This window comes from Streptomyces sp. NPDC059788, from assembly GCF_042732265.1.
GTDB lineage: Bacteria > Actinomycetota > Actinomycetes > Streptomycetales > Streptomycetaceae > Streptomyces.
Genome location: NZ_JBHWHY010000003.1, coordinates 227,963 through 285,633 on the forward strand (window position 1 = coordinate 227,963; position 57,671 = coordinate 285,633).

Consider the following 57,671-nt stretch of genomic DNA (forward strand, 5'->3'; position numbering starts at 1 on the left):
GGGTAGCTCGTACGCTGCTGGCATGAGCGAGGTGGAGATGGCTTCCGGTGCCGGGGAAACCGTGGACGACGCCAGTGGCGCGGTGGGCGTGCTGCGCCGCGTCTTCGGTTACGACGCGTTCCGCGGGGAACAGCAGCCGATCATTGAACATGTCATAGCGGGCGGCGACGCGGTCGTGCTGATGCCGACCGGCGGCGGAAAGTCTCTGTGCTACCAGATTCCGGCGCTGGTGCGGCCCGGCGTCGGGGTGGTGGTATCGCCGCTGATCGCGTTGATGCAGGACCAGGTCGACGCGCTGCGGGCGCTGGGCGTCCGGGCCGGATTCCTCAATTCCACGCAGGATCTGGACGAGCGGCGGCTGGTGGAGGCGGAATTCCTCTCGGGCGAGCTGGACCTGCTGTATCTGGCGCCGGAGCGGCTGCGGGTGGAGCAGACGCTGAGCCTGCTGGACCGGGGCAAGATCTCGCTCTTCGCGATCGACGAGGCGCACTGCGTCGCGCAGTGGGGCCACGACTTCCGGCCGGACTACCTGGCCCTGTCGATGCTGCGCGAGCGGTGGCCCGAGGTGCCGAGAATGGCCCTGACGGCGACGGCCACCGAGGCCACGCACCGCGAGATCACCTCCCGGCTCGGGATGGAGAACGCCCGGCATTTCGTCGCCAGCTTCGACCGGCCGAACATCCAGTACCGCATCGCCGGAAAGAGCGACCCGAAGAAGCAGCTGCTGGAATTGCTGCGCACCGAGCACGCCGGTGACGCGGGAATCGTGTACTGCCTCTCGCGGGCGTCGGTGGAGAAGACCGCCGAATTCCTCTCGCAGAACGGGATCACCGCGCTCCCGTACCACGCCGGGCTGGAAGCGCGGACGCGCGCGGAACACCAGGGGCGCTTTCTGCGGGAGGACGGGGTGGTGGTCGTCGCCACCATCGCGTTCGGCATGGGCATCGACAAGCCGGACGTGCGCTTCGTGGCCCACCTGGACCTGCCGAAATCGGTGGAGGGCTATTACCAGGAAACGGGCCGCGCGGGCCGCGACGGCCAGCCGTCCACGGCGTGGCTGGCGTACGGCCTGCAGGACGTGGTCCAGCAGCGGAAGATGATCGACGGCTCGGACGGGGACGACGCCCACCGCAGGCGGCTGTCCGCGCATCTCGACGCGATGCTCGCGCTGTGCGAGACGGTCGAGTGCCGTCGGGTGCGGCTGCTCGCCTACTTCGGCCAGGACAGCACCGCGTGCGGCAACTGCGACACGTGCCTGACGCCGCCGCAGACCTGGGACGGGACGGTCGCCGCGCAGAAGCTGCTCTCCACCGTGGTGCGGCTCAAGCGGGAGCGTGGGCAGAAGTTCGGCGCCGGGCAGATCATCGACATCCTGATGGGCCGCAAGACCGCGAAGGTCATCCAGTTCGACCACGACGGGCTGAGCGTCTTCGGCATCGGCGAGGATCTGCGGGAGGCCGAATGGCGGGGCGTCGTACGGCAGTTGCTGGCGCAGCGGATGCTCGCGGTCGAAGGCGACTACGGCACGCTGGTGCTCGCCGAGGGCAGCGGTGAGGTGCTGCGGGGGCAGCGCGAGGTGCTGATGCGGCGCGAGCCGGAGAAGGCCGTGAAGGCCAAGGCCGCCAAGGCGGCGAAGGGGCGGCGCGCGGCGCCGGTGGACCTGCCGGAGGAGGCGGTGCCGGTCTTCGAGGAGCTGCGGGCCTGGCGGGGCCGCACGGCCAAGGAGCAGGGCGTCCCCGCCTATGTGATCTTCCACGACGCGACGCTGCGGGAGATCGCCACGGTCCGGCCGTCGAGCGTGGCCGAACTCGGCTCGGTGAGCGGAGTGGGCGAGAACAAGCTGGCGAAGTACGGCGAGCAGATCCTGACCGTACTGTCGGGAGAGGCCGGACCGGGCGATCAGGCCGGGCCGGGTGCCGGGCAGGCCGGGCTGGACGCCGGGCAGGCCGGGCCGAGCAGCGGTCAGGCCGGGCCGTCCGGGCAGACCGGCCAGGCAGCGCCGACGGCGGCCCCGGGCGGCCCGGACGACGAGCTGGACTGGGGTCAGGAGCCGCCGTTCGAGGAGGAGTGAGGAGCCGGGCCCGGCGGCTCCACGACGGGCACCCACGAGGCGTGCGCCGGGCTCGCACGGCCGTTGACGGGGGGCGGGCCGGGCCCCGGTTCACTCGGGAAAGGTGAACCCCAGGCGATCGTGCAGCGCCTGCGCCTGCTCGGGCGTGGCCAGGACCATGATGCTGTCGTAGCCGCGGCTCGGCAGGCGTTCGAAGTCGAGGTAGAGCCACGACCGGGGGTCGTCGTCGTGAGCGGTCACGGTGATGGCCTCGCAGGCCGCTTCATGGTCGTAGTAGTCCTCCGCGTAGTGATCTGCGGTGATGGACACGGGCTTGCCGTCCCGCTCGAACTCCAAGTGGTCCAGGCGCCCGCCCTCCAGGCTGCCTTCGCCCTCGACGAGCCGGACATCGGTGATGGCGACCCTGCCGCCGGCGACCTCCACGGCGTCTTCCAGCAGGCTCGCGTAGTCGTCGTGGATGGAGTCGATGTCGTCGGCGTGGACCGAGACCGCCACACCGAAGTGTTCGAGAGCGCTCGCCGCCGCGTACTGGTCCTCCATCTCCTCGTCCGCGTAACCGGCGGCGTCTTCGAGGACGCCGCGCACCGTCTCCTCGGTCACCATGCCGATCTCGTACAGGATCGCGCCGATCTTCGTATACGTGATCGATGAAGCGTTCGACATGGCGCCGATCCTGCCACGCGGCGCCCGGCCCCACCGGCCGGGGTCGGGGCGGGGGCGGACCGGTCAGGCCGGATTCACCGGCCGGTGTCGAGCTGATCGGCGAGATCGTCCAAGTTGTCGGCGTACAGGTCGAATCGGTCCGAGAGAGCGGGCGGGTCGCCGACCGGGCGGGCGACGTAGGCGGTGCGCAGGCCCAGGCGCTGCGCTCCGCGCAGGTCCCAGGCGTGGGTGGCGACCATCAGCAGCCGCTCCGGCGGGTGTCCCGAGGCGGCGACGGCCAGTTGGTAGACCGCCGGGTCCGGCTTGTAGGTACGGACGTCGTCGGCGGACAGGACCTGATGCCAGCGCAGTCCGGCGTGGGCGTTGAGTTCCAGCAGCGCGGGCCTGCTCGCGTTGGAGAGCCCCATCAGCGGGAACCGCTCGGCGAGCCGGGCGAGTCCCGCCACCGTGTCGGGCCGCGGCGGGAGCCGGCGCCCCGACAGGGCCAACGCGGTCACGGCGGCCGAGTCGTCGGCTCCGGCAGCCGGGCTGCCGGCTGCGGAGCGCCCACCGGCGGCGTCGGCGACGAGCCGGGCGGCTTCCCGGTCGAGGACATCACTGGCGGCGTAGGGCCGGTCGCCTTCGAGGATGCGGCGCTGTTCCCGGTCGATGTGCTGCTGCCACAGCGACAGGAGCTGCCCGGCCCCGGAGTCGTCGAGCGACGGGGCGAGTTGGCGGATTCCGGCGCGGAGGCCGGCGGGTTCGTCGACGAGCGTGCCGAGTACGTCGAACACGACAGCGCCGATCTCCGGCTGGAACACCGGCTTGGGCATGGGCTCTCCCGAACGGAGCAGGGGCGTGCGGTGACAGTCAGCCGAACGCGGCGCGGAGCCGCCCTGATTCCCGGTCCGGGCGCGGTCGCAAGCTCTGCCCAAAGCTGAGCGGCGGGGCGGCGTCGCGGCGGCCGGATGGTGAACGGGGCGCGAAGTACGCGGGGTGATTACGGGCGCTGGGGCGAATCCCGGCGGAGCGGGCGGGTAAGGGGCGAGAGTTGAGGTGCGGCGGCAGCGGAGTGTGGGGGACCGATGAGGATTCAGGTCAGTCTGGACGAGGCGGAGAGCGACCTGGAGTTGCGGTCGCTGTGCGAGTGGCTCGCTGATGATCCGGCGGTGGGCCGGAGCGCGGAGGTGTCGCTGCGGGCGAGTGCGGCGAAGCCCGGGGAGATGGGGCTGGCGTTCGAGGCCGTACAGCTGATCGTCGACAGCCTGTTCCAGCTGAGCAGCCTGGCCATCGCCATCGACGGCTGGCGCAGGGCGTACGCGGCGCGGCCGAAGATCACGGTCGAACGGGGTGGCGTACGGGTCACTTTCGCCACGTCGGACACGGACGGTGCCCGAAGCATCCTTCGCGCGTTGGAGGAGTTGGAGCGGGCGGGCGGCTCCGGCCCCGTCCCCGGGGCGGGCGAGGGCCCGGCGGTCCTCGACGCGCCGGACGACACGGGCGCGACCGCCGACGAGGGCCGGCACGGCCCGCCCGGCCGGAACAACACCACTGGCGAGAGCAGGGAAAGGGACGGGGACTGACGGATGGGTGGAGTCGGGGGAGAGGCGGGGCCGGCGTTCGACCCCACGGAGTCGGCCTGCGTGATCATCGGAGTCGACCGGTACACCCATCTGGCGCCGCTGCCGGGGGTCCGCAACAACCTCAAGGCGCTCAAGGCCGCGCTGACCGACCGGACCATCGGGGGGATGCCGAAGGGGAACTGCCGGGTCGTGTCCAACCCCCGGACGGTCACCGCCGCGTTGCGGCCCATCGAGCAGGCGGTCCGGACCGTGCGGGACACCCTGATCGTGTACTACGCGGGCCACGGTTTCCTCGACTCGCGGCCGGAGGGCCTCTACCTCACGCTGCCCAGCACGGAGGCCGGGAAAGTGCACAGCGGCATCCCGTACACCTGGCTGCGCAGCGCGCTGGGCACCCGTACGCCGCCCAGGCGCCGGATCATCATCCTCGACTGCTGCTACAGCGGCAGCGTGATCAGGGGCATGTCCGCCATGTCCGCCGGGTCCATGGCCGGGTCCATGCCCACCGCCGCGGCGACGCAGCAGGCGTCCAGCCAGTTGGGCGAGGCCCTGTTCGAGGGCATGGACAGTCTGGAGGGCGTCTCGTACCTGCTCACCTCGACGCCGTGGAACGTCGAGGCGCTGGCGCCGGAAGGCGAGGAGCACACCGCGTTCACCGGTGAGTTCCTGCGGGTGCTGCGGGAGGGGATTCCGGCCCGGGACGCGGCGCCGTACGGCCCACAGGCGCAGGCCGGACCGGGCGGCACCGCCGCAGACACCCCGGCCCCGGGCACCACGGCCCCGACCCCGGCCACGGGCCCGCCCCCGAGCCCGAGCCCGAGCCCGAACCTCAGCCTGGAAGCCATCTACCACGAAGTCCGCCGCGCGCTACGGGAGAAGAACCGCCCACTCCCCCAGCAGCAGGCTCAGAACGGCATCGAGAAGCTGCCGTTCGTACGGAACCGCGCGGCACGCCCCGCCTCCCCGCCGCGCCGGACCGGCGCTGGCCAGGCTCCGCCCGACGGCCCCGAGAGCACACCGCAGGCAGCGGACACCGCCGCCCCCGCGCCCCCGGACGCGGAAAACCCCGCCGGTGCCCGGCGCAACCGCCGCCGGGCGCTGGTCACCGCGCTGTGCGTGGCGGCGGTGGCGGTCCCGTCCGTGGCGTGGTGGCAGTCGCGGGGCGAGGAACCGTCGTCCGGGGCGTGCTCGGACGACGTGGCGCTGATCGGCCACAGTGACGCGCTCGACGGCGTCGAGTACGAAGGCGCCGTGCCGGTCGACGGGCTGTCCGGCCTGGCGATGTCCGGCCCCTCCCGGGCGTGGGCGCTGGCCGACAACTCGCCGGGCCGGATCTTCTCCCTCGACCTGGGCACGTCGGGCGCCTCGCCGCCCGCCGCCCGCGCCGTCGACATGCGTACGCTCCGCCCCACCGGCGGCGGCCGTTTCGACGGCGAGGGCCTGGTCCTGGAGAAGGGCGGGCGCACCGTCCTGGTCGCCTCGGAGGCGGGCCCGTCGATCCGCAGGTTCCGGGTGTCGGACGGCGCGGAGACGAGCCGGATCGCACTGCCGCGCAACCTCGTCGAGTGGTCCGGCCCGGAGAACCTGGAGGCGCTGGGCGCGTCCCCGGACGGGCGGTATCTGTACGCGGGCCTGGAGGCACCGCTCTTCCGCGACGGCAAGGCACGCGGCCGCAGCCTGCTGCGCATCCAGCGCTTCAAGGGGACGCCGGGCGGCGCGTACGTACCGAACGGGCAGTTCGCCTACCAGTCGGCGGCCGGGCTGCGCGTGTCGGAGCTGGTGGCGCTGGGCGGTGACCGGCTGCTCGTCCTGGAGACCAACCACGCCGAGGGCCAGGGCAACGCGGTACGGATCTTCGGCGCCGACCTGAGCCGCGCGAAGGATGTCTCGCGGGTCAAGTCGCTGCAGTCCGAGCCGGTCGACGCGTTCGCGAAGAAGTGGGAGCCGGCCGATCTCGTGACGTGCCCGCGGGGCGCTTCGGCCACCGCGCAGCCGCAGTCGAACCCGCTGCTGGAGAACGCCGAGGGAATGGCGCTCGGCACCGCGCCGCTGTCCTCGGGCCCGTACAAGGGGCGGATGCCGCTCTTCCTCGTCTCGGACAACAACAACAGCCCGCATCAGATCACTCGGGTGTATGCCCTGGCGATCCGGACCGGCCGGGCGGCGGGGCGGTGAGGCGGAGCACGGCCCGCGCGCCGCCGTGGGACGCGCCTGCCACCTCCGCGTCCGGCCCGCCCGCCACACCCGTCTCACCTGCCATACCTGTCTCGCGCACCACACCCGCCTCATCCGCCATACCCGGCTCCACAAGCCCGCCCCTCACCTCACCCACTTCACCTGCATCACCCACATTGACGAAGAGCAATTCGACGCCCAATACGGACGCCTGGCCCACCGCGATGGTCAGACCCAGGCCGTGTCCCTTGCCGCGGCCGGGCGCGTCCGTACGGAACCGCTGCGGCCCCCGGTGCAGCAGCTCCACCGGGAAACCGGGCCCGTGGTCGCGCACCTCCACCACGGGCACCGGCGCCCGCCCGCCGCGGGAGGCCTCCTCGTACGCGCCCTTCAGGGCCTGACCGGCCGCCGTCGCACCGCCGCCGCCCGGTACGTCGACCGTCACCACGACCGGTGGCCGCCCGTGCCGGTGCGCGTTGAGGACGAGATTGCCCAGGATGCGGTCCAGCCGCCGCCGGTCCGTCCGTACGACCGTGTCGCGCACGACCCGTACCTCGGTGTCGAGCCCCAGGTCCTCGACGGAGCGCCGGACGAGCGCGCCCAGTTCGTACGAGGCCAGGTCGGGGCGTTCGGCGCCGGAGTCGAGCCGGGAGATCTCCAGCAGGTCCTCGGTGAGCCGGTGCAGCGCCCGCAGCCGGTCGTTGATCATCTCCTTGGGGCGGCCCTCGGGCAGCAGCTCGGCCGAGGCGAGGATGCCGGTCAGCGGGGTGCGCAGTTCGTGGGCGACGTCGGCGGTGAAGCGCTGTTCGGCCTGGAGGCGGCCCTGCAGGGAACCGGCCACCGAGTCGAGCGCCGCGGCCACCGCCGCCACCTCGTCCCGCGCCCCCGGCCGGTCCCGCCCCCTCCCCTCGGTGCCGACCCGCGCGTCCAGGTCCCCCGCGGTGATCCGGCGGGCGACGGCGGCCGTGGCGCTCAGCCGGCGGCTGATGCGGTGCGCGAGGAACAGCCCGGCGAGGGCGACGGCGGTGGCGGCGAGGACGGCGGAGCCGAAGATGGCCGTGTCCAGGTTCTCCAGGGAGCGGCGGGTGTTCTCGTACGGGGCCCAGACCGCCATCACCTGGTCGCCGGCGGGCGCCGCCGTCCACATGACCCGCTGCCCGTGGTAGATGCCGACCATGCTGCCGCGCCGGCCGTGGTGCACCAACGCGGCCAGCGGCGCGGGGAGTTCGCCGGGGTCGAGTACGGAGTTCAGGCCCTCCCGGGAGGTGCCGTACTCGTACAGGTCCAGCGCGTCGTCGAGGTCGGCGAGGGTCTCCTTCCTGACCTCGCCGACGGTCTGGCGGGCGACGGCGTTGTGGACGAGCACACCCAGTACGGCGGCGACCGCGCAGCACACCGCCGTGACGGTGAGCGCGATCTTCCAGCGGAGGGAGAGCGCGGGGCGGCTCACGCGGGGCTCCCCGGGGACGGTGCGTCCGACGCCGTCGTGGGCAGCGGGTTCTGCGGGGTCCGGTAGTCGTCGAGGGTGAGGTCCCACAGGCCCATCCGGCTGCCGTCCCACACGTAGTCGGTGACGCTGACGTAGCGCGGGTCCTTGGTGGGCTCGCGTACGGCCAGGTGGCCCGCGGCCAGTTCGACGCCCGCGAGGACGGCGCGCAGGCCCAGGACGCGGGTCACGACGCGGTCGCGGACGCTGTAGACGCGCAGCGCGCTGGTGCGCGCGTCCAGGTCGACGGCGCTGATCAGGTCCGGTCTGCCGTCGTCGGTGAGGTCGTGGAAGACCGGGCTGCGGACGGCGCGGGCGGCGGGCGGCCGGTCCCCGCCGGCCGCGAAGTCCGCCCGTACGACGGCCATCGGGTCGGCGTCCTTCATGCTGCCGGAGGGGACTCGGGCGAGGCCCGGTACGGCCCGCTGGTCGCCGGGGTCCTCGTCGCGGACGCGCGGCGCGGGCGTCCGGTCCGCCCACAGGGCGAGCGGGGCCTTCACGTCCCGCGCTCGCCCGTCGTCGTACAGGCCCGCGACGCCGGCGCAGCCCGCCGCCAGGGTGAGCGGCACCGTGAGCGGCGCCACCACCGAGAGCATCCGGCGCCGCACGGCCCACCACCACCTTCCCCGAGACCTTCCCGGCACGGACACAGAGGTACGTAACGCGACAAAGTTACCCATAGTGGCGGCGCGCGGACGGCTGGTCACGCCCGCGCCGTGACAACACTGCCTGCAGAGGGGGTCAAGGCTGTTACACAACCGCCGGATCGCCGTGAAGGACGCCTCGTACATTCATTCCTGTCGGCACCGCACAGCACCGGCTCCACGCACGACGAACGAACCAGCAGACCGACGCAGACCGACGCAGAACCTACGGCGGCCAGGACCGCCACGACGAGGAGTAGTTCCCATGCGGGCAAAGCGCCGCTCCGTGATCCGTACCGCCGCCGTCGCCACCGGTGTCGCAGCCGTGCTGCTCCTCCCCGCGAGCGGCGCGTTCGCCGCCGACACCATGGACGCCACCACCCCGCACGCGATGGGCCGCAAGTCCGCCGTACTGCCGGAGAACGGGCTCGCCGGCATCGCCGAGCGGGTCGGGCAGCTCCCCACGGGCGGACTCGTGGGCGCGGCCGGCGTGCTCGGAGCGGCGGGCGTGGGCCTCGCGGTGCACCGGCGCCGTCAGCCCCAGCAGGCCTGAGGCACAGCGGGCCGACGCCCGCCCCCCGCTCGTCCCTCACCCCGCCCCTGGAACCCTTCCGCCCGCACCCGGGCGTCACTCGGCCAGCCGCTGGACCTCCCCGTAGCCGGGCACACCGGCGAGGTCCGGCCCCGCGCCCCCGCCGGCCGCGTCCGCGCGCAGGGACCGGGCGAGTCCGACGGCCGCGTGCAGCGCCGAACGGAACAGCAGCGAACCGGTGCTGACGCGCCGTACGCCCAGTTCGGCCAGGCGGGCGAGGCGGTGCCGGCCCGGCGCGTACAGCAGGTTCAGCGGCGCCGGGATGCCCGCGACGAGCGTGGCGATGGCCCGCTCGTCGGTGACACCCGGCACGAAGACGCCGTCCGCCCCGGCCGACAGATACGTTTCGGCACGGGCCAGCGTCTCGTCCAGCGGACGCGAGGCGGGGTCGTCCACGAGCCAGTGCGTGTCGATGCGCGCGTTCACGTAGAGGCCCGGTGCGCACTCCTTGACCGCGCGGATCAACTCGGCCTGCCGCCCGGCCGGTACCAGCGGGCCGTCGCCCGCACGCCCCGGCAGCCCGTCCTCCAGGTTGACACCGGACGCACCCGCGTCGGCCAACTCCGCGGCCAGCGCGCCCACTTCCTCCGGTCCGCCGCCGAAACCGCCCTCGATGTCCACCGTGTACGGGCAGGCCAGACGACTCCCCAACCGCCGCGCGAGGGCCACCGTCGCGTCCCGCACGGCGGCCGAGCCCAGCCCGTCGGGCTCCCCCAACGCGGCCGCGACGCCCAGGCTCGTGGTGCCGATGGCGGCGAAGCCCGCCGCGGCGAGCGTGGCGGCCGAGGCGGCGTCCCAGGCGTTGGGGAGCAGCAGCGGCTCGTCGCCGTGGTGCAGGGCGTGGAAGGCGCGGGTCCGGCCGGCCGCGCGAGGGGAGAGCCCGCCGCCGGAACCGGAACGGTTCACCACGGCCTCCGGACGTGCTGCGGCGCTCATGCGCACACCACCTCCAGCGCCACCGGCACCCGCAGGTTCACGGACGGCAGGTACGCGAGCCCACCGTGATCACCGCCTTGACCGGCACGATCTGCGACACCGGCATGTCCCCTGCCCGTGTCGGCACCGGCACCGGCACCGGCACCGGCGAGACGGCACCCCCGTACCCGCACCGCGTCCAGCACCCCGGCCGCCAGCGCCCGTGCGTGGGCGCGCCCGGGGCAGGCGTGCGCCCCGGCGCCGAAGGCCAGTGACCCGTCGGCCGCGACCAGGCCGACCCGTACCGGGTCGCCACCGCCCACCGGCGCCCGGAACGTGCCCCGTACGGGCGGATCGGCGCACAGCACCCGGTCCAGCAGGCCCGCCACGAGGTCGGCCCCCGCACCGGACCGCGGCTCCGCCGCGCCGTCCCCCGCCAGCAGCGCGTACGCCGCGCTGCCGATCAGCCCCGCCGTGGCGTCGTACGCCTGCACCAGCAGCCCGATCCGGGCCGCCGCGGCCTCGTCCCACGTACCGCCGAAGTCCGCCACGAGCCGCGCGAGGGCACGGTCGGCGGCCGGAACCGCCTCACCGTGCGCGTGGTACGCGCGGGCGACGTCCCCCACCAGCCCCGCCGTCTCCGTCGTGGCCACCGCCCCCAGCGACGCGGCGAGCACTTCGGCGGGCACCACGCGCGCCACCCGCGCCATCACCTCGACCGGGCCGGGCCCGCGCAGCAGCGCCTCGGCCCGTACACGCGCCGCGCCGCGCAGCACGCCGGCCGCTTCCGGCCCGCCGAGCGCGCCGGCCGCCAGGGCCCGCCGCCGCGCGTGCGCCTCCCCGCTGCTGAAGCGGGCGACCCGCGCCCGCAGCCAGGCCATGCCACCCTCCGGTACCTCCTGGGGCACCGGCGGCACCTCCCAGCCGGGGTCCGTGAGCGCCTCCGGGCTGCCGTCTGTCCTGTCGTCTGTCACGTCGTCCGACGTGTCGTCCAAGGTCCGCATGGCAGGACCGTAGAACCGCATCGTTTCGGGTCCGGCCGAAACGTGCCCGCGCACAATGGACCCATGACCACACGGGCACCGTCACCGGACACCGCACCGGCCCACAGCACCGGACTCGCGCGCCTCGCGGGCCTCCTCGCGGACCGCACCCGGGCCGCGTTCTGCCTGGCCCTGCTGGACGGGCGGGCCTGGACGGCGGGCGAGCTGGCGGCGTACGCGCGGGTCGCGCCGTCCAGCGCGAGCGAGCACCTGACCCGGCTGACCGAGGGCGGGCTGCTGGTGGAGCGGCGCCAGGGCCGCCACCGCTACGTCCAGCTGGCGGGCCCCCGCGTAGCCGAAATGCTCGAAGGGCTCACCGCGCACCTCGACCCGCCGGCCGACCCGCCGCGCGGGCTGCGGGCCGCCGGCGCCTCGGCCGCGCTGGCCCGCGGGCGCACGTGTTACGACCACCTCGCCGGGCGCCTGGGCGTGGCCGTCACGGACGCGATGACCGGACGCGGCCTGATCGACCAGGACGGCGGCTTCGCGCTCACCGGTACGGGCCTCACCTGGTTCGCCGAGGCCCTCGGCACGGACGCCGGCACGCTCCGCGCCGGGCGCCGGCCGACCGCCCGCGGCTGCCTGGACTGGACCGAGCGGCGGCAGCACCTGGCGGGCGTGGCGGGCGCCCGACTGTGCACGGGGCTGCTGGAGCGGGCGTGGGTACGGCGCGTCGGCAGCGGACGGGCCGTACGGCTGACGTCCGCGGGGGCGGAGGCGCTGCGCGACCTGCTCGGGCTGGACGCGGAGGCGGCGGGGCTCCTGTGAGAGGGCGCTCCGGCCCCGCGTCCCGGCCCGCCTCGCGTACGGCCGCCGTCGCGCACACGGCCGCCGTCAGCAGTGCCCGGGACGGGCGTACAGCGTGACCTGCGCGCCCCGGACCTCCCGCGTCGCGCACTTCTGGAACGCAGCCCGCAGCGTGTCCCGCTTGGCGATCTCCTGATCGGTCTGGTCGGCCGGCTGCCCCTTCGCGTCGCCGACCGCGACGATCCGGCGCGCCCGCAGCATGTGCGCGTGGATACGGTCGCCGGACAGCTCCGTGCCGTACAGACTGTGCGAGGCCACCGGGCTCCGGTCGAGCGCGAGGTCCCGCAGACGGTGGAACTCGTGCGGCGCGGCCGCCGCCCACACCCGCCGCCGGGCGGGCAGGAACAGCAGGCCGTCGTCCGGCGAGGACAGCTCCCGGACGGCGTGGGTCACCGCGATCGCGTCGTCGGTACGGCTCTGCGGGCTGCGCAGGAAGACGTTGACGGGGGCGAGCACCGCCAGGACCACGACGAGCGCCGCCGACCGGTACGCCACCCGGCGCCGGGTCTGGCCGCGCTGTCCCGGCGGGCGCAGCACCCAGTCGAGCGCGGCGCCCGCCAGGAGGGCGAACCCGGACACGTAGTACAGGACGTAGCGGTCCACGTACATCGGCTTGAGCTGGGAGAGCAGCACCAGCAGCACCGTGGGCAGGACCAGCAGGGGGAGCGCGACCGGCCGCAGGCGCAGCCGCTGCCGGCCCGCGCGGCCGACCGGGGCGCGGGAGCAGAGCAGGCCGCCCAGCACCAGGGCGGTGAAGGTGCCCAGCTGGACGGGGTTGGGCCACTGGAGCCAGCTGAGCTGTTCCGACTGCCCCATGCTGAACACGGCCAGCGGGACGAGGCCGACGACCACCGCTCCCGCCGCCGCGCACCAGGCCCGGCGGACCGGGCGCGGCAGCCCCGACAGTGCGACGGCGGCGCCGTGCGCGGGCAGGACCAGTACGGCGAACTCGTGCATCCAGCAGGCGGCCAGCGACAGCGCCGCATAGCCCGCCCACAGACGCCTGGACGGCCGGGCCGTGACCCGCACCAGCAGGCAGGTGGACCACACCACCAGCGCGCAGACCATCGCGTAGGAGCGGCCCTCCTGCGCGTACTGCTGCACCATCGGCAGCAGGACGAAGACGAGGCCCGCGAGGAGGCCCGCGCGGCGGCCCGCCAGCTGCTTGCCCAGCAGCGCGACACCGGCGGCAGCCGCCGCCATCGCGATCACGGACGGCAGCCGCAGGGCCACCACACCCCCGTCGAAGACGAGGAACCAGCCGCGCATGAGCACGTAGTAGAGACCGTGCACCGCGTCCACGGTCCCGAGGGTCGGCCACAGCTCCGCCAGGGTGCGGTGGGCCATGTCGTACGTGACCGCCTCGTCCCGCCACATGCTGCCCTGGCGCCGGATGCCCCACAGGCCCAGGACGAGCATCAGCGCGGCCGGGAACAACGCGACAGCCCCCCGCGACACCCAGATGCTCCGGGCGCGCGCGGGAGACGCGTACGCGGTCTGCGCTACATCGATGGCGGACTCCGCTTCACCAGGCCAGGCGGGACTGTGCGGACACACTCAGACCGTCACACTCAGACCGTACGACAGCCGCCGCACACCGGCAGGCGCGGGCCCACCGGCATACGACGGCTCGTACGGTGCCGCACGACGGCCCGTACGGTACGGCCTCGCTCAGCCGATCCGGGTCAGCTTCGAGCCGAACGTCGGCTCGGCGAGGTCCTTCTGCAGGGCCACCGGCACCTTGGCGGCACTGGAGCCGGTGCCGACGGTCAGCTCGCCGACCACCGTCCCGGCCTTGGCCTCGTGCGGCACCGGCTTGCCGGCCGCCGGACCGACCTTGAACTCGATCTTCTGGCCGGGTACGCCGATCGCCTTCAGGTCCTTCGTCGCCACGACGGGCGTCTGCCCGCCCAGACCGTCGTCCACGTAGCCGACGACCTGGCCCTTCTTCACGGTGGTGGCCGAGGTCAGGGCGTTGCGGATCGCCTCGATCATGGGCTTGGTGCGGTCCTGGACCAGCCGCAGGCTGGTGCCGCCGTCCGGGTCCAGGCCCTTCGCGTGCTGATCCATCGTGGCGCCCAGGATCAACTGGTCCTTGCCGTCCACACCCTTGTAGGCCGCCCACACCAGCGCGCCGCCGGCCGCCGTGCTGGAACCGGTCTTGATGCCCTTGATGCTCAGCTCGCGGTGCTCGGACATCAGGTTGTTGTTGTTGTAGATCCGCTCCGGGAGCCCCTTGTCGGCGTTCGGCATCGCCACGACCTGCCGGAACGCGGGCATCTTCATCACCTCTTCGGCCAGCTTGAGCTGGTCGACGGCGGTGCTGACGGTGGTCTTGTTCAGACCGCTGGGGTCGGTGTACTTGGTGTTCTTCATGCCCAGGTCCTTGGCCGTGTCGTTCATCTTCTTGACGAACGCGTCCACGGTCGAGGACTGGGTGTCCCAGCGCGCCAGCAGGCGGGCGATGTTGTTGCCGGACGGGATCATGAGCATCTGCAGCATCAGCTGCTCGGAGTACTCCTGGCCTTCCTTGAGGCCCATGACCCGCGACTCGTTCTTCGACTCGGCGTCCTTGACCGCCGCGTCGTCGACCTTGATCTTCGGGCCGCCCTCGTCCTTCTTCAGCGGGTGGTCCTTCAGGATCAGGTAGGCCGTCATTATCTTCGCGACGCTCGCCGTGGGCACCGGCTTCTCGTCCCCGTACGTACCGAGGTCGCCCGCGCCCACGACCTTCGCCGCGGCCTGGCCCTCGCCCGGCCACGGCATCTGGAACCTGTCGCCCGCGAAGGTGTACGACGTCTTCTCGCCGAGCGCCAGCGTCGGGTCGGGCAGCGGGCGCACCTGCTGGACGACGACGAAGATGATCGCCAGCAGGATCGCCAGCGGGGTCCAGATCTTGAACCGGCGCGCGACGGTGCGCAGTGGTGTCTCGGGCGGCGGCGGGGTGTTGGTCAGCTGCGCCAGCAGGTCCAGCGGCGGCAGCGGCTGCTGCTTGGTCCGCTCGGAGTCGGGCAGCGCGCCGGGCTGCGCGGTGGCGCCGGCCGGGGCCGCGGCGGCGGGCGCCTCGGTGGCGCCGGACTTCGCCTCCGGCTTCGCGCCGGAAGCGGCCTCGGTCTTGCCCGCGGCCTTCGCGCCCCACTTCGTACCCGGGGCGACGTCAGGCTCGGCGGCCGGCAGCGCGCCCGACGCGGTGCCCGGCTTGGCGCCCGGCTTGTCGTCGGTCTTCGCGCCGCCCTGGGCCTCGGCCTTGCCCGGCTTGACCGGCTTCGCAGAGTCAGCCGACTTGCCCGCCTTGTCGGACTTATCGGACTTATCGGCCCTGTCCGACTTTCCGCCGACCGGACGCGGCGGCTTGATCGGCTGCGGATCGGTGGACTTCAGCGCCACGAACTGACTGGTCCGCTCGCCGTCCGACTCCGCGGCACCGGGCGGGCGTACGGCCTTGATCGCGGTGGTGGGCTGGTCGGCCGACGGCTTGGGGGCGGCCTTGTCGGACGGGGCGTCGGCCTTGTCGGCCTTGCTTTCCTTGTCGGCCTTGTCGGACTTGGGGGCGGCCTCGGCCTTGGGGGCGGCCTTGGACCCGGGCTCGGGCTCGGACTCGGGCTTCGCCTCGGACTCTCCGCTCTTCGCGTCGCCCTTCGCGTCCGCCTTCGTGCCGGCGTCGGCCTTCGCGTCCGCCTTCGTGCCGGCGTCGGCCTTCGCGGAATCGGCCTCCGCGGCCGGGGTCCCGCCCTTCCCGGACTTCGCCGGGCCGGCGCCGTCCGAGCCCTTCTGCTTTGCGACCGTGAACGTGCGCGTGGCGCTGTCGACGGGCTCGCGACCGTCCGCCACGTCCGGCGCCTTGAAGATCGCCGTCGGCTGGTCCACGGACTCCGCCGCACCCTTGGAAGCGCCGTCGGAGGCGTCCTCGCCCTTCGGTGCGGAAGCCTTCGGCGCGGAGCCCTTGGGCGTGGCGCCCTTGGGCGTGGCGCCCTTGGGCGTGGCGCCCTTGGCCGAGGAGCCCTTGGAGGCGCTCCCGGCCGCGGAGCCGCCGGAGCCGCCCTTCGGTCCGGAACTCTCGCCACCGCCCGCGGCAGCGCCCTTCCCGGCTCCCTTGGGGGCACCCTTCGCGGCGCCCTTCGAGGCTTCCTTCGCGGCACCCTTGGGGGCGCCCTCCGCGGCATCCTTGGCGGCGCCCTCGGAACCGCCCTTCGAGCCCCCCTCGGAACCGCCCTTCGGCGCCTTCGTCACCGGCGCCCCAGCAGTCTCAGCCTTAGCACGCGTTTCCGACTCGGCACCGCCCTCGGCCCCGGCGGCACCCTTGCCGGAACCCGAACCGGCCCCGGACCCACTCTCGCCGTCGTCACCGTCGCCGTCGCCGTCGTCATCCTTGGCCGCGACCCACGCGGCCACCGCTTCCCGCAGCCGCTCATCCCGGCCCTCGCCGTTCGCGCCGCCCTCGGCGTCGCCGGCGGCCTCGTCGGCGGCACCCTTGCCCGCCGTACCGCCCTGGCCGGACCCACCGGACTCGCCGGCCCCGGACCCACCGGACTCGGACTCACCGGACCCACCGGCCCTGCCGCCCGGCTTCGCCGGCCCGGCCGGTGCTTCACGGAAGACCGCGAGTCGCGGATCGCGTTCGCTCCCCGCCGTCTCCCCCGACGACTGCTTCTGCTCCGGCTTGCCGGGGGACTCGCCCGCCACCTATGTCTCCTTCACACGTCGCGATACGTCGCGCTCTGTCTGGCCCAGTGTTCCCAAGTGTCCTGTGTCCGCGAGGCACGCCCGCACCGCCACGCGAAACGATGGGCGCCCCGCCCCACAGAAGGTGTCGCCAAGCAGCTAGACGAGAACGACATACCTACAGGTTCCCTGCCTAACCCCTCACGCACTCTCGACAGATGAATGTGAGAGGGGTCACCCTGTCATTCATCCACGCGGGGAGGCATGGATGGGCAGGAGCCGCAGAACAATTCCGGAGGAGCTTCTGCTGCTCGCTTTGGACCCGGCAACGGGAACCACAGCGCAGCCGCAGTCGCTCGACCTCGGTCTGGCCGGGGCCCAGCTAGTAGAGCTGGCTCTGGCCGGACGGATAGCCCCTGACGGGGATCGTATCGCCGTGGTGCTGCCACGGCCGACCGGAGATCCGACTCTGGACTCCGCGCTCGAGTTGCTGCGCCGACGCGGCAGCCCGGTGCGCGCCGTCCACTGGATCGGCGGGCCCCGGCTGGGGCTGCGCCAGACGTATCTCACGCATCTGGAGCGGTGCGGCATGGTCCATGCCGTGGCGGGTCAGATGTGCGGGGTACTGCCGACGACTCGCTACCAGGCGACGGACACGGCCATCAGCCGGGAGATCAAGAACCGGCTGGACAACGCGATCCGCACCGGCGTACCACCGGACCCGCGGACCGCGGCGCTCGCCGCACTGGCCCACGCGGTCGGCCTCGGCAAGCACCTGTATCCCGGGAACGAGGGGCGCTCCTCGCGCTCCCGCCTCCGGGACCTGATCCGGCACGACCCGATGGGCGGGCTGGTCGCACATGCCGTCATGGATGTGCAGAACGGCGTCGCGGCACAGCCGAGGCGCGCACCGGTGGCGGCGTCCGGACCGGTCGGACCGGGAGCGGGCCGGCAGCCCGCGTCCCGCGTCGCGGCGGAACCGGCGGGCGTACCGGCACAGCCGCGGCACGGGTCCATGGCCCGCGTCGGCGCGCGCTGACGCCCTCGCGTCGGCGAGTGCCGGCGAGGCGCCCGGCACCGCACCACAGGCAGTTCACGTAGAGCGCAGGCAGCACTTCGCACCACCCACGAGCTGTGCGCGACAGACGCACCACGTACACACCGGCGCACCCCACGACCCGCGCCACAGCAGCATCATCAGCACGAGTGTCCCCACAGTCCCGTTCGGGAGCCGCAGCAAGCGCGGGGTGGCGGACCGGCCGATCCGGACGACGGCCGGGCCGCCACCCCGCGCGCACGTCCGCTCGCCTTGTGTGTCCATTCCACTGCGCTGTACGGACCTGGGATGGCAATCTGCTGAGCAGGAGAAATCAGCAGTACGGAGCCGGAGGTGCACGTCCCGTGGCGTCCAACATCAATCCCACCGTCCGGCGTCGCCGGCTGGGCCAGGAGTTGCGCAGGCTCCGCGAGCTCAAGGGCATGACGGCCGAGGAGGTCGCCGAGCGCCTGCTGGTGTCGCAGTCGAAGATCAGCCGACTGGAGAACGGCCGCCGCAGCATCAGCCAGCGCGACGTCCGAGACCTGTGCGGGGTCTACGAGGTCGACGACCACCGCGTCGTCGATTCGCTGATGCAGATGGCCAAGGACTCCCGCCAGCAGGGCTGGTGGCACGCGTTCGGCGACATCCCGTACAGCGTCTACATCGGTCTGGAGACCGAGGCGGCGTCGCTGCGGGTGTACGAGTCGCTGCTCGTGCCGGGCCTGCTGCAGACGCCCGGGTACGCCGAGGCCGTCATTCCCGGCACGGTCCCCGAGCTGACCCAGGAGCAGCTGGAGAAACGGATCCAGGTGCGGATGCGCCGCCAGGAGCGGGTCAACCACCCCGACAGCCCGCTGCGGCTGTGGGTCGTCCTGGACGAGAGCGCGCTGCGCCGGGTCGTCGGCAGTCACCTGATCATGCGCGAGCAGCTCGACCACCTCGTGGAGGTCAGCAACCTGCCCCATGTGACGGTGCAGGTGCTGCCGTACGACACGGGCGCGCACGCGGGCATGTCGGGGACGTTCTCGATCCTGGAGTTCGACGACGCGGCCGATTCGAGCGTGGTCTACATCGAAGGCGTCACCAGCGATCTGTATCTGGAGAAGACCAACGACGTACACAAGTACACGATCATGTACGAGCATCTGCGGGCCCAGGCGCTGAGTGCGGACCAGAGCCGGGAGTTCATCGCCGCCGCGGCGAAGAAGCACGCGGACAGCATGGCTTGATCACAACGCCAGGATGGCCGAATACGGGATTCCGCAAGGAAGTGCGGCACCGTACACCGAGACACGCTCGCTTGAAAAGAGATCAAGGAATATGCCATACGGATGAGTGAACTGCTCCTGCCGTCGGTGATGTTGGCGCGTAGCGTCGGGACTACCGAATCCGCGGCAACGCGGTGCAACTCAGAGCGAGTCGGAGTGAACATGGCCATTCAGCCCAATTCCGCATTCTCCTGGACGAAGTCCTCGTACTCCGGTGGCAATGGCGCGTGCGTCGAGGTCGCCGTGCCGGCGCCCGCCGCCATCGCGGTGCGGGACTCCAAGGACCCCGACGGCCCGCGTCTGACCTTCGACACCTCCGCGTGGAGCACCTTCGTGGCGGATGTGAACAAAGGCGCGTACGACCTGATCTGAGCCGGGAGCTTCCGGTCGGATCAGGTCCGGTCAGGCCCGGGGATGCGGTTTCCGTACTGAAACCTTCCGGTCCGATCAACCGCATGGCACAAAGCGCAATCCGCAGAACACGCACCACCCCAGAGCCCTCTCGACTGGATCGCCGTCCCGGCCGAGGGGGCTCGGCCCTGCCCGCGGGCCCCTGCCGGGCCGTACCTCCTCACCGCAGCTCGTCCACGTACCGGTCGGTCCCGGGCACGGTGGGGACGAACGGCGCGACCAGCTCCACCCGCGCCGGCCCCCAGGCGGCGACCTCCTCCCCCAGCCCCGCGAACCACGGCTCCCAGCACGCGCGCGGGTCCTCCTGGAGGAACCACAGCAGCGTCAGCCGGGTGCCCACGCCCGCCACCTGCTTCACGTACGACATGCGGTCGCCGGGCAGCGGTGTGGGGCAGAAGACCGTCACCATGGCCGCGGGCGAGCCCGCGAGCCGGCGCGGCAGCCGCTCGTCGCGCAGCCACCGCAGCAGCGCGGCCCGGCCGTCCGCGTCCGCCGCGTCGATGATCTCGACGACCAGCCCGGCGTACGGGTGGTCCAGGGCGTGGAAGTCGCGCGGCCCGCGGGCGCCGTCCCGGTAGACGGTGGCCGCGTGGTCGTGGAAGGCCGTGAAGACGTGGGTACGGTCGTGATGAATCCGGCCGTCGGCGTTGAGCCGCCGGTTGATGGCGACGGTCCACCGCAGGTGGTCGTCGTGGCGCCCGTCGGTGATCCAGTACGTGGAGAGGTAGCAGCCCGCCGTGACGGGCCGGGCGACGGCGGACCGGGCCGGGCGGCGCAGCAGTTGCAGGTCGCGGGTGGCGACCCAGCGGCGGCCCGCGAAGATCCACGGCATCGCCATGGCGCCGGCGATGTAGTGGTCGTCCTCGTACCAGCGGTTGTAGGCGTGTTCATGGCCGGGGTGCGGCTCGACCATGGTGATCAGCGCGTGTCCCGGGCGCACGCCGTACGGGCCGACGGCGGCCAGTTCGGTGTAGGTCCCGCTGCGGGTGTCCGGGTGCGCGTCCGTGCCGGGGTCGTGGGTCATGGGCATCGGTTGTAGCTGACATGGCGTCAGTTGAGGAGGGGTACGGGCGCGCCGGTTCACCATGCGGGCGCTTCCGCGCGGTCCCGGGGCGCCCGTCTGGGCGACGATGCCCGCCGGGTACGACGCCACGGCGCTGCTGCCCGAGGCGGTCCGGCACGATGTCGCCTACGTGCCGGGCGCGCCGTTCTACGCGGGTCCGGCGGAGGCGGGGGCCATGCGGCTGTCCTTCGTCACGCATCCGCCGGAGGAGATCGAGGAGGGGCTGCTGCGGCTGGAGAAAGTACTGCGGGCCGCGTGACGGTAGCCATCGGAGCGACTCACACCCTATTCTGACGGCCCGTCACTTCACGCCGGGGCTCGGTTCGACTCCCGGCGGCCCGTCCGGCCAGGAGGTGCCCATGCTGCTGCGGGACAAGACCGTCGTCGTGTCGGGCGTCGGCGCCGGGCTCGGCCATCAGGTGGCGATGGCGTGCGTACGGGACGGCGCCTCGGTGGTGCTCGGCGCCCGTACGGAATCCCGCCTGGCCGAGACGGCGGCGCAGGCCGACCCGTCGGGCGAGCGCGTCGCCTGGCGGGTGACGGACATCGCGGACGAGGAGCAGTGCGCCGCGCTGGCCACGCTCGCCGACGAGCGCTTCGGCGGCATCGACGCGGTCGTGCAGGTCGCCGCCCTGGACTCGCACTTCGGCGGGCTGGCCGACGCCGACTTCGACGCCTGGCGGCAGGTCGTCGACATCAACCTCCTGGGCTCGCTGCGGATGACCCGCGCCTGCCTGCCGTCGCTGGAAGGGCGCGGCGGCGGGTCGGTCGTGCTGATCGGCACGCAGTCGTCGGTCGCCGCGCCGTCGGAGGTGCGGCAGGCGGCGTACGCGGCGTCCAAGGGCGCGCTGGTCTCGGCGATGTACGCGCTCGCGCGGGAGCTGGGGCCGCGCCGGATACGGGTGAACACCGTGCAGCCGGGGTGGATGTGGGGCCCGCCGGTCGAGGCGTACGTCCAGTACGCGGCGCACACCGAGGACATCCCGGAGCGCGAGGTCCTGGACCGGCTCACGGCGCGGATGGCGCTGCCGGAGATGCCCACGGACGCCGATGTCGCCGAGAGCGCGGTCTTCCTGGCGTCCGACCGGGCGCGGGCGATCACCGGGCAGTCGCTGCTGGTGAACGCCGGCGAGATCATGCGCTGAGCGCGGCCCTCTCTCCCCCTCCCCTCCCGCACCCGGCGAAGTGTGCGCTCATCGTGGGTTCCGGTGGCCCGGCGCAACAACTCCCTCCGAGGCCAGGAGACCGCAAAATCGTTCGCTTAGCTGACAGCGGTTCACATCCTTGACCTACGGCACCCTTGACCGGCCCTCGCCATGGACGGTTCAATCCCCGAAGTCCCCGCTCCCGCACGGGGGCCCCGCCCCGCGGAACGTCCGGCGAAGTGTCTCCCCGTTCACAAGGCGGACCCCTGGAGGGGGCATGAACAGTCTCGACTGGGCCGTGCTCGTCGGCTACTTCGGCGTGATGGTCGCGATCGGCGTGTGGTCCCACAAGCGCGTGGACGACGTGAGCGACTTCTTCACCGCGGGCGGGCGGATGCCGTGGTGGCTGTCCGGCATCTCGCACCACATGTCGGGCTACAGCGCCGTGATGTTCACCGGGTACGCGGGCATCGCCTACCAGTACGGCGTCACGTCCTACGTCACCTGGTCGTTCCCCATCGCGGTCGGCATCGCCATCGGGGCCCGCCTGTTCGCCGGGCGGCTGAACCGGCTGCGCTCGCGGCTGCACGTCGCCTCGCCGCTGGAGTACCTCAAGAGCCGCTACAACCTGCCCACCCAGCAGGCGCTCGCCTGGTCCGGCGTACTGCTGAAGATCGTGGACGTCGGCGCCAAGTGGGCCGCGATCGCCACCCTGCTGTCCGTCTTCACCGGCCTCACCCTCAACCAGGGCATCCTGATCACCGGTGTGGTCACCGGCGTCTACTGCACGGTCGGCGGCCTGTGGGCGGACGCGCTCACCGAGCTGGGCCAGTTCGTCATCCAGTTGCTGGCGGGGGTGGCGATGCTGGTGACCGTACTGGCCGAGCTGGGCGGTGTCAGCGCGCTGTGGACGGTGTGGGACCGGCTGCCGGACAGCCACGCCCGGCCGACGGTCGGCCCGTACACACTGACGTTCCTGCTCGCGTACCTCTTCATCAAGACCTTCGAGTACAGCGGCGGGATGTGGAACCAGGCGCAGCGCTACATGGCCACCCGCAGCGCGCGCGAGGCGCGCCGCTCGGCCCGGCTGTCCGCCGTTCTGTGGTTCGTGTGGCCCGCCGTGCTCTTCTTCCCCATGTGGGTGGCGCCGCTGCTGGTGAAGGCGCGGAAGCCGGACGCGTCCGACTCGTACGCGCTGCTCACCGAACACCTGCTGCCGCACGGCCTGCTGGGCCTGGTCATCGTCGGCTTCTTCTCGCACACGATGGCCATGTGCTCCTCCGACGCCAACGCCATCTCCGCCGTGTTCACCCGTGACATCGCGCCCGCGCTGCCGAGGCTGGGCGCGCGGGCGCGCGGCTGGTCGCACCGCGCGGGCCTGCTGGCCGCGCGCCTGTCCACCGTCGCCTTCCTGGCCCTGTCGATGGCCATAGCCACCCAGGTCAACTCACCGACGTTCAAGGACATCATCACCGTCGTCATCAAGTGGGTGGCCGGACTGGTGGGCCCGATCTCCATCCCGTTCCTGCTCGGCATGGTGCCGCGCTTCCGCAGGTCGGGCCCGACCGCGGCCCTGGTGTCCTGGGCGGCGGGCCTGTTCGCCTTCTGGCTCACCAACTACGGGCTGTCCGGCGTACAGCTCCAGATCCAGATCGTCGCGCCGGTGGCCACCTCACTGGTGCTGTACGTCCTGATCGGATTCCTCAAGCCGGAGGACACCCCGGAGCGGGACGCGGTGCTCGCCCGCATCAATTCGGGCGGCGACGCGGACGAGGACGGCGGCGGCCCCGGTGGCGCGGGCGCCGCCGCCCGTACGGTGGCCGGACCGGTCGGCGGGCCCGGCCACCGTGCGTCTCCCCGCTGAGCTGCCGGAGCGGCACGCCGCGGTGGGGTTCAGCGGCGCGTCGCGGCCGGCCTCGGCAGCAGGCCGCGGTGGGCCGCCGTGGGCTACTTCGTGTAGCCGATCCACTCGTACGTGATGTCGGCCATGCCCTGCGCACCGAGGTTGGCCAGCTTCTTCTTGGCCGCGGTGATCTCGGGGAGCTGGTAGGTGGGCAGCACGCCCGCGTTCCGCCACACCTCCGCGTCGGCCTCGTTGACGGCCTCCAGGGCGGCCGCCTGGTCGGTGCTGCGGCCGGCCTTGGCCAGCAGTTCGTCCTGCTTCGCGCTGCCGGTCTTGGAGATGTTGCTGCCGCCGTTACTGGCGTAGATGTTGCTGGAGCCGGTCGCGGAGAACGGCGTACGGGAGAAGCTGTAGGGCGCCACGTCGAACTCGCCCGGGATCAGGTACTTGTCGAAGAACTCGTTGACCGGCACCGTCCGGATGTCCAGCCGGACGCCGACCTGGGCCCACATCTGGGTGAGGATGGTGGCCTCGTTCTTCGAGGCGGGCTGGCCGGTGGGTATCACGAAGCGCAGCTTCAGCTCCGCACCGCCCTTCTTGCGGATCTTCCCGTCCAGCTTCCACCCGGCCTCGTCCAGCAGCTTGCCCGCGGCCTTCGGGTCGTAGGTGGCGAGGTCGCCCGCGTTGTTCCGGTAGCCCTTCTGGTTGGGCACGAGGAAGTGGTTGTTCAGCGGCTCGGCCTTCCAGTTGAGGCCCTTGACGCTGGACTGCACGAGGGTTTCGCGGTCGGTGGCCTTGAAGAGGGCCTTGCGCACGTTCGGGTCGCTGAGCTTCGGGCTCTTGCCGTTGAAGGTCAGATGCCGGTAGTTGGGTCCGCCGGCCTCGCGGATCTCGCCGGACCCGACGCCCGAGGCCTGCTTGAAGGCGGCCACACCGGCGTTCAGGTCGAAGTAGTCGATCTCGCCGTTGGCGTAGGCGGCCGGCATCGACTCGGTCGTCATCGCATGGAAGACGATCTTGTCGAGTCTGGGCTTGTCACCCCACCACGCGGGGTCCGGGACGACGGTGACGGTCTGCGCGGTCCTGTCGATGCCGCCCAGCTTGTAGGCGTTGGCGGTGACCGGGATCGTGTTGAGGTAGCCGGTCGTGAAGCCCTTGGCGTCGGCCATGTACTTCGCCGGGTAGAGCGGGGTGTTGTTGGGCGCGCCGAACAGGGCGCGCCAGTCCGCGTACGGCTTGTCGAAGGTCAGGACCGCCTCGCGGTCGTCCTTGCCCCCGCGTACGGACGACACGTCCTCGTACCCGGCCGGCGAGCCGACCTTGAACGCCGCGTCCTTGCTGCTCATCGCCCGTACGTTGGCCTCCAGGTCCCGGTAGGTGATCGGGGTGCCGTCGGACCACTTCGCCTTGGGGTTCAGGTGGTACGTGACGATCTGCTTGCCGCCCTCGGTGCGGCTGGCGGCGTCCAGCAGGAAGGCCTTGTTGGGGACCTGCTCGCCGTTGGGCGCCGAATGCCACAGCGACGGCATCAGGGCCTCGATGACGACGTTGGTGGCGGCCTGGTTGCCGTCCGTCTCCATCTCGTTGAACTGCACCGGGAACTGGTCGATCGCCCAGTTCAGCGTGCCGCCCTGGGTGAGCTGCGCCGGATCGGTCTTGTTGATGTCCAGCGCGGTGGTCTTCGGCGCTTCCTTCGGCTTGCCGTCGCCACCCCCGTCGTCCGACCCGCCGCAAGCGGTCAGCGCTAATGACGACACCGCGACGGTGGCGACGAGGGCGAGCGGAACTCTGGAGAGCTTCATTGCGGAGACGTTCCCTTTCTCGACTGGACTGATGGACCGACGAAAACACCGGGACGGCGCGTCGCGGGAGGGGGTCTTCAGCCTCCTCCCGGCAGCGCCGCGTAGTGGCAGGCGGCCTCGTGGGCGTGCAGCTCGGCGGACTCCTTGTGGGCGTGCGGCTCCTGGGCGTACGCGACGGGTCGCGACGGCGGGTCCGTCTCCCGGCAGCGCCGCTGCTCCGGCGCGCCGAGTGTCGCGTACAGCGGGCAGCGGCTGCGGAAGCGGCAGCCGGACGGCACGTCGGCGGGGCTCGGCAGGTCGCCGCTCAGCAGGACGCGGGTCCGGGTCCGCTCCTTGCGCGGGTCGGGCAGCGGTACGGCGGACAGCAGGGCCCGCGTGTACGGGTGCGACGGCGCCGCGAAGACCGCCGCGGTGTCGCCCGACTCCACGATGCGGCCCAGGTACATGACGGCGATCCGGTCGGCGCTGTGCCGTACGACGGACAGGTCGTGCGCGACGAGCAGGTAGCTCAGGCCCAGCCGGGACTTCAGCTCGTCGAGCAGGTTGAGCACACCGGCCTGGACCGACACGTCCAGCGCGGAGACGGGCTCGTCCAGCACCAGCAGCCGCGGCTCCAGCGCCAGGGCGCGCGCGATGGCGATGCGCTGGCGCTGGCCGCCGCTGAACTCGCGCGGGTAGCGGCCGGCGTCCTCGGCCGCCAGTCCGACCGTCTCCAGCAGTTCGGGAACGCGGGCGGCGATCCGGTCCCCGGGGACACGGTGGGTGCGCAGCGGCTCGGCGAGGATGTCACCGGCCGGCATCCGCGGGTCCAGGGCGGCCGTCGGGTCCTGGAAGACGATCTGGAGGTCGCGGCGCAGGCTCCGGCGTCCGGCGCGGTCCAGCTCCCGGACGTCCCGGCCGAAGAGCCGTACGGTGCCCGACTGTCCGGCCGCCAGCTCCATGATCTCCATCAGGGTGCTGGTCTTGCCGCACCCCGACTCGCCGACCAGCGCGAGCGTCTCCCCTTCCCGTACGGCGAAGCTGATGCCGTCCACGGCCCGCACGGTGCCGACGGTCCGCTTGACGAACGACCCCCGGGTCAGCGGAAAGTGCTTGACCAGGCCGTCCACCTCCAGCAGAACGGGACGGGGCCGCTCCGCGGGCGCGGTTCCCGCCCGCCACCCCTGGGTAACCCCCTGCTGGGGGGTCGTTCCCGTTCGATTCGCCCCTGTAGGCGCGCGGCCTGTCCGCTCCGGGCCTGCGGAGCGCCCCGGACTTGCGGTGTGCCCTGGAGCCGCGGAGCGTTCCGGACCCACTGAGCGTTCCGGACCCGCGGAACGTCCCGGCACCGCGGAGCGCCCCGGCACCGCGGAGCGCCCCGGCACCGCGGAGCGCCCCTGCCCCTCGGAGCGCCCCGGACCCGCGGAACGTCCCGGACCCGCTGAGCAACCTGACCCCTCGGCGCACCCCCGCCCCTCGGAGCGCCCCGGACCCGCGGAGCGCCCCGGACCCGCTGAGCAACCTGACCCCTCGGCGCACCCCCGCCCCTCGAAGTCTCCCCCGGGTACCGGGAAGATCCCCGCCCGCGGCAGTGCCCCGGCGGCGATCTCCTCGCCGCGATGGCAGGCGGCGGCGTGCCCGGCGCCCGTGGCGGGGGCCGGTGCGGGTTCGGTCTCCCGGCAGCGGTCCACCGCGACGGGGCAGCGCGGCGCGAACGGGCAGCCCGGTGGCAGGGACGACAGCGGCGGCGGCGTTCCGTGCACGGGCACCAGCGGCGCGCCGGCGGGCCCGTCCAGGCGCGGCGTCGCGCCCAACAGGCCGATCGTGTACGGCATCCGCGGCCGGTAGTAGATGTCGTCGACCGTCCCGGACTCCACCGGCCGCCCCGCGTACATGACCTGCACCCGGTCGGCGGTGCCCGCGACCACCCCCAGGTCGTGGGTGATCAGGACGATCGCGGCGCCGGTGACCTCCCGGGCGGTCTTCAGCACGTCCAGGATCTGCGCCTGGATGGTGACGTCCAGGGCGGTGGTCGGCTCGTCCGCGACGATGACCCGCGGGTCGTTGGCGATGGCCATCGCGATCACGGCGCGCTGCCGCATCCCGCCGGAGAACTCGTGCGGGAAGGCTTCCGCGCGGCGGTGCGGGTCGGGGATGCCGACGAGGTCGAGGAGTTCGACGGCGCGTACGCGGGCGGCCTTGCGGCTCAGGTCCTGGTGGACGCGGAGCGCCTCGACGAGCTGGCTGCCGATGCTGTAGACGGGGGTGAGGGCGGACAGCGGGTCCTGGAAGACCATGCCGATGCCGTTGCCGCGGACCCGGGACAGCGCCGCGTCGTCGAGGCCGAGCAGTTCCCGGCCGTCCAGCTCGACGGAGCCCCGTACGGCGGCGCTGTCCGGCAGCAGCCCGAGGACGGCATGCGCGGCGGCGGACTTGCCCGCGCCCGACTCCCCGACGACGCCGAGGACCTCACCGGGCCGTACGGCGAAGCTCAGGCCGCGTACCGCGTGCACCGGGCCGGTCTCGCCGGGGAAGGTGACGTGCAGGCCGGTCACCTGGAGGGCGGGGCGGGCGGCCGTCCCGGGACGGCCGGTGGACTGTCCGGTCACCGGCGGCCTTCCGTGGCGGTGTCTTCGGCCGTACGGAGTCGGCGCTTCGCAGGGCTGTGCTTTGCAGGACCGTTCCTCGTAGGGCGGTGCCTCGGTCCACGCTTCGTACGGCCCTTGGCGCGCGCCTGTGCCCCCGCGGCGTCGGGGTCCAGCGCGTCCCGCAGCCCGTCGCCGACGAAGGCGAGGGCGAGGCCGATCAGCACCAGGCACCCGGCGGGGAAGAAGAACAGCCACGGGTAGCTCGCGGCCATGTTGGTGTTGTCGGCGATGACCGTGCCCAGCGACACGTCCGGCGGCTGCACCCCGAACCCGAAGTACGACAGCCCGCTTTCGCCGATGACCGCTACGCCGGCCTGGATGACCGCATCGATGATCAGCAGCGAGGCCATATTGGGCAGGATGTGCCGGAACACGATCACCGGCGCGGGGACGCCCAGATACTTCGCGGCCTTGACGTACTCGCGATCCCTGAGCGTCAGCGTCACGCTGCGCACGACCCGCCCGGTGATCATCCAGCTGAAGGCGGCGAGCAGGACGACGAAGACCGGCCAGCCGGAGCCGCGTACGAGAGGCGACAGGACGGCGACGATCAGGAACGCGGGCATCACCAGCAGCAGGTCGACGAAGCCCATCAGGAGGCGGTCGGTCCAGCCGCCGAAGTAGCCCGCGAAGGCGCCCACCACGGCCGACAGAAAAGTGGCGAACACCCCCACCAGGACGCCGATGACCAGGGACTTCTGGAGTCCGCGCAGGGTGAGCGCGTACAGGTCGAGGCCGCTTTGGGTGGTGCCGAACCAGTGGTCGGCGGACGGCCCGGAAAGGAAGTTGAGGAAGTCGTGGGTGCGGTGGTCCCACGGGGAGAACAGCGGGCCCGCGTACGCGGCGGCGAAGAGCAGGACGAGCAGCGCCAGCCCGCACAGCGCGAGCCGGTTTCGCGCGAAGCGGCGCGCGGTGAGCCGGGCCCGCGAGGCGCGCCCGCTCCGCGGCGGGCGGCGGCCGGCCGGGGTACGCATCACCGCACCCGTACGCGGGGGTCCAGGACCGCGTACAGGAGGTCCGCGAGCAGACCCGCGACCAGCACCAGGACGGCGGTGAACAGGCCCACCGCGGCGACCGCGTTGACGTCCTGACCGGCGACCGAGTCGACGAGGAGTTCGCCCATGCCGTGCCAGCCGAAGGTCTTCTCGACGAAGGTGGCACCGGCGAAGAGCAGCACAATGTTGTAGACGAGCAGCGGTACGACCGGCAGGACGGCCGTACGCAGCCCGTGCCGGACCAGCGCGGTGCGGCGGCGCAGGCCCTTGGCGCGGGCGGTGCGCAGGAAGTCGGCGCCGAGCACGTCCAGCATGGTGCTGCGCTGGTAGCGGCTGTAGAGGGCGACCTGCACGATGATCAAGGTCAGCGCGGGCAGCAGCATGTGCTGGGCGCGGTTGAGCAGCGCGGCGGGGTCCCAGCGGCCGGCGTACTGGGCGTCGTACTCGCCGAGGACTTTGATCGTCTGCGTGCCGTCGTTGAGCGCGGTGGCGCCGATCTTCAGCGCCACGCCGACCACGAACACCGGCATGGCCAGCACGAAGAACGAGGCGAGGGTGGAGAACCGGTCGAAGAACCGGTACTGGCGGATCGCGCCGTACGCGCCGACGGCGACGCCGAGGGCGGAGCCGACGAGGGTGGCCAGGAGCAGCAGCCGCGTGCTGACGCCGACCCGGCGGCCGAAGTCGTCGTTGACGGAGTCGCCTTCGACGGTGCGGCCCAGGTCGCCGTGGGCGACGTCACCGGCCCAGCGCGCGAAGCGGACCACCACGGGCGTGTCCGGGTTCATGTTGACGTCGTCGAGGGTACGGGTGATGGCGGCTTCCGGCAGCGGCGGGTTGCGGCCCTCGAAGCGGGCGCGCGGGTTCAGGCTCAGGCCGGCGAGGAAGTACGTCAGGGACGCCGCCACGACCACCAGGACCAGGTAACCGGCCAGCCTGCGCAGCAGGTAGCGGCCCATGGTGTCCTCCCCCCTCGTACCCCTCCGGCACGGACCGCCCGCGGTCCTCTGGGCTGTTCTCGCACGGGCGGGGCCGGTTTGTCGACCAAGTCTCTATCAAAGCGGGACAATGCGAACGGGCGGGGCTGTCAGGTGAGTTCAGGGTCGGAGCGTTGGGGGTGGCCCGCGAGTTGGGCGTGGCCGGAGCGTTGGGCATGGCCGGCGAGTTCGCCGCCGGCGTGTTCCGCATGACCCGCGTGGCCGCCGTGGCCGACGTGTCCGGTGCGCCGCCCCTGGGTAACCCCCTGCTGGGGGGACGGTTCCGTTCGATTCGCCCCGGTGGGCGGGCGGTGCGGGCGCACGATGTGGGCGACGGTACGGGCACGCGACGCGGCTGCACGGCCACGCCCCCACCCCTCACCCCCGCGGATACCGCTCCAGCCACCCCGGCGCGGACTTCCCCGGGCCGTGCAGGGCCGGGCCCTGTGTCATCTCCATGGCGAAGTCGTCGGCGAGCTGGAGAATCGTCGCGCGGCCCTCCAGCTCGGCCAGCCACACGGGCGGCAGCGCCGTCTCCCCGTGCAGCGTGCCCAGGAGGTTGCCGCAGACCGCGCCGGTCGAGTCGCTGTCGCCGCCGTGGTTGACCGCCAGCAGCAGCCCGTGCCGGACGTCCTCGGCGACCAGCGCGCAGTACACGCCGATGCCCAGGGCCTCCTCGGCGGTCCAGCCCTCGCCCAGCGTCTCCACGCGGGCGGCCGTGGGCATCCCCTGCCGTACGGCGCCCAGCGCCTGCTTGAGCGCCTCGCTGGTCTCCTCGTGGCCCGGCCGGGCCGCCAGGTGGGCGAGGGACTTCTGCACCGCGCCGTCCAGGTCCTCGCCCCGGGCCAGCGAGTGGGTGATCACCGCGAGGGCGCCGGCCGCGAGGTAGCCCGTCGGGTGGCCGTGCGTCTGGGCGGCGCACTCGACGGCGAGCTGGAAGACCAGCTGCGGTTCCCAGCCGACCAGCAGCCCGAACGGCGCCGACCGCATCACCGCGCCGCAGCCCTTGGAGTCGGGGTTCTTGGGCTGTTCCAGCGTCCCCATCACCTCGTCGCCGAGCCCGGACAGGCAGGCCCGGCCGGGCGCCCGCTGCGCGTACAGCCACTCCTCGCGGGCCAGCCAGCCGTCGTCCTTCCGGCGCTCGTCGGGGCCCCAGTCGCGCTGGGTGGCGGCCCAGCGCAGATACGCGCGGTGCACGTCGGTGGGCGGGTGCCAGGCGCCGGTGTCGCGCCGTACCTGGGCCCGGATCAGGCCGTCGACGGTGAACAGCGTCATCTGGGTGTCGTCGGTGACCGTGCCGCGCCGTCCGAAGGCGGGTACGTAGTCCGTCACGCCTTCCTGGCCGTGCGCCTCGCGGATCGCGTCCAGCGAGTCGAACTCGATGCCCGCGCCGAGCGCGTCGCCGATCGCCCCGCCCAGCAGGCATCCCCGTACCCGGCTGCGGAAGTCCTGCTGTTCGGCGCGCCCCCAGATGGCCGTGCCGCCTGCCGCTGTGCTCACTTCCGTCCCTCCCCGTGGCCCACCACTTCCCTTACGGGGTCCTTACGCCCCCCTGCCGCAGCACTGTAATCGACCAAGAAGGGTCAACTCCGGGCAAGGAACGCTATGCGAACAGTCACCCCGGAGGAGGCTTTTGATCACTACGGTCCCGATCAGCACAGTCGTGCCCCCGGCACGCCGCGGCCATACGACCCGCGCGCCCTGGGAATGCTCCCTCCATGCCCGACTTCGAATGGGACCGCACCGCCATGGCCGTCGTCGCCTGTGCCCTGGCCGGGGACAGCGACGGCGCCGTGGAACTCCTCCGGCCGCTCTCCCAGCGCGACGTGTGCCAGATCACCGTACGGCTGGCCGCGATGGCCGCCGACGCGCTGATCTCCGCAGCCGAGGACACCGGCGGTGACCGCGCCGAAGCGCTGGCGCAGTGGCAGCAGTGCATCCTCCAGCACGAGGCGGAGGCGGAGACCGGGGACGGGTGAGGGCTCAGGCGCCGGTCAGGGCGTCCCCGGGCCCGTTTCGGCCATCCGCCGCAGGAGCAGGTTCCGGAGGGCGGCCAGTGGCGAGGGGGGCGGGGAGTCCGGGTCCGGCCAGAGGGCCGCCAGGTCCCGCAGGGCGGACTCCGCATCGGCGATGCGTTCCCAGGGGGTGTCGTCACCGAGCATGAACGTGAGCGCGCTGATGGCACGGGGCCAGTCGCCCAGTGCGCACCGGGTGACCATCACGATGGCGGCTGGTGCCACGAGGTCGTCGCCGAACGGCGGCCGGGCGTCCTCGTATCCGGCCCGCACTGCCTCCCAGGCGGGCGCCGCGTCCCGTAGCCCGTGCACGGCGCTCGCGAGGAGCGCGGCCTCGTACCGGACCGGCAGTTCGTCCGGCGCGAGTGCCGACGCCGCCGCCATGGCTTCGCCTGCCGCGTCGAGCCGCCCCGCACGGCGCAGGCACCCGGCCCGTGCGGACAGGAACGCGGCCCGGTCCACGTCCGGCGCGGCGGTCCCGACGCCGTCGGCGAGGGCCCTGTCGTAGTCGGCGAGCGCCTCGTCCGCCGCCCCCAGCAGTTCATGTGCCTTGGCACGGCGGGCGAAGGTCCAGGGGTGGGCCGCCCCGAGGGTGACGACCCGGCCGAAGTCCGCCACCGCCTCCGCGAGCCGGCCCGCGAGGAGCGCGACCCGCCCCCGGGCCCCGGCGGCCCACGCGTACGACGGGTTGGCGGCAAGCGCCCGGTCGAACTCCGCCAGTGCCTGCGCGTACCGGCCCATGGCCCGGTAGGTCATGCCGCGCTCGGCCATCGCCCAGGCGTAGTCCGGGCGCAGCTCGATGGCGCGCGTCAGCCCCGCCAGCGCCTCTTCGTAACGGCCCAGGCGGCGCAGGCAGACAGCGCGGCTGCCATGGGACGGGTCGTGCCCCGGGAACAGTTCCAGCGTCCGGTCGAACAGGGTCAGTGCCTGCTCGTAACGTCCCATCAGGCGGTTGGTCTCGCCCAGCTGGAAGAGCGGGGCCGGCTGGCTCGGATCGAGGTCCCGGGCCCGGGTGAAGTCCTCGGCCGCCCGCTCGAAGTCGCGCGCGTAGCGGTGGGTCAGGCCCCGCCCGAACCAGGCGTCCGCGTCGTCGGGCACCAGTTCCAGGGCCCGGTCGAAGGCGGCCAACGCCTGTTGCCAGCGTTCCGCCTTGCGGTGTTCACGGCCGCGCAACCGGTGGATCGACGCCCGCCCCGCCGCGTCGAGACCGGGTCCGGCGAGCAACGCCGTCAGGGCCCCTGCCAGGCCGTCCGGCCCGTCGAGGGCGGCGGTCAGCCGCGTACCCCAGTCGCGGACCTCGGGTGCGTCCCCGTCCTCGCCCGCCTGCCGGACGGTCTCGGCGGCCGGGCGTACGGCGGCGGGCTCGTACCGGGCCATGGCCGTCACCTCGGACAGCGCCTCGGCCAGGAACGCCCGCGGATCGGCACACAGCGCGTGGTAGATCTCGCGCAGCCGCAGGTCCCGCCACCGCTCGTCCCATCGGCACCCGGCCGGCCCCCGGCCGCCCGCCCGCTCCATCTGCCCCCGTCGCGCCGCTTCCGACAGCCGGCGGTGCCGCTGCGCCCAGACCCGCGGCGACCGTCGGCGCTGGACGCGCAGCATCGCCGTACGGACCACCTCGTGGTACTGCCACCGGCCCCCGCGGTCGCTGACGAACGGCAGCCCGCACAGCCACCCGAAGTGGTCGGCGGCCTCCGCGTCCACCGCTTCCCGGTACACGTCCTCGTCCAGGTGGCGCGGCAGCGCCGCCGCCAGCGCGGCTTCCCTCCGTACCGGATCGGTCTCCCACTTCAGGAAGCGTTCGACGGCCGTGTCGCTGGGGTCGTCGACGGCCTCCGCCGCGCGCGGCCGGTTCCCGGCGAGCGTCGAGACGAGCACGGGGAGGCCGCCGGAGAGCCGCAGGATGGCATCGACCGTGTCGGCGTCGGTCACGTCCCGGGCCGACAGGTACTGGCGGGCCTCGGCCTCCGTGAAGGCGTCGAGCGGCAGGTCGTCGACGTGTTCGAGGTGGTCGGCCCAGCAGCTACGGTCGAGCGCGTCCCGGCCGGAGAGGGTGACCATGACGTTCGGCGCGAGCGGTCCGTAGCGGTCGCTGAAGAGGATGTCGCGCAGCCAGGTGTCGAGCAGCGGGCCGGTCGCCTCGTACGTGTCGAAGAAGAGGGCCAGTACGGGTACGGCGTCGGCGGCGTCGCCCAGTTCCCGTACGAAGACCGGGGTCAGCACCTCGACCGGGGACAGGACCAGTTGTACGTCGTCGTGGTTGCGCAGCCGCGCGCCGATGCGGCTGCGCAGCCGGTCGGCGCCCCGGGCGACCTGGGTGGTGTCCACCGCGCCGGCGAACGGTCCGACGCCGGGGATCAGGCCGATACCCGCCACGCCCGCCCTGGCGATGATCATGCTGCCGGGCGAGGGCGGCGTCTCGTCGGCCGGTTCGTCCGGTCCGGCCGGCACGGCCTCCGCCTCCTGCCGCCGCTCCCGGTAGGTGGCCAGCAGCTTGTCGAAGGACTTCAGCGGGCTGCCCTGGCGGCCGAGCCGGGCGCTGATCCCGGCCATCGCCTCGGGGACGCCGTGCACCGACTCGTCCACGTACACGGTCAGCGCGCCGAGGTCGCGTGCCATCTGCTCGAACCGCTGCACCAGGGAGGTCTTTCCGACGCCGCCCTGGCCGTGCAGATGGTGCAGGAAGCGGAAGTCCGGGTCGGCCGGGTCGCGGGCGAGATTGGCGCGGAACGCCGCGAGTTCGCCTTCGCGGCCGACGAACCCGTCCCCGCGCCGGGCGCGGATCAGCTCCTGCCGCGAGAGCCGCCTGCGGTCCACCGCTCACCTCCCGGGCCCGCGCTCCCCCGGCGGGCTCCGGGCGTAACCGTAGCGGGAGACGGCCGGGCCCGGGGCCTCCCCGTTACTCCACCACCGGCAACAGCTCCGGCAGATGCCCGTCCGACGCGAGCGCCGCCGCCTCCCGTTCCGCGGCCACCGGTCCGTACGTCGTCGTGCGGGCGCGCGACGGGCGGCCCGCGGCGTCCGCGATCGAGACCAGGTCCTGGATGGAGCGGTAGGACCCGTAACTGGAGCCCGCCATACGGGAGATGGTCTCCTCCATCAGGGTGCCGCCGAGGTCGTTGGCCCCGGAGCGGAGCATCTCGGCGGCGCCTTCCGCGCCCAGTTTGACCCAGCTGGTCTGGATGTTGGTGATGTGCGGGTGGAGCAGGACGCGGGCCATGGCCGTCACGGCGCGGTTGTCGCGGGTGGTCGGGCCGGGCCGGGCGATGCCGGCCAGGTAGACCGGCGCGTTGGTGTGGATGAACGGCAGGGTCACGAACTCCGTGAACCCGCCGGTCTCCTGCTGGATCTCCGCGAGCAGCCGCAGGTGGCCGAGCCAGTGCCGGGGCTGGTCGACATGGCCGTACATCATCGTCGAGGACGAGCGGAGGCCCAGCTCATGGGCGGTCTTGACGACCTCGACCCAGGTGGCGGTGGGCAGCTTGCCCTTGGTCAGCACCCAGCGGACCTCGTCGTCGAGGATCTCGGCGGCGGTGCCGGGGATGGTGTCCAGGCCGGCGGCCCTGGCCTCGCTCAGCCACTCGCGGATGGACAGGCCGGTGCGCGACGCGCCGTTGACGACCTCCATGGGCGAGAAGGCGTGGACGTGCATCCCGGGGACGCGCTCCTTGACCGCCCGCGCGATGTCGAAGTACGCCGTGCCGGGCAGGTCGGGGTGGATGCCGCCCTGCATGCAGACCTCGACCGCGCCGACGTCCCACGCCTGCTGGGCGCGGTCGGCGACCTGGGAGAGGGAGAGGGTGTAGGCGTCGGCGTCCGTACGGCGCTGGGCGAAGGCGCAGAAACGGCAGCCGGTGTAGCAGACGTTGGTGAAGTTGATGTTGCGGGTGACGATGTACGTGACGTCGTCGCCGACGGTGGCGCGGCGCAGGTCGTCGGCGATGCCGCACAGCGCGTCCAGCGCCGGGCCGTCGGCGTGCAGCAGGGCCAGCGCCTCGGCGTCGGTGAGCTTGGTCGGGTCGTCGGCGGCCTGCGCCAGGGCGGCGCGGACGTCCGTGTCGATGCGCTCGGGGGCCATGCCGGGGGCGGCGGCCTCGCGCAGCGCGTCCCAGTCGCCGTACACCTCGTCGAAGTCGTCGCGCCGGTCGGCCGTGCGGCCGTCCGTGTCGATGGTGCGGTGCAGGTCCGTACGGCCCGCGGAACTCATCGAGAAGCCCTCGTCGGGCTCCTGCCAGGGGCGGCCCTCGACCACCGCGTCCGGGCGGGCGAGCCCGGTCTCCGGATCGGCCAGGGCGCGTACGTGCGGCAGCAGGCGCGGGTCGAGCCAGGGCTCGCCGCGCTCGACGTACTCCGGATAGACGGCGAGGCGCTCGCGCAGCTCGAAGCCCGCCGCGGCGGACTTCTCGGCCAGCTCCTCGATCATGGGCCACGGCCGCTCGGGGTTGACGTGGTCGGGCGTCACCGGGGAGACACCGCCCCAGTCGTCGATGCCCGCCTCGATGAGCAGCGCGTACTCGGAGTCGACGAGGTTGGGCGGCGCCTGGATGCAGCCCGACGGGCCGAGGATGTGCCGGGCGACGGCGACCGTGGCGGCCAGGTCCGCCAGTTCGGCGTCGGGCATCCCGCGCATCGCCGTGTCCGGCTTGGCGCGGAAGTTCTGCACGATGACTTCCTGGATGCCGTGGTACGCGCGCTGCACCTTGCGCAGCGCGAACAGCGACTCGGCGCGCTCCTCGTACGTCTCGCCGATGCCGATGAGCAGCCCGGACGTGAACGGCACGTTGGAGCGGCCGGCGTCCTCCAGGACGCGCAGGCGCACGGCCGGTTCCTTGTCCGGGGAGCCGTGGTGCGGGGCGCCGGGCTCGCTCCACAGGCGCTCGGCGGTGGTCTCCAGCATCATGCCCATCGACGGGGCGACCGGCTTGAGCGTCTGGAAGTCCGTCCAGGACAGCACGCCGGGGTTCAGGTGGGGCAGCAGCCCCGTCTCCTCCAGGATGCGGATCGCGATGGAGCGCACGTAGGCGATCGTGGAGTCGTACCCCTCGGCCTCCAGCCACTCGCGGGCCTCGGGCCAGCGGTCCTCCGGCTTGTCGCCGAGCGTGATCAGCGCTTCCTTGCAGCCCAGTTCGGCGCCCCGGCGGGCGATGTCCAGCACCTCGTCCGGGGACATGAACATGCCGTGTCCGGCGCGGCGCAGCTTGCCGGGGACGGTCACGAACGTGCAGTAGTGGCACTTGTCGCGGCACAGGCGCGTCAAGGGGATGAACACGCTTTTGGAGTACGTGATCACACCGGGCCGGCCGGCCGCCGCCAGCCCGGCGTCGCGCACCCGGGCCGCGGAGGCGCACAGATCCCGCAGGTCGTCGCCGCGCGCCTGGAGCAGCACCGCGGCCTCGCCGACATCGAGCGCGACGCCGTCGCGGGCGCGCTTGAGGGCGCGCCGCATGGCGTTGGCGGTGGGGGCGGTGGCGGAAGAGGGCGTGCCGGTGGGGACCGCCGTCCGGTCCGTCCCCTGCCCGGGTACCTGCGCGCTGCTAGTCATCCAACGAGCATACGAGCGACCACCGACAGCGACGCCGACCGGATGCCCCGGGTCGGTGTGCCACTGATCACGTCAGGCGGAGGTTCCCTCCGGAGACGGCGCGGGCAGGCTGGGCGGGAGAAGTGTGCCGGTGCGGGGGAAAAATGCCGGTGCGGAAGAAGTGTGCCGCCAAGGAACCGGACGTCCCCACTATCCCGCTCACAGATACTGCGCGAACTCGTCCAGCGTCCGCAGCACCTCCGCCTCCCCCGCCGCCGGCAGCCCCACGACGACCTCCTCCAGCCCCAAGTCCACCAGCCGAGCCAGCTTCCCGGCCGACGGCTGCACCGCGTACGGCACCACCACCGGCTCACCGTCCCGCCCCGCCTCCGCCCACGCCCGACGCAGGTCCCGCACCGACTCCGCCAGGCCCGCGCCGCCGATCGGCAGCCAGCCGTCCGCGAACTCCGCGATACTCGCGTAGAGCCGGGGACCGGCCGCACCGCCGAGCAGGGTGCGCGGCGCGCCCTTGACCGGCTTCGGGTGCGCCAGGCTGGCCCGTACGGAGGCGAACCGGCCCTCGTACGCGGTCGGCTCGTCCGCCCACAGGGCCCGCATCACCCGCATCCGGTCGCGGACCAGCGTGCGCCGGGTCGACCACTCGACCCCGTGGTCGGCGGCCTCCTCCACGTTCCAGCCGTATCCGACGCCGAGCGTGAAGCGCCCGCCGGAGAGGAAGTCCAGGGTGGCGACCTGCTTGGCCAGCGCGATCGGGTCGTGCTGGGCGACGAGGGTGACACCGGTGGCGACCGTCAGCCGTTCGGTGACGGCGGCGGCCTGGCCCAGCGCCACGAACGGGTCGAGGCTGCGCCCGTACTCCCGGGGCAGCGGCTCACCCATGGGGGCGGGCGTGTCGCGGCTGGCCGGAATGTGCGTGTGCTCCGGAAGGTAGAGCCCGGCGAACCCGCGCTGTTCCAGCTCCCGGGCCAGCCGGTCCGGCCGGATCGTCTCGTCGGTCAGGAAGATGGTGGTCGAGATCCGCATGCTGGGCGTACCTCCGTGTCGGCAGTTGTCCCTTCCTACCGCCGGGGACGGGCAGCGTCCATGAGGCGCCGGGGCGGCCGTGACGGTTCGCGCCACGCGGCGCACCACATGGGACCGTTTCCTGCCCGCCCCCTTCCCTTGTCCGCCCGTTCACGCCTGAATACGAGAGTTTCCGTACGCGCCCGCTGACCGGCGCTCCGCGCGCCACGAAGGGTGGACCGACCCATGCCCGAAGCCCACGACCGCCCCGGCACGCCGTCCCCGTCCCCCGGGCGGCGCGCCCTGCTGATGACGGGAGCCGCCGGTGCGCTTACGTTGAACGGTGTGAGCTTCGCAGCGGCCGACGACGGCGGCGGGCCTGCCCAGGGCGGCGCCCGGACCGGCGAGGGGCCCCGTACGGACACCCGCAAGGTCACCGGAACGCTCCCCACCGGCGCACCCGACTACGTCTACCTCCCCGTCGAGGTCCCCCGCGGCGTACGCGAACTGGCCGTCTCCTACACCTACGACCGCCCCGCCACCCCGCCCGGCACCGCCGGCAACGCCTGCGACATCGGCATCTTCGACGAACGCGGCACGGACCTCGGGGGCCGCGGCTTCCGCGGCTGGTCGGGAGGCGCGCGTACGGAGTTCTTCATCCGCGCCGACGACGCCACGCCCGGCTACCTCCCCGGCCCCCTCGAACCCGGCACCTGGCACATCGCCCTGGGCCCGTACACCGTCGCCCCACAGGGCCTCACCTACGAAGTGACCATCACCCTCCACTACGGCCCCGGGGGCGAACCCCGCACCCCCGCCTACCCACCGCAACGCGCCAAGGGCCGCGGCCGTGCCTGGTACCGGGGCGACAACCACCTCCACTCCGTCTACTCCGACGGCAAACGCACCCCCGCCCAGATCGCCGGCCTCGCCCGCGCCGCCGGCCTGGACTTCATCACCACCACCGAGCACAACACCACCGCCGCGCACCCGGCGTGGGACGGCCTGTGGGGCGACGACCTGCTCATCCTCACCGGCGAAGAAGTCACCACCCGCAACGGCCACGTGGTGGCGATGGGCACCGACCCCGGCGTCTTCATCGACTGGCGCTACCGGGCCCGCGACGACGCCTTCCCCCGCTTCGCCCGCCGCATCCGCCGCGCGGGCGGCCTGGTCATCCCGGCCCACCCGCACGCCACCTGCGTCGGCTGCAACTGGAAGTTCGGCTACGCGGAGGCGGACGCGGTCGAGGTCTGGAACGGCCCCTTCACCCTCGACGACGAGGTCGCCATCGCCGAATGGGACAACGCCCTGGTGGCGCACGCCCACGGCCGGGGCCCCCGGCTCCCCGCCGTCGGCCACAGCGACGCCCACCGCGACCCGGACGTGATCGGCCTGCCCCAGACCGTGGTCCTGGCCGGCGACCTCTCCCGCGAAGCGATCCTCTCCGGCATCCGCGCGGGCCGCGTCTGGATAGCCGAGTCCTCCTCCCTCGACCTCGCCTTCACCGCGTCCGGCCCCAAGGGCGAACACGCCGGCATCGGCGGCCGCCTCCCGGTGGACGACTCCGCCCGGGCGACGGTCCGCCTGACCGTGAGCGGCGCCCCACCGGGCAGCACCATCCGCCTCCTCACCGACCAGGGCCAACGCTTCACCACCCCCGTCCCGGACACCGGCACCACCACCTGGCACACCACCCCGGCCAACGCCGCCTACGTACGCGCCGAGATCCGCCACCCGGCCACCACCCCCGGCGTCCCGGGAACGATGGCGGCGATGACGAATCCGGTGTTTTTGGGGAGGGGGTGAGTTCGGGGTATCACGACTCCGCTCCAGGTGCCCGGCCCGGGAAGTAGCTCAACAGGTGATCGGCGACATGGGCGACGTAGCCGAGGTACGAGATGCTGCTGCCCGTATGGGTCCAGGTCAGCGCCGTACGAGCACGTGCGACCGTGTCGCAGCCCCGGCCCCACTCCAGCGACGTGCACGGCAGCCGCCGTACGTACGCGTCGACCAGGGGAATCAACTCGGACAGAACGGCCCGTGCCTCTCCCATCAGCCGCTCCGTGTCCTCTGCCGCCGAGCAGCTCCGCACCCGCGCCTTGATCACGTCGATGGTGCGGCGCGCCGCCTCGAAGTCGACATCCGCCGACACCGCACCCGCCTGCTCCGATGGCTTCATGTCCCTCACCGCTGCTTCCTCGTTACCCGGGTTACCGGACCACCTCTTCCTCGGTGGCCCGTCCGTCCACAGAGGTAACCCTCTGCAGCGCCCTCACGAGTACCGTGGGAGCCGGGCGTGAACATGAAAGCCATGAATGCTGCCGGGAGTTGAGCATGGCGAACAGTCGGCGCACACCGAACACAAGCCTCGGCCGCCTGATCCAACAGGCCGCCTGGACCGAGCAGCAGTTCGCCAACGCGGTGAACCGCGCGGGGGCGGAGGCGGGGATCCTCCTCCGCTACGAGCAGTCGGCCGTCGCCCACTGGCTCTCCGGCACCATGCCGAGGCCGCAGGTCCGGCCCGTCGTCCTGGAAGCACTGGCCAGGCGCCTCGGACGCCCCGTCACCCACGCCGAAGCCGGATTCCCCACTCCGCCGAGCGGAACCCGACCGGTCCACGGCTCAGCCGTCGACGAACTCCTCGACATGAGCCGCGACGACATGGACCCGTCCCGCAGGGGCGTCCTTCAGGCCGGCCTGTACTCGGCCGCCCTGGCCGTGCCCCTCTTCTCGGAACTCGCCGGGCGGGCCGAAGCAGTGGCGCGTCCGGGCAGGGCCGGGCGGGTGGGCCCGGCGCAGGTCGAGACGGTCCGGGCGGTGACCGACCGGGTGGCGGACATCCTCGACGAGTTCGGAGGCGGCCACGCGCGGCCGATGACGACGGCTTTCCTGGTGAACACCGTCGGCCCATGGCTGACGGCACCCGCGACGGAGCGCGCGCACCGGGACCTGCTCGCGGCCACCGCGGACCTGACGTACCTCACCGGGTGGATGGCCATGTACGAGCGGGCGCACGGCGTCGGCCAGCGCTACTACGTGAAAGCCCTGCACCTGGCGGGCGAGGCCGACGACCACCTCACGTATTGCCGCATCCTGCGCGGCATGTCCCTCCAGGCGTCCAGCCTCGGCTACGGGGAGAAGGCCCTGAGCCTGGCCGACTCGGCAGCGGCTGCCGCTCCCTCCGCAGGGCCGCGCCTGGTCGCGTTCCTGCGCGGCCAACAAGCCCACGCCGCTTCGATGACCGGCGACCGGCACACGGCCATCACCCGCCTCCGGGAGGCGGAGACCGCGCTGTCCAAAGCGGATGCCCGCCGCGAGTCCATCGGCGGCTACGACGCCTCGGCGTACCTCTTCCACGTATCCCACGTGCTGTACGAGTTCAAGGACCTGCCCGGTTCGATCAAGGCCCTGCACTCCTCGCTGAAGGCCCAGCCCCGCCAGGAACGCCAGGGCCGCGTCCACTCCCACGCCCTGCTCGCACAACGCCAGTTCGAGCTGGGCCACCTCGACGCGGCGTGCACGACCTGGCACCGCTTCCTGGACGACTACACAGAAGTCTCCTCCGCCCGCGGCGACGCCCACTTCGCCACTCTGCGCGCTCGCATCCGCCCGCACCGCCGAGCCGCCCCCGTACGCGCCCTGAACGAGCGGGTCCGGAAGGTATCGGCGATGAAATCCTGAGTACAGAGACGTACGTCCGCCTCGTGGAGTGGCGCCATGCGGGCACGCCCGGCGCTCAGCCCCGCCCCACCCCCGGCTCCCGGGCCGGCAGGCCCCTCAGCAGGGTGTCGAGGAAGAGGTCGAAGCGCGGGGCGCCGCCGCCGAGGTCGAGGGGGTTTTCCTGGACGGCGAGCCAGCCGACGACGGTGGTGATGAAGATGTACCAGCTCTGCTCGGCCGGTTCGGGGGCGATGCCCGCGTTCGTGAAGGCGGTGACGACTTCCTGTCGGAGTCGTCCGAGGGCGTCGGAGTTGTGGCGGTGCGGCCGGGACAGGCGGGTGGCGTAGCCGGGGACGGCGAGGAACTGGTCGTGCATGGCCCAGGCGACACGGGCGAGCCAGGGGCGCCAGTCGACGTCGCGTACACCGCCGGGCGAGATGTCGGCTGAGCCGCCGGGTGGGCCCTCCGCGGGCAGGACGCGCTCGACCATTTCCTCGCTGACGAGGTCGAAGAGCTGGTCGCGGTTGCCGACCCACCGGTAGAGCGCGCCGTGGCTGACGTCCAGGCGGGTGGCGAGTTCGCGCATGGTCAGCGTGTCGAGGTTCCCGGCCGAGACGGCCGCGTCCACGATGCGCGAACGGCTGAGCCGCGCGGGGCGCCCCGGGCGCGGTCGGGTGGTCGCGGGGTCGGACATGGCCACGACTATACGGACCGAGTGGTTGACGGGACCTTGGGGAAATCATTAGTGACCAGTGGTTACTAACGGCCTAGGCTCGGACCGAGTCCGGCGTTCCCGGACGACCACAGCACGGCGTTGGGAGGAAGACGATGGTGGACGACAACACCCTCCGGGGTTCCGTCGCCGACGGTTTCCAGGCGGTACGGGACGAGTTCGCCGCGGTCGCGGCCGAGGAGGGCGGCGGCTTCGCCGCACAGCTGGTGGCGTACCGGCACGGCGAGCGGGTCGTGGACCTGTGGACCGGACCGGAGATCACCGCCGATTCGCTGCTCGCCGCGTACTCCGCGTCCAAGGGGGCCGCGCATCTGGTCGTCGCCCTGCTCGTGCAGGAAGGCGTACTGGACCTCGATCAGCGGGTCTGCCACTACTGGCCGGAGTTCGGCGTGGCGGGCAAGGAGCGCATCACCCTGCGGGAACTGCTGGCCCACCGGGCCGGGCTGGTCGGTACGGACGCCGGGTTCACGCCCGAGGAGATGGCCGACGACCGGATCGTCGCCGAACGCCTCGCCGGGCAGCGCCCGTACTGGCGGCCGGGCAGCGCGTTCGGCTACCACGCGCTGGTGATCGCGGCGCTGAGCGGCGAGGTGGTGCGGCGCGCCACCGGGCGGTCCGTTCAGGAGCACTTCGCCGAGCGCGTGCGCGACGCGTACGGGGTGGATTTCCACCTCGGGCTGCCGGACGGCCAGGACGCCAGGTTCCTGAGCGCGCAGCCGATGACGCCGACCCCGGAGCGGCTGGCCGCACTGGCCGCGGGCGCGACCGGCCCGGACTCCCTGCCCGGCATCGCGTACAACCGCAACCACCCGCGGAACCCGGAGCTGTGGGAGCTGCCGAACCTCCGGGCGGTCCGGGCCGCCGGGCCGGCCTCGTTCGGCGGTGTGGCCTCGGCGCGCGGGATGGCCCGCATGTACGCGGCGGCGACCGGCCCGGTGGACGGCCTCGCGCCGCTGCTGAGGGCGGACACCGCTGCCGAGTTCGCACAGGTCCACTCCGTCGGCCACGACCTGGTCACCCGCGAGCACAAGGCGTTCGGACTCGGCTTCCACGCCACGTCCGAGGTGTATCCGGTGCTGGGCCAGGGCGCGTTCGGGCACAGCGGCGCGGGCGGCCAGCAGTCGTTCGCCGATCCGCGCAACGGCCTGGCCTACGGCTACACCCGCCGACGCTTCCCGTTCCCCAAGGGCCCCGGCCCGGAGAACGGCCGCCTGATCCGCGCGCTGTACGCGGCGGCCGACGGACACCCGTAACCCGTAGCCCGACCCCGCCCCTACTCCTCCACCACCATCACCGGCGTGGCCCGCGTCAGTACCTCGCCCCGGAAGAAGGCCGGGCTGCGCCGCCGCATGACCAGCATGAGGACGAAGCCGAGCAGGAGCAGGCCGACGCCGATGACGAAGACCGAGCCGATGCCGAAGACGGAGCTGCCGGAGCCGTAGGCCGGGTTCCACATGTCGGTGAGGGTCTTGGTGAAGACGGCGGTGAGGAGCACGCCGCCGAGGAGCGGGAAGACGCCTTTGAAGAGCATGTCGCGTGCGGAGTGCCGCAGTTCGCGGCGGAAGTACCAGGCGCAGGCGAAGGCCGTGATCGCGTAGTAGAAGCAGATCATGAGGCCGAGGGCGTAGATGGTGTCGACGAGGACGTGCTGCGAGAGGAAGGACATCGCGGCGTAGAAGACGCCGGTGGCGATGCCCGCCGCGACGGTGGCGCGGCCCGGTGAGCGAAAGCGCGGGTGGATGCGGGCGAAGGACGGCGGCAGGGCCTCGTACGCGCTCATCGCCAGGACCGTGCGGGCCACCGGGATGAAGGTGGTCTGGAGGCTCGCCGCGGCGGAGGCGAGGACCGCGACGAAGAGGAGTATGCCGAGGACCGGACCCATGACGGGGGTGGCGAGGGCCGCGAAGACGTTGTCGGCGGTGTCGGGGTTGCCCAGGCCGGGGCCTTCGGTGCCGACGCCGGAGTACATCTGGGCGGCGACCGCGGTCAGCAGGTACGAGCCGATGAGGACGACCATGGCGAGGAGTGCGGCGCGACCGGGGGTCTTGGCGCTGCCGGCGGTCTCCTCGTTGACGGTCAGGCACGCGTCCCAGCCCCAGAACATGAAGATGGAGAGGGACAGGCCCGCGGTGAAGGCGGAGAAGGACTGGACGGAGAACGGGTTCAGCCAGCTCGTCGAAAAGTGGAGGGAACCGGGGAGGTCGCCGGTGCCGGCCTTGACGAAGGCCATGGCTGTGAAGAGGGCGAGGACGCCCAGTTGGAGGCCGACCAAGGCGTACTGGACGCCTTTGGTGGCGGTCATGCCGCGGTAGCTGACGGCCGTGGCGAGGGCGATGAAGACCAGGCACGTCAGGACGTGGGCGACCTTGTTGCCGTCCAGCGCGGCGATGGCGTCGCTGCCGGTCAGTTCGCCGAGCAGGAGGTAGCAGAACGAGGTCGCGACGCCGGCGAGGTTGGAGAGGACGATGATCGTGGCGATCACCAGGCCCCAGCCGCACATCCAGCCGACACGGGGGCCGAAGGCCTTCACCGACCACGTGAAGGACGTACCGCAGTCGGGCACGGCCCTGTTCAGCTCGCGGTAGGCGAAGGCGACCAGCAGCATCGGCAGGAAGCCCGCGAGGAAGACGGCCGGCGTCTGGAGGCCGACCTCGCCGACGGTGGGGCCGAGCGTCGAGGTCAGACAGTAGACGGGGGCGACGGTCGAGACGCCGATGACGGCGCTGCCGAGCAGGCCGACGGAGTTGCCGCTCAGGCCCTTGCCGCGGGTCTCGCCGGTGCCGGCGGCGGCATCGGTGCCGGCGGCGCCGCCACCCGAACGGCCATCGGCCGTGCCACCGGCCCTCGTTACCGTGTCTCCGGCCGGGAGCCGGGGGTCTACCTGAACCATGAACAGGACGTTAAGGGCTGCTGTTTCCGCATCGCAGGGCCGAAGATCCACCCCCGAGTGGCGCCATTTCCCTCGCTTCGGGAGGTATGAAGCGGTTGCCGATCGATATTTACAAGGCGTCCGGCCCGTTACGAGCGGTAACTTGAAGGCCGCACCGTCGAGTTCCGGACTGCGGGAACCGCACCCCCGCCCGTTTCGTCCCGTTTCAAAATTTTCCCGCCCGTTCTCCCCCGGCCCTCATCCCGGCCACACCAGCGCCTGTACCTCGCTGTACGCGTGCAGCGCGTACGAGCCGACATCGCGCCCCACCCCGCTCCGCTTGAAGCCGCCGAACGGCGCCTCCATGTTCCGGCCGACCGTGTTGACGCCGACACCGCCCGCCCGCAGCCGCCCCGCCACCCGGAAGGCGCGCGCCACGTCGCCGGACCAGACGTAGTCCAGCAGGCCGTAGTCGGTGTCCCCGGCGAGCGCGACGGCCTCCTCCTCGTCGTCGAAGGGCAGGACGACGACCACCGGGCCGAAGATCTCCTCCCGTACGACGCGCATGGCGGGGGCGCAGTCGGTGAAGAGGGCGGGGGCCACGTAGAAGCCGCGGGGCAGGGGCGGGCGGTCGCCGCCGGTGACCAGGCGGGCGCCTTCCTCGCGGCCCAGTTCGAGGTACGACTCGACGCGGTCGCGGTGGGCGGCGGAGATCACCGGGCCGACGACCGTGCCCGGCTCGCCCGGATCGCCCACCTTCAGGCGCGCCGCGTACCCGGCCAGCTTCTCCACCAGCCGGTCGTGGATGCCGCGCTGGGCGAGCACACGCGTCGGTGCCGTACAGATCTGCCCGCTGTAGAAAGAGTACGTGGTGCCGATGCCGGCGACGGCGGCGTCCAGGTCGGCGTCGTCGAAGACCAGCGCGGCGCCCTTGCCGCCCAGCTCCATCAGCTGGCGTTTCATACCGCGCCCGCACACCTCGGCGATGCGCTGCCCGACGGCCGTGGAGCCGGTGAAGCTGACCATGTCCACGTCCGGGGCGTCGACCGCGGACTCGCCGACGGCCGGGTCCCGGCCGGTCACGAGGTTCACCACACCCGGCGGCGCCCCGGCCTCGTCCAGGGCCTCTTGGAGCGCCTCGGCCAGGCGGTGGACGGAGAGCGGGTCCTGCGGGGCGGGCTTGATCACGACCGTGTTGCCCATGGCCAGGGCGGGGGCGACCTTGCCCGCCGGGTTGGCCCAGGGGTTGTTGTAGGAGGTGATGCACGTGACCACGCCGACGGGGCGGCGGACCGCGAGCGCGCCGAGGACGGCCGCCTTCCCGAACGGGCCGGCCTCGTTGACCTGGGGCGGGAGGGGCGTTTCCACGGGCTCCAGCGCCCCGCGCGCGTACCGCTTGAGGCGGGCGACGGCGACACCCACCTGCATGGCGCGCGCCGTGCCCGCCGTCGCGCCGGTCTCCGCGCGGGCCAGCCGGGCGTACGGGCCGAGGTTGCGCGCCAGGGTCTCGGCGGCGCGGTCCAGCACCCGCGCGCGGGTCTCGGGCGCCGTGCGCGACCAGGGCCCGAACGCTTCGCGCGCCGCGCGGGCCGCCTCGTACACCTGGTCGCGCCCGGCCTCCGCCGCCAGCCCGACGGTCTCCTCGGTGGCCGGGTCGATCACCTCGTAGTGCCCATGGCCGGGCGCGGTCCACTCGCCGCCGATCAGCAGCCGCTCGGGACGGGGCGAGGGCAGACCGGAAGACGCGGTCACCGCGTTCGCACCGTCTCGGTGTCCCGCCCCGACCGCAGCACCGTCCCCGGCACCGCCCCGGTCACCGCGCCGTCCCGGACCGTCTCGACGCCGTTGACCCGTACGCTCACGATCCCGGCCGCCCGCGAGTCCAGCCGCGGGCTGTCCCCCGGCAGGTCGTGCACGAGGGTGGCGGGGCCCGCGTCGATCCGCTCCGGGTCGAAGAGCACCAGGTCGGCGTGGTGGCCGACCGCGATCCGGCCGCGGTCGCGCAGCCCGAACAGCCGGGCCGGGTCGCCGGTCAGCATCCGTACGGCCTCCTCCAGACCCACCAGCTTCCGGCCGCGCAGGCAGTCGCCGAGGAAACGGGTCGTGTACGGGGCGCCGCACATCCGGTCCAGGTGGGCACCCGCGTCGGAGCCGCCCAGCATGACGTCCTCGTGCTGCCAGGTGCGCTGCCGCAGCTCCCAGCTGGCCGGGTCGTTGTCGGTCGGCATCGGCCACAGGACGGTGCGCAGCTCGTCCTCGGCGCAGACCTCCACCAGGCAGTGGAAGGGGTCCAGGCCCCGTTCGGCGGCGATGTCGCCGACCACCCGGCCGGACAGTCCGGCGTTCGCGGCGGAGTAGGTGTCGCCGATGACGTACCGGCCGAAGTCCGCCAGCCGCCGGAAGACGCCCGCCTCCTTGCTCGCCGCGCGCCGCAGCATCTCCTCGCGTACGGCCGGGTCGCGCAGCCGGGCGATGCGCTCCGGTACGGGCAGGGCGAGGATGTCGCCCCAGCCGGGGATGAGGTTGAGGGCGCAGAAGGTGCGCAGCGACATGTTCATGGGGGTGAGGATCGGCATGGTGAGGGCGACGATGCGGCCGCCTGCCCCGCGGGCGCGTTCGCTCGCCTCCAGCTGCCGGGGCACGCGCTCCGGTACGGCGCTGTCGATGGTCAGCACGTTCCAGTTCAGGGGGCGTCCGGCGGCGGCCGACATGCCGACGAGCAGGTCGATCTCCTCGTCCGCGAACTGGTCGAGGCAGCCGGCGACGATCGCCTCCAGCTGGGTGCCCTCGTGGTCGGCGACGGCGCGGGAGAGGGCGAGCAGTTCGGCGGGGCGGGCGTGCCGGGAGGCGACCGGTTCGCCGTCGCCGTCGGCATGCGTCGAGGACTGGGTGGTGGACAGGCCCCAGGCCCCCGCGTCCATCGCGTCGTGGAACAGCCGCAGCATGGCGTCGAGCTGGTCCTCGGTGGGCTGTCCGCCGATGGCGTCCGGGCCCATGACGTGGCGGCGCAGCGCGCAGTGGCCGACCATGAAACCCGCGTTGACGGCGGTGCGGCCGTCCAGGGCGTCCAGGTACTCGCCGAAGGTGGACCAGTTCCACGGCGCGCCCTGTTCCAGCGCGGCCAGCGACATGCCCTCGACCCGGCTCATCATGCGGCGGGTGTAGTCGGCGTCGGCGGGGCGCTCCGGGTTGAGCGGGGCGAGGGTGAAGCCGCAGTTGCCGCCCGCGACGGTGGTGACGCCGTGGTGCATGGAGGGGGTGGCGCAGGGGTCCCAGAAGAGCTGGGCGTCGTAGTGGGTGTGCGGGTCGACGAAGCCGGGGGCGAGGACGAGTCCGTGGGCGTCCTCGGTGGTCCGGGCGGGGTCGGTGATCCGGCCGACGGCGGCGATACGGCCCTGGTGGACGGCGAGATCGGCCTCGTACGCGGGGGCGCCGGTGCCGTCGACGACGGTGGCGCCCTTGATCAGGTGGTCGAGCATCCCGGGGCAGTCCCTTTCGCTCGGGGGCGGGCTCTTCAGGCGGCGCCCTGCCGGAAGCGGGCCGTCCGGTGGACCGGGTCCGTGTCGATCTTCGGGATCACGTGTTCGCCGATCAGCCGGATCGTGGTGAGGGTGTCCTCGGGGGAGACGCCGATCGGCAGTCCGAAGGAGAGCTGGTCGGCGCCGGCCTGTTCCCAGCGCTTGCACTGGCGGAAGACCTCGTCGGGGTCGCCGCAGATCATCAGCTCCTCGGCGATCAGCAGCTCGATGATCTCCTCGGTGTACTCGGGCAGCAGCTCGGGCCACTCGGGGATGCCCTCGGGGCGCGGGAAGGTGTCGTGGTAGCGGAACAGCAGCGACTGGAGGTAGTTCAGCCCACCGCCGACCGCGATCTCGACGGCCTTCTGGTGGGTCTCGGCGCAGATGGCGGTAGAGGTCACCATGACGTTGTCGTTGACGTAGGCGCCGACCGGCTCGGCCTCCTTGACGGCCGTCTTGTACGACTCGACGACCCATTCCATGTCGGCGACCTTCTGCACGCTGAAGCCCAGTACGCCCAGGCCCTTCTTCCCGGCCATCGCGTACGAGGACGGCGAACCGGCCGCGTACCACATCGGCGGGTGCGCGGCCCCGTACGGCTTGGGCAGCACCTTGCGCGGCGGCAGCTGCCAGTGTTTGCCCCGGAAGCCCTCGTACTCGTCCTGGAGCCACATCTTCGGGAACTCGGCGATGGTCTCTTCCCACAGCTCCTTGGTGTGGTTCATGTCGGTCACACCCGGCATGAACCCGAGGATCTCGTGGCTGCCCGCGCCGCGCCCGGTGCCGAACTCGAAGCGGCCGCCGGAGAGGTGGTCGAGCATGGCCGCCTTCTCGGCGACCTTGACGGGGTGGTTGACCGGGGCGAGCGGGTTGAAGATGCCGGAGCCGAGGTGGATGCGCTCGGTGGCGTGGGCGAGGTAGCCCAGGTAGACGTCGTTGGCCGACAGGTGGGAGTACTCCTCCAGGAAGTGGTGCTCGGAGGCCCACGCGTACTTGAACCCGGACCGGTCGGCCTGGATGACGTACTCGGTCTCCTCCATCAGTGCGTGGTGCTCCGCCTCGGGGTCGACCTCCGCCCGTGCGGCGGGCACATAACCCTGTACGAACAGCCCGAATTCCAAGGGGGTTCACCGTCCCTCGTCCGCCCTGGCACCGCTGCCCGGCGCCCCAGCCTGACGGTGCGTCAGGTTGCGACGACTCTGGCACCGGCCCTGTGGGCCGTCAATACCTGACGGCCCATCAGATACCGGGCCGGGGACGGCGTACGGCCCTCAGTACAGGCTGATGCCGGACAGCCAGCCGCCGTCGATGACGAACGGCTGCCCGGTGATGTACGAGGAATCCTCGCAGGACAGGAACAGCGCCAGCCGGGCCACCTCCTCCGGCCGCCCGATCCGGCCGAGGGGGACGACCTGACCTTGGCGTAGAAGGCGTCCAGGTCCAGCGCGGAGATGTCGGAGGAGCCCGAGGTGTCCGGGTCCGGGGCGCCCACCGTGTCCGCCGGACCCCGCTCCGGCCTGGTCATCGGCGTGTCGATGGCCCCCGGGCACATCGCGTTGACCCGGATGCCCCGCCCGGCCAGCTCCATCGCCGCCACCCGCGTCATGCCGACCACCGCGGCCTTCGTCGCGGCGTAGGCCGTCAGGTACGCCATGCCGGACAGCGCGGCGTACGAGGCGGTGTTCACGATCGTGCCGCCGCCGGCCGCCGTCAGCTGCGGGATCACGGCCTTCATCCCGAGGAACGTGCCCACCTGGTTGACCTGCACCACCTGCTGGAACTCGGCGAGCGGGGTGGCGGCCAGCTCGTTGAAGCGCAGAATCCCGGCGTTGTTGACCAGGCCGTCGACCGTGCCGAACGCCTCCCCGGCGGCCCGCACGGCCGCCGCCCAGTCCGCCTCCCGGCCCACGTCCAGGTGTACGTACCGGGCGCGCCCGGCGCCCAGCTCCTCGGCGAGGGCCTCCCCCGGGCCGTCCAGCACATCGCCCAGCACGACCCGTGCGCCCTCGGCGGCGAAGAGCCGCGCTTCCTGTTCCCCCTGGCCGCGCGCGGCGCCCGTGATGACGACGACCCGGCCGTCCAGCTTTCCCATGCCGCACCGGTCCCTTCCGGGGCCGGGCCCCGTGTCTCAGCTGTCGAGGTGCGGGGCCACGCCTTCGGCGAACGCCGCCATCTGGTCGGTCAGTTCGGACCTGCTCCGGCTGCGGAACCGGACCTGGATCTGTTGTACGCCCATCGCCTTGTACTCGCGCAGGGAGTCCGCCAGCCGGTCGGGCGGCCCGGCGAGCGTGCGCCGCCCGACCTCCCACGCGGGCTCGCCGACGTACAGCGGCTCGGTGATGGCCCCGGCCTCGGCGGGCGTACGGATTCCGGCCTCCTCCCGCAGCCGCCGCAGCTTCGCGAGCTGCGCCGGGAGCTGGTCCCTGCGGTCGCCCTGCGGCAGCCAGCCGTCGCCCCGTACGGCGGCCCTGCGTACGGCGGCGGGTGACGAGCCGCCCACCCAGACCGGCGGGCGCGGCGTCTGCACGGGGCGCGGGGACTGCCCCAGCCCCTCGAAGGCGAATCGTTTCCCCTGAAAGATGGGGAACTCCTCCGGCCCCAGGGCCGCCTTCAGCGCGTCCACGGCCTCGTCCAGCAGGGCGCCGCGCCGCGTGAAGTCCACTCCGAGGGCGTCGAACTCCTCCCGTACGTGCCCGGCGCCGACCCCGAGGATCAGCCGTCCGCCGGAGAGGTGGTCCAGCGTCGCGTACTGCTTCGCGCTGATCAGCGGATGTCTGAGGCCGATCAGGGCGATGTGGCTGAGCAGCCGTACGCGGGTGGTGGCCGCCGCCAGGTAGGCGAGGGTGGCGACGGGGTCGTACCAGACCGTGCTCATGGCGGCGGCGAGGCGGCGCGGGACGGCGACGTGCTCGCAGCAGGCGAGGTACGCGAAGCCGTGGCGGTCGGCGGCGCGGGCGATCCCGACGAGGTCGGCGGGGCCGGCCGCCGCCTCCCAGGGTTCCGCGTAGAGGGTGCTCTGCGACTGCACCGGGAGCTGGATGCCGTAGGACAGCCGCCCTTCGGGCAGCACCCGCACCCCGTCACCGGCGCCGTCGCCGCGTCTGCCGCTGCGCGTGCCGTCTTGTGTGCCGCTTCCCGTACCGCTGTCCACGTCCGCGTCCACCCCCGCGCGCTCGGCCGACGGCCCGTCGTCGACGGCTGGGGTCATGGTGTGGCCTGACGGGGCATCAGGCAAGAGGGGCGGGCCCGTGCGGCGCCCGGAGGCCGGGGGCCGCACGGGCGGGCTTCAGGGCCTGAGGTGGGACGGCAGCGAGCAGGCCGCCGTGCCTCCCGGCATCCGGTGCCGGTTGTCGGCGACCAGCCGGTACACGGCGTGCGCGAGCTGCCGGAACGGCGGCAGGGTCAGCAGCGCGCCGGGCACGCCCCAGGCGCCCCGCGCGCTCATCAGCAGCTTGGCGACCGCCTGCGCCCCGCCGTACACCGCCCCGGCCGGGGTGACCCACAGGACCTCGTGCTCGGCCCGCTCCTGGGTGACGCCGAGCGCCTCCAGGTCGGCGAACTGCCAGGCCGTGACGGTGCAGCGGGGGCGGATGCGGCGTTCGGCGAACCGCACGGAGGTGGTGCAGAAGCCGCAGTCCCCGTCGTAGACGAGTACGGGTCGTGTCCTCATGCCCTCATCATGCCGGGGTGCCGGCGGCGGACCGACGGCGCCCCGGGCCGGGTGTCGCGGCGGTCCGCGCACCTCAGGCGGGTGCGCCGAGCCGCTCCCCCTCGTCCGCCGCCGCCCGCAGCAGCAGGTCGGCCAGCTCGCCGGGGCAGGACAGCATGGGCCAGTGCCCGGTGTCGAGGTCGAAGAAGCCGTACCGGGGGTCGGCGAGCGCCGCGAAGCGCGGATCGCCGGAGTCCACCAGGGCGCGGAGGGCCGCGGTGCTGGTGACGTTCTTGGTGCAGAAGATGCCCGTGGCGCGCAGTGCGGCCGTGGCGCCGGACAGCCGGACCGGCTGGGTGAGGGTGGGCAGGGGCTGGGGCGCGGCGAAGCGGGCCAGCCGCTCGCGGCCCTCCGGCGTGATGCCGTCCAGACTGCCCCAGATGTCCGTCTCCTCGAACGCCGGTGGCGGCAGCCGCCAGCCGTCGCCGTGCTCCTGGGCGCGGCGCCGCAGCCGGTCCCGTACGGCCTGGTCGGGCAGCGCGTCCAGGACGGACACGCCGTCGGCCGGCAGGCCCGCGTCCACGTACACCAGGCGGGCCAGGCGTCCCGGTTCGCGGTCCGCGGCGCCCAGCGCGGGATAGCTGCCGTAGCAGTGGGCGACGAGCACCGTCTCCCCCGCCTCGCCGGGCTCCCCCGCGCCGATGTGGTCCAGGACCTGCACCACGTCCTCGATGTGGGTGTTCAGGTCGGTGCCGGGCCCCGACAGGTGACGGCGGTCCCCCATGCCGGTGAGCGTCACCGGCTCCGCCCGGTGTCCGGCCGCGCGCAGGTGGTCCGCCACCTCCCGCCAGATCCACCCTCCGGTGTAGCCGCCCGACACCAGCACGAACGTCGTCATGTGCGCCACCTCCTGGCCCCGCCGGCCGCGGACGGCCCTGCCTGCCGCGGACGGCGCCGCGGCGGGCGCGGTCCGCGCGGGCGGCCCGGTCCCGGCCGCCCGTCCCATCGTGACGGGGGCGCGGGTCCCGCGGCGCGGAAATCCGTCACTTCGCCGGGCGCGCGCCGGTCACGGCGTCCCGCCGGTCACGACGCGCCCGCCCAGAGCCCGTCGGGGGTCAGCCCCAGCACCTCGATGGCGTTGCCGCGGACGATCCGTTCGACGACGTCGGGCGCCAGGTGTCCCATCTGGGCCTCGCCGACCTCTTTCGACCGCGGCCAGGTGGAGTCCGAGTGCGGGTAGTCGGTCTCGTACAGGACGTTGCCGACGCCGATCGCGTCCAGGTTGCGCAGGCCGAAGGCGTCGTCGAAGAAGCAGCCGTACACATGCTCCGCGAAGAGTTCGGACGGCGGCCGCAGGACCTTGTCGGCGACGCCGCCCCAGCCGCGGTTCTCCTCCCAGACGACGTCCGCGCGTTCCAGGATGTACGGAATCCAGCCGATCTGCCCCTCCGCGTACATGATCTTCAGGCCGGGGAAGCGGTCGAACGCGCCGCTCATCAGCCAGTCGACCATCGAGAAGCAGCAGTTGGCGAAGGTGATCGTGGAGCCGACCGCGGGCGGCGCGTCGGCGGACGTGGACGGCATCCTGCTGGAGGAGCCGATGTGCATGGCGATGACCGTGCCGGTCTCCTCACAGGCGCGCAGGAAGGGGTCCCAGTCGCCGGTGTGGATGCTGGGCAGGCCCAGATGTGGCGGAATCTCGCTGAAGCAGACCGCCCGCACGCCCCGCCCGGCGTTCCGGCGCACCTCCCCGGCGGCCAGCTCCGCGTCCCACAACGGGACGAGGGCGAGCGGTATGAGGCGTCCGCCCGCCGCCGGTCCGCACCACTCCTCCACCATCCAGTCGTTGTACGCGCGCACGCCCAGCAGCCCCAGTTCGCGGTCCTTGGCCTCGGTGAAGGTCTGGCCGCAAAAGCGCGGGAAGGTGGGGAAACACAGGGCGGACTGGACGTGGTTGACGTCCATGTCGGCCAGCCGCTCGGGGACGCTGAAGGAGCCGGGGCGCATCTGCTCGTAGGTGATTCCTTCGAGTCTGATGTCGTCGCGGGCGTAGCCGACGGCGGTGTCGAGCCGGGTCAGCGGGCGGTGCAGGTCCTCGTAGACCCACCAGTCAGCGAGCGGGCCGTCGTCCCCGGGGCGGCCCATCTTCGGCGCGAACCTGCCGCCGACGAAGGTCATCTCCTTCAGGGGTGCCCGGACGATTCGCGGGCCGATGTCGTGATATTTCGAGGGGAGGCGGTCCCGCCAGACATGGGGGGGCTCCACCGTGTGGTCGTCCACCGAGATTATCTTCGGAAAACTCTCCATGTTTTTTACCGTAGCGCCGATCTGACGACCCGTCAGCAACGATGGGGCGCGGGGGACTGCATGCAGACGACACGGTTCCGGGTACGGACCGGGCGCCGAACGGCCGTACAGGCGGCTGAGCAGCGACGCTCGGGGCCGCGCCCGCGCGCGGACCGCGCACGGGCAGCTGCACGCGCATCCGCACGGGAATCCGCACCCGCGGCCGGCCCGGGTCCCCACCCGCCGCACAGCCGAACACCAGCCCGAACACCAGGCGTGGAGAGACCGTGCTGAGACTGGACCCCTACTGACGTAAGGGGCTACGACAAGGCAGACTGGCCGATGCGAACGAAGTGCACAGGGCAGGGGGACACCATGGACGACGGTCCGGGGCAGGGCCAGGAGCGGCTCCGCTTCACCGTGCTCGGTCCCGTACGGGCCTGGCGCGGCGCGACGCCACTGGCGGCCGGCTCCCCGCAGCAGCGTGCGCTGCTGGCCGCCCTTCTCCTGCGGGGCGGACGCACCGCCACCGCATCCGAACTCGTCGACGCCCTCTGGGGCGACGAACCACCGCACGCCGCCCTCGCGGCGCTGCGCACCTACGCCTCCCGCATCCGCAAAGCACTGGGCGCGGACGCGGACACCCTGGTCAGCGAGTCCGGCGGCTACGCGCTGCGGCCGGTCGACAACCACCCGCTCGACCTGGACATGGACCACGCCGAGCAGTACGCGGCGGACGCCGAGAAGGCCAAGGCGTCCGGCGACCGCTGCCGCGCACGCGACCTCCTGGACTCCGCGCTCGCGCTGTGGGACGGCGAGCCGCTGGCCAACCTCGCCGGGCCGTACGCGGAGAACCAGCGCACCCGCCTGGAGGAGTGGCGCCTGTCCCTCATGGAGACGCGCCTGGAACTGGACCTGGAGCTGGGCTGCCACGGCGAGGCCGTCTCGGAGCTGACCGCGCTGACCGCCGCGCACCCCATGCGCGAGCGGCTGCGAGAACTCCTCATGCTGGCGCTGTACCGCAGCGGCCGCCAGGCCGAGGCACTCGCCGTATACGCCGATACGCGCCGTCTGCTCGCCGACGAGCTCGGGGTGGACCCCTGCGCGTCGCTCTCCGACCTCCAGCAGCGCATCCTGCGCGCCGACACGGAGCTGGACGCGCCCACCATGCCGCCCGACGCGCAGGACCCGGGCGAGCCCGTCTTCATCCGGCCACAGCAACTTCCGGCCACGGTCGCCGATTTCACCGGCCGCGCCGCCTTCGTCACCGAGCTGAGCGAGCAGCTCGCCACCGCCGAGGGCCGGGTGATGGCCGTATCGGCGCTCACCGGCATCGGCGGCGTCGGCAAGACCACCCTCGCCGTCCACGTCGCGCACGCCGCCCACACACACTTCCCGGACGGCCAGCTGTACGTGGACCTTCAGGGCGCCGGGCACTGCCCGTCCGACCCGGAAGCGGTGCTGGGCGCGTTCCTGCGCGCGCTGGGCACACCGGGCTCCGCCATCCCCGACGGCATCGAAGAACGGGCCGCCCTCTACCGCTCGGCCCTCGCCGGCCGCCGCGTCCTCGCCCTGCTCGACAACGCCCGGGACGCAGCCCAGGTGCGCCCGCTGCTGCCCGGCACGGACGGCTGCGCGGCGCTGATCACCAGCCGGGTCCGGATGATAGACCTGGCCGGCGCGCACCTGGTCGACCTGGACGTGATGAGCCCTGAGGAAGCGTTCACCCTCTTCACGCTCATCGTGGGCGAGGAGCGCGTGAACGCCGAGCGCGAGGCGTCCATGGACGTGGTCGGCGCCTGCGGCTTCCTGCCGCTGGCCATCCGTATCGCCGCGTCCCGGCTCGCGGCCCGCCGTACGTGGACCGTGTCCGTACTCGCCCGCAAGCTCGCCGACGAACGCCGCAGGCTGGACGAGCTGCGCGCCGGCGACCTCGCCGTGAACTCCACCTTCGAACTCGGCTACAAGCAGCTCGAACCGCGGCAGGCCCGCGCCTTCCGCCTCCTCGGGCTGGCCGACGGGCCCGACATCTCGCTCGCCGCCGCCGCGGCGCTCCTCGACATGGACCCCGACGACGCCGAAGGCCTCCTCGAATCGCTCGTGGACACCTCCCTGCTGGAGTCCGCGGCCCCCGGCCGCTACCGCTTCCACGACCTGGTGCGCCTGTACGCGCGCTCCTGCGCGGAGCGCGACGAGCAGCCCCCGGAGGAGCGCGAGGCGGCCCTGTCCCGGCTGCTGGACTTCTACCTGTCCACCGCCGCCCACATGTACGCGCTGGAGCGCCCCGGCGACCGGCTGGCCGACCACACGGAGACCCCGAACTACCCGGGCCTGATCTTCACCGACCGCTCCGAGGCCCTGAGCTGGCTGTTCAGCGAGACCCGCTGCCTGATCGCCTGCGCATTGCAGAACACCGGCGAGAAGGTGCTGCGGCGCGCCGTCGACCTGCTGCTGCTGACCCGCGACATGGCCGAGTCCGGCGCCAACAACCGGCAGTACGAGCAGGCCAACCTCACCCTGCTGGCCGCCGCGCGCCGGGCCGGCGACCAGCACGCGGAGGGCCGCGCCCACTGGGCGCTGTCCCCCATCTACACCCAGTCCGGG

General features: G+C 72.9%; 42 protein-coding genes and 2 pseudogenes (1 of these 44 cut by a window edge). 16 read left to right on the forward strand and 28 right to left on the reverse strand.

What is annotated here, in order from left to right:
- Window positions 1-37 precede the first annotated feature (37 nt).
- Window positions 38-2,071 (forward strand): DNA helicase RecQ, encoded by a 2,034-nt coding sequence (gene recQ, locus ACFV57_RS04325; RefSeq protein ID WP_385225635.1) that lies wholly within the window; start codon window positions 38-40, stop codon window positions 2,069-2,071.
- A 90-nt stretch (window positions 2,072-2,161) separates the two neighbouring features.
- On the opposite strand, the gene ACFV57_RS04330 is transcribed toward recQ, so the two are convergent.
- Together ACFV57_RS04330 and ACFV57_RS04335 are read right to left on the reverse strand one after the other, a co-directional pair.
- Entirely contained in the window at window positions 2,162-2,734 is a 573-nt protein-coding gene (locus ACFV57_RS04330) for a hypothetical protein (RefSeq protein ID WP_385225508.1), read from the reverse strand.
- A gap of 74 nt (window positions 2,735-2,808) precedes the next feature.
- Window positions 2,809-3,546: a haloacid dehalogenase type II gene (locus tag ACFV57_RS04335; protein WP_385225510.1), complete on the reverse strand. Its 738-nt coding sequence runs from the start codon at window positions 3,544-3,546 to the stop codon at window positions 2,809-2,811.
- A 252-nt stretch (window positions 3,547-3,798) separates the two neighbouring features.
- Here ACFV57_RS04335 and ACFV57_RS04340 point away from each other — a divergent pair, with 252 nt between their 5' ends.
- Both ACFV57_RS04340 and ACFV57_RS04345 read left to right on the forward strand, forming a co-directional pair.
- Window positions 3,799-4,296 carry a hypothetical protein gene (locus ACFV57_RS04340; protein ID WP_385225512.1) on the forward strand — a complete coding sequence of 166 codons (498 nt, stop codon included), beginning with the start codon at window positions 3,799-3,801 and terminating at the stop codon, window positions 4,294-4,296.
- Window positions 4,297-4,356: 60 nt separating this feature from the next.
- Window positions 4,357-6,471, forward strand: coding sequence for an esterase-like activity of phytase family protein (locus ACFV57_RS04345; RefSeq protein WP_385225514.1), 2,115 nt, complete (start codon window positions 4,357-4,359; stop codon window positions 6,469-6,471).
- On the opposite strand, the gene ACFV57_RS04350 is transcribed toward ACFV57_RS04345, so the two are convergent.
- Together ACFV57_RS04350 and ACFV57_RS04355 are read right to left on the reverse strand one after the other, a co-directional pair.
- Window positions 6,419-7,921, reverse strand: a complete 1,503-nt coding sequence (locus tag ACFV57_RS04350) for a sensor histidine kinase (protein WP_385225516.1) — start codon at window positions 7,919-7,921, stop codon at window positions 6,419-6,421. The two genes, ACFV57_RS04345 and ACFV57_RS04350, sit on opposite strands and share 53 nt — an antisense overlap.
- Window positions 7,918-8,565, reverse strand: a complete 648-nt coding sequence (locus ACFV57_RS04355) for a hypothetical protein (RefSeq protein ID WP_385225518.1) — start codon at window positions 8,563-8,565, stop codon at window positions 7,918-7,920. Before ACFV57_RS04355 ends, ACFV57_RS04350 begins: the two co-directional genes overlap by 4 nt.
- Window positions 8,566-8,866: 301 nt before the next feature.
- Between ACFV57_RS04355 and ACFV57_RS04360 the strand changes: the two genes are divergently transcribed.
- On the forward strand, window positions 8,867-9,154 hold the full coding sequence (locus tag ACFV57_RS04360; RefSeq protein WP_385225520.1) for a hypothetical protein: 288 nt from the start codon (window positions 8,867-8,869) through the stop codon (window positions 9,152-9,154).
- A gap of 75 nt (window positions 9,155-9,229) precedes the next feature.
- On the opposite strand, the gene ACFV57_RS04365 is transcribed toward ACFV57_RS04360, so the two are convergent.
- Window positions 9,230-10,129 (reverse strand): isocitrate lyase/phosphoenolpyruvate mutase family protein, encoded by a 900-nt coding sequence (locus ACFV57_RS04365; protein ID WP_385225522.1) that lies wholly within the window; start codon window positions 10,127-10,129, stop codon window positions 9,230-9,232.
- On the reverse strand, window positions 10,126-11,112 hold the full coding sequence (locus ACFV57_RS04370) for a hypothetical protein (RefSeq protein ID WP_385225524.1): 987 nt from the start codon (window positions 11,110-11,112) through the stop codon (window positions 10,126-10,128). The genes ACFV57_RS04365 and ACFV57_RS04370 overlap by 4 nt, the downstream gene beginning before the upstream one ends.
- Before the next feature lie 63 nt (window positions 11,113-11,175).
- Here ACFV57_RS04370 and ACFV57_RS04375 point away from each other — a divergent pair, with 63 nt between their 5' ends.
- Complete coding sequence (locus ACFV57_RS04375) at window positions 11,176-11,919, forward strand: ArsR/SmtB family transcription factor (RefSeq protein WP_385225526.1); 744 nt, start codon at window positions 11,176-11,178, stop codon at window positions 11,917-11,919.
- Window positions 11,920-11,985: 66 nt separating this feature from the next.
- Here ACFV57_RS04375 and ACFV57_RS04380 read toward each other — a convergent pair whose 3' ends face one another.
- Together ACFV57_RS04380 and ACFV57_RS04385 are read right to left on the reverse strand one after the other, a co-directional pair.
- Window positions 11,986-13,416, reverse strand: coding sequence for a glycosyltransferase family 39 protein (locus tag ACFV57_RS04380; RefSeq protein ID WP_385225528.1), 1,431 nt, complete (start codon window positions 13,414-13,416; stop codon window positions 11,986-11,988).
- A 213-nt stretch (window positions 13,417-13,629) separates the two neighbouring features.
- Window positions 13,630-16,641, reverse strand: coding sequence for a D-alanyl-D-alanine carboxypeptidase (locus ACFV57_RS04385; protein ID WP_385225530.1), 3,012 nt, complete (start codon window positions 16,639-16,641; stop codon window positions 13,630-13,632).
- Between the two features lie 247 nt (window positions 16,642-16,888).
- Here ACFV57_RS04385 and ACFV57_RS04390 point away from each other — a divergent pair, with 247 nt between their 5' ends.
- The 3 genes from ACFV57_RS04390 to ACFV57_RS04400 all read left to right on the forward strand — a co-directional run bounded on the left by ACFV57_RS04390 (window position 16,889) and on the right by ACFV57_RS04400 (window position 19,299).
- The gene (locus ACFV57_RS04390) at window positions 16,889-17,659 is read left to right on the forward strand and encodes a GPP34 family phosphoprotein (RefSeq protein WP_385225532.1); all 771 of its coding nucleotides are present in this window, start codon (window positions 16,889-16,891) and stop codon (window positions 17,657-17,659) included.
- Window positions 17,660-18,021: 362 nt separating this feature from the next.
- Window positions 18,022-18,888: a helix-turn-helix domain-containing protein gene (locus ACFV57_RS04395; RefSeq protein WP_385225534.1), complete on the forward strand. Its 867-nt coding sequence runs from the start codon at window positions 18,022-18,024 to the stop codon at window positions 18,886-18,888.
- A gap of 201 nt (window positions 18,889-19,089) precedes the next feature.
- On the forward strand, window positions 19,090-19,299 hold the full coding sequence (locus tag ACFV57_RS04400) for a DUF397 domain-containing protein (protein WP_385225536.1): 210 nt from the start codon (window positions 19,090-19,092) through the stop codon (window positions 19,297-19,299).
- Between the two features lie 199 nt (window positions 19,300-19,498).
- Here ACFV57_RS04400 and ACFV57_RS04405 read toward each other — a convergent pair whose 3' ends face one another.
- Entirely contained in the window at window positions 19,499-20,362 is an 864-nt protein-coding gene (locus ACFV57_RS04405) for a hypothetical protein (protein ID WP_385225538.1), read from the reverse strand.
- 67 nt (window positions 20,363-20,429) lie between these two features.
- Here ACFV57_RS04405 and ACFV57_RS04410 point away from each other — a divergent pair.
- The 3 genes and pseudogenes from ACFV57_RS04410 to ACFV57_RS04420 form a co-directional block, all read left to right on the forward strand.
- A pseudogene (locus tag ACFV57_RS04410) lies at window positions 20,430-20,660 on the forward strand (PLP-dependent aminotransferase family protein); the annotation flags it as partial.
- A gap of 100 nt (window positions 20,661-20,760) precedes the next feature.
- Window positions 20,761-21,546, forward strand: coding sequence for an SDR family oxidoreductase (locus tag ACFV57_RS04415; protein WP_385225540.1), 786 nt, complete (start codon window positions 20,761-20,763; stop codon window positions 21,544-21,546).
- Between the two features lie 277 nt (window positions 21,547-21,823).
- Window positions 21,824-23,410 carry a sodium:solute symporter family protein gene (locus ACFV57_RS04420; protein ID WP_385225542.1) on the forward strand — a complete coding sequence of 529 codons (1,587 nt, stop codon included), beginning with the start codon at window positions 21,824-21,826 and terminating at the stop codon, window positions 23,408-23,410.
- Window positions 23,411-23,493: 83 nt separating this feature from the next.
- Here the strand turns inward: ACFV57_RS04420 and ACFV57_RS04425 are convergent, their stop codons facing one another.
- The 5 genes from ACFV57_RS04425 to ACFV57_RS04445 form a co-directional block, all read right to left on the reverse strand.
- On the reverse strand, window positions 23,494-25,191 hold the full coding sequence (locus ACFV57_RS04425) for an ABC transporter family substrate-binding protein (protein ID WP_385225544.1): 1,698 nt from the start codon (window positions 25,189-25,191) through the stop codon (window positions 23,494-23,496).
- A gap of 77 nt (window positions 25,192-25,268) precedes the next feature.
- Entirely contained in the window at window positions 25,269-27,779 is a 2,511-nt protein-coding gene (locus tag ACFV57_RS04430; protein WP_385225546.1) for a dipeptide ABC transporter ATP-binding protein, read from the reverse strand.
- Window positions 27,776-28,792 carry an ABC transporter permease gene (locus ACFV57_RS04435; protein WP_385225548.1) on the reverse strand — a complete coding sequence of 339 codons (1,017 nt, stop codon included), beginning with the start codon at window positions 28,790-28,792 and terminating at the stop codon, window positions 27,776-27,778. The genes ACFV57_RS04430 and ACFV57_RS04435 overlap by 4 nt, the downstream gene beginning before the upstream one ends.
- A complete protein-coding gene (locus ACFV57_RS04440; RefSeq protein WP_385225550.1) occupies window positions 28,792-29,772 on the reverse strand; it encodes an ABC transporter permease in 981 nt (326 codons plus the stop codon). The genes ACFV57_RS04435 and ACFV57_RS04440 overlap by 1 nt, the downstream gene beginning before the upstream one ends.
- Before the next feature lie 396 nt (window positions 29,773-30,168).
- Complete coding sequence (locus ACFV57_RS04445) at window positions 30,169-31,290, reverse strand: ADP-ribosylglycohydrolase family protein (RefSeq protein ID WP_385225552.1); 1,122 nt, start codon at window positions 31,288-31,290, stop codon at window positions 30,169-30,171.
- Between the two features lie 218 nt (window positions 31,291-31,508).
- Between ACFV57_RS04445 and ACFV57_RS04450 the strand changes: the two genes are divergently transcribed.
- Complete coding sequence (locus ACFV57_RS04450; RefSeq protein ID WP_385225554.1) at window positions 31,509-31,769, forward strand: hypothetical protein; 261 nt, start codon at window positions 31,509-31,511, stop codon at window positions 31,767-31,769.
- 15 nt (window positions 31,770-31,784) lie between these two features.
- Here ACFV57_RS04450 and ACFV57_RS04455 read toward each other — a convergent pair whose 3' ends face one another.
- The 3 genes from ACFV57_RS04455 to ACFV57_RS04465 all read right to left on the reverse strand — a co-directional run bounded on the left by ACFV57_RS04455 (window position 31,785) and on the right by ACFV57_RS04465 (window position 38,370).
- On the reverse strand, window positions 31,785-34,622 hold the full coding sequence (locus tag ACFV57_RS04455; protein WP_385225556.1) for a tetratricopeptide repeat protein: 2,838 nt from the start codon (window positions 34,620-34,622) through the stop codon (window positions 31,785-31,787).
- An 82-nt stretch (window positions 34,623-34,704) separates the two neighbouring features.
- Window positions 34,705-37,347, reverse strand: a complete 2,643-nt coding sequence (locus ACFV57_RS04460) for a bifunctional FO biosynthesis protein CofGH (protein WP_385225558.1) — start codon at window positions 37,345-37,347, stop codon at window positions 34,705-34,707.
- A gap of 198 nt (window positions 37,348-37,545) precedes the next feature.
- Window positions 37,546-38,370: a TIGR03619 family F420-dependent LLM class oxidoreductase gene (locus ACFV57_RS04465; protein ID WP_385225560.1), complete on the reverse strand. Its 825-nt coding sequence runs from the start codon at window positions 38,368-38,370 to the stop codon at window positions 37,546-37,548.
- Window positions 38,371-38,658: 288 nt separating this feature from the next.
- Here ACFV57_RS04465 and ACFV57_RS04470 point away from each other — a divergent pair, with 288 nt between their 5' ends.
- Window positions 38,659-40,158, forward strand: a complete 1,500-nt coding sequence (locus ACFV57_RS04470; RefSeq protein ID WP_385225637.1) for a CehA/McbA family metallohydrolase — start codon at window positions 38,659-38,661, stop codon at window positions 40,156-40,158.
- Between the two features lie 10 nt (window positions 40,159-40,168).
- Here ACFV57_RS04470 and ACFV57_RS04475 read toward each other — a convergent pair whose 3' ends face one another.
- Entirely contained in the window at window positions 40,169-40,531 is a 363-nt protein-coding gene (locus ACFV57_RS04475; protein WP_385225562.1) for a hypothetical protein, read from the reverse strand.
- Between the two features lie 155 nt (window positions 40,532-40,686).
- Here ACFV57_RS04475 and ACFV57_RS04480 point away from each other — a divergent pair, with 155 nt between their 5' ends.
- A complete protein-coding gene (locus ACFV57_RS04480; RefSeq protein ID WP_385225564.1) occupies window positions 40,687-42,033 on the forward strand; it encodes a hypothetical protein in 1,347 nt (448 codons plus the stop codon).
- A gap of 55 nt (window positions 42,034-42,088) precedes the next feature.
- Here the strand turns inward: ACFV57_RS04480 and ACFV57_RS04485 are convergent, their stop codons facing one another.
- On the reverse strand, window positions 42,089-42,706 hold the full coding sequence (locus ACFV57_RS04485) for a TetR/AcrR family transcriptional regulator (protein WP_385225566.1): 618 nt from the start codon (window positions 42,704-42,706) through the stop codon (window positions 42,089-42,091).
- Window positions 42,707-42,840: 134 nt separating this feature from the next.
- Here ACFV57_RS04485 and ACFV57_RS04490 point away from each other — a divergent pair, with 134 nt between their 5' ends.
- Entirely contained in the window at window positions 42,841-43,998 is a 1,158-nt protein-coding gene (locus ACFV57_RS04490; protein ID WP_385225568.1) for a serine hydrolase domain-containing protein, read from the forward strand.
- A gap of 20 nt (window positions 43,999-44,018) precedes the next feature.
- Here the strand turns inward: ACFV57_RS04490 and ACFV57_RS04495 are convergent, their stop codons facing one another.
- From ACFV57_RS04495 to ACFV57_RS04535, 9 genes and pseudogenes are all read right to left on the reverse strand, one after another.
- Window positions 44,019-45,635: an APC family permease gene (locus tag ACFV57_RS04495; protein ID WP_385225570.1), complete on the reverse strand. Its 1,617-nt coding sequence runs from the start codon at window positions 45,633-45,635 to the stop codon at window positions 44,019-44,021.
- Window positions 45,636-45,872: 237 nt separating this feature from the next.
- Window positions 45,873-47,366: an aldehyde dehydrogenase family protein gene (locus tag ACFV57_RS04500; RefSeq protein ID WP_385225572.1), complete on the reverse strand. Its 1,494-nt coding sequence runs from the start codon at window positions 47,364-47,366 to the stop codon at window positions 45,873-45,875.
- Complete coding sequence (locus tag ACFV57_RS04505; protein WP_385225574.1) at window positions 47,363-49,093, reverse strand: amidohydrolase family protein; 1,731 nt, start codon at window positions 49,091-49,093, stop codon at window positions 47,363-47,365. Before ACFV57_RS04505 ends, ACFV57_RS04500 begins: the two co-directional genes overlap by 4 nt.
- Window positions 49,094-49,128: 35 nt before the next feature.
- Entirely contained in the window at window positions 49,129-50,253 is a 1,125-nt protein-coding gene (locus ACFV57_RS04510; RefSeq protein WP_385225576.1) for an LLM class flavin-dependent oxidoreductase, read from the reverse strand.
- 150 nt (window positions 50,254-50,403) lie between these two features.
- A pseudogene (locus tag ACFV57_RS04515) lies at window positions 50,404-51,224 on the reverse strand (SDR family NAD(P)-dependent oxidoreductase).
- A gap of 36 nt (window positions 51,225-51,260) precedes the next feature.
- A complete protein-coding gene (locus ACFV57_RS04520) occupies window positions 51,261-52,208 on the reverse strand; it encodes a TIGR03619 family F420-dependent LLM class oxidoreductase (RefSeq protein ID WP_385225639.1) in 948 nt (315 codons plus the stop codon).
- Window positions 52,209-52,418: 210 nt separating this feature from the next.
- Window positions 52,419-52,802, reverse strand: a complete 384-nt coding sequence (locus tag ACFV57_RS04525) for a thiol-disulfide oxidoreductase DCC family protein (RefSeq protein ID WP_385225578.1) — start codon at window positions 52,800-52,802, stop codon at window positions 52,419-52,421.
- A 73-nt stretch (window positions 52,803-52,875) separates the two neighbouring features.
- A complete protein-coding gene (locus ACFV57_RS04530; RefSeq protein ID WP_385225580.1) occupies window positions 52,876-53,679 on the reverse strand; it encodes an alpha/beta fold hydrolase in 804 nt (267 codons plus the stop codon).
- 185 nt (window positions 53,680-53,864) lie between these two features.
- Complete coding sequence (locus ACFV57_RS04535) at window positions 53,865-55,088, reverse strand: amidohydrolase family protein (protein ID WP_385225582.1); 1,224 nt, start codon at window positions 55,086-55,088, stop codon at window positions 53,865-53,867.
- 354 nt (window positions 55,089-55,442) lie between these two features.
- On the opposite strand from ACFV57_RS04535, the gene ACFV57_RS04540 reads away from it, so the two are divergent.
- Window positions 55,443-57,671, forward strand: partial view of a BTAD domain-containing putative transcriptional regulator gene (locus ACFV57_RS04540; protein ID WP_385225584.1) — the 5' portion only. The gene runs 714 nt beyond the window's last position; 2,229 of the gene's 2,943 nt are visible here — the first part of the coding sequence; its start codon is at window positions 55,443-55,445; the stop codon falls past the right edge of the window.

Coding starts and splice junctions, on each gene's coding strand:
- recQ (WP_385225635.1), top strand. CDS start 38: ATGGCTTCCGGTGCCGGGGAAACCGTGGACGACGCCAGTGGCGCGGTG.
- ACFV57_RS04400 (WP_385225536.1), top strand. CDS start 19,090: ATGGCCATTCAGCCCAATTCCGCATTCTCCTGGACGAAGTCCTCGTAC.
- ACFV57_RS04425 (WP_385225544.1), bottom strand. CDS start 25,191: ATGAAGCTCTCCAGAGTTCCGCTCGCCCTCGTCGCCACCGTCGCGGTG.
- ACFV57_RS04450 (WP_385225554.1), top strand. CDS start 31,509: ATGCCCGACTTCGAATGGGACCGCACCGCCATGGCCGTCGTCGCCTGT.
- ACFV57_RS04485 (WP_385225566.1), bottom strand. CDS start 42,706: ATGTCCGACCCCGCGACCACCCGACCGCGCCCGGGGCGCCCCGCGCGG.
- ACFV57_RS04375 (WP_385225526.1), top strand. CDS start 11,176: ATGACCACACGGGCACCGTCACCGGACACCGCACCGGCCCACAGCACC.
- ACFV57_RS04370 (WP_385225524.1), bottom strand. CDS start 11,112: ATGCGGACCTTGGACGACACGTCGGACGACGTGACAGACGACAGGACA.
- ACFV57_RS04465 (WP_385225560.1), bottom strand. CDS start 38,370: ATGCGGATCTCGACCACCATCTTCCTGACCGACGAGACGATCCGGCCG.
- ACFV57_RS04360 (WP_385225520.1), top strand. CDS start 8,867: ATGCGGGCAAAGCGCCGCTCCGTGATCCGTACCGCCGCCGTCGCCACC.
- ACFV57_RS04470 (WP_385225637.1), top strand. CDS start 38,659: ATGACGGGAGCCGCCGGTGCGCTTACGTTGAACGGTGTGAGCTTCGCA.
- ACFV57_RS04480 (WP_385225564.1), top strand. CDS start 40,687: ATGGCGAACAGTCGGCGCACACCGAACACAAGCCTCGGCCGCCTGATC.
- ACFV57_RS04435 (WP_385225548.1), bottom strand. CDS start 28,792: ATGCGTACCCCGGCCGGCCGCCGCCCGCCGCGGAGCGGGCGCGCCTCG.
- ACFV57_RS04490 (WP_385225568.1), top strand. CDS start 42,841: ATGGTGGACGACAACACCCTCCGGGGTTCCGTCGCCGACGGTTTCCAG.
- ACFV57_RS04460 (WP_385225558.1), bottom strand. CDS start 37,347: ATGACTAGCAGCGCGCAGGTACCCGGGCAGGGGACGGACCGGACGGCG.
- ACFV57_RS04475 (WP_385225562.1), bottom strand. CDS start 40,531: ATGAAGCCATCGGAGCAGGCGGGTGCGGTGTCGGCGGATGTCGACTTC.
- ACFV57_RS04420 (WP_385225542.1), top strand. CDS start 21,824: ATGAACAGTCTCGACTGGGCCGTGCTCGTCGGCTACTTCGGCGTGATG.
- ACFV57_RS04535 (WP_385225582.1), bottom strand. CDS start 55,088: ATGGAGAGTTTTCCGAAGATAATCTCGGTGGACGACCACACGGTGGAG.
- ACFV57_RS04530 (WP_385225580.1), bottom strand. CDS start 53,679: ATGACGACGTTCGTGCTGGTGTCGGGCGGCTACACCGGAGGGTGGATC.
- ACFV57_RS04440 (WP_385225550.1), bottom strand. CDS start 29,772: ATGGGCCGCTACCTGCTGCGCAGGCTGGCCGGTTACCTGGTCCTGGTG.
- ACFV57_RS04330 (WP_385225508.1), bottom strand. CDS start 2,734: ATGTCGAACGCTTCATCGATCACGTATACGAAGATCGGCGCGATCCTG.
- ACFV57_RS04525 (WP_385225578.1), bottom strand. CDS start 52,802: ATGAGGACACGACCCGTACTCGTCTACGACGGGGACTGCGGCTTCTGC.
- ACFV57_RS04365 (WP_385225522.1), bottom strand. CDS start 10,129: ATGAGCGCCGCAGCACGTCCGGAGGCCGTGGTGAACCGTTCCGGTTCC.
- ACFV57_RS04405 (WP_385225538.1), bottom strand. CDS start 20,362: ATGACCCACGACCCCGGCACGGACGCGCACCCGGACACCCGCAGCGGG.
- ACFV57_RS04340 (WP_385225512.1), top strand. CDS start 3,799: ATGAGGATTCAGGTCAGTCTGGACGAGGCGGAGAGCGACCTGGAGTTG.
- ACFV57_RS04335 (WP_385225510.1), bottom strand. CDS start 3,546: ATGCCCAAGCCGGTGTTCCAGCCGGAGATCGGCGCTGTCGTGTTCGAC.
- ACFV57_RS04495 (WP_385225570.1), bottom strand. CDS start 45,635: ATGGTTCAGGTAGACCCCCGGCTCCCGGCCGGAGACACGGTAACGAGG.
- ACFV57_RS04415 (WP_385225540.1), top strand. CDS start 20,761: ATGCTGCTGCGGGACAAGACCGTCGTCGTGTCGGGCGTCGGCGCCGGG.
- ACFV57_RS04390 (WP_385225532.1), top strand. CDS start 16,889: ATGGGCAGGAGCCGCAGAACAATTCCGGAGGAGCTTCTGCTGCTCGCT.
- ACFV57_RS04505 (WP_385225574.1), bottom strand. CDS start 49,093: ATGCTCGACCACCTGATCAAGGGCGCCACCGTCGTCGACGGCACCGGC.